Below are 57,671 nucleotides of genomic sequence, written 5' to 3'. Positions count from 1 at the left end.
ATGTCGACGGTGCCCATTCTCAGGCTTTCGAGAAGGTTGCGCTCGTCTCCCAGCTTTGCGTTGGGATAAATGGTGACCGTGACCTCGCCCTTAGTTTGAGCTTCGACCAGCTCCTTAAATTTCAGTGCGGCTTCGTGGAAAACGTCCTTTTCGTTGATCGCGTGTCCCAGCTTCAGGTTGACGTCCGCCGACGCCGTTCCGGAGAACAATACAAAACTTACTGCCACTGCAAAACACATTGCCAGTACAAAATACGTCCTTACGCTCTTTTTCACTCCGCAACAATTCACAGCACTGCACCTCCCGGTAGGATTTTTTGATGAAACAGTGAAAATGCTTTCCCCAAACAAAATCTCCCGCAAAACTCGAAACGTCCTGTATGAATAATAACGCCTTCACTCCTCGGCGTTGGGGGTGAAGGCGTCTCGTTCGGTCTTTTGATGTACCGGAGAGTTTATTTCTTTGGAAAGTCCGGTCGGTTGTTTTCGGCCCCCTTCAGGGTATTGTGCCAGAGAAACTGCTGGCTGGATGCTATTTCGCCGCTGAGCGGGATTTCTACCCAGCCCCAGGGGGTAATGAGGATAAACCGCAAAATAATGCCCTGCTCCGCGAGGGCGTTGACATGAGCCGCGTAACGCATATTGTCGCCGAAGATGAAGCTGTCGCTGATGACCCAGACCCGTTTGCAGTTCTGACGGTTGAAGAGAGCCGCGTAGTCGATGGCGGTGCGCACGCCGCTTTCGTAGTCCGGGGGATTGACGCTGACCACGAGAACGTCGGCGCGGCCCTCCGGCCGCCGGGTGTTGGGGATGAGATCGACGTAGCGCTCGAGGCTTTCCAGATCTTCGAAAAGACGATCCATGTCCATATCGCCGCCGTCTTCGAACATGGCCGTAATGGGATCCATGCCCTGCTCGGCCGGCGCGTTCACGGTATTCAGCATCCAGTTCTGTATTTTTGTGATGGCATCAAGAATATACTGAGGATATTCCGTCTCAGAAATAGCAGAGAGCAGGCTCCTTACGGTGAGGTCTTTTTCCGTATGTTTTTTGTCGTGGTTCATCATTTCCAACAGGCGCCTCCTTTTCTGTCCCGTATTCTCGAACTCGTCGCTCCCAAACTCAGGCAAGTATAGCATACTTTCTCCGGGGATTCTCCGCCCGCAATTTTTCGTGATATTGCATTCAGTGGGAGACGCAAAAGGAGGTAAATTTCAGATGAATCTTTTGGCCAGAATGAGAAGGGTTCCCACGACGGTGGTCAGGAGAGAATGGCGCTCGCTGACCCAGAGAACCCGCCGGTCGAAAGGGCCGGAGATGTTTTCCTTCGGCCAGCCCTTCGGAAAGAATCGCCCCGTGGTCTCTTTGTAGCGTTCGTAGGGCGAGCCGAATTTTTCCGCAAGGAACGCCTCCTCGTGGGGAACGATGAGAACGGCATACAGCACGATAAACGTGAGGGCAAAAAACACCGTCGGCCAGGGGCCGGCCATGAGACCCCATCCCAACCCGATCAGACCGTTGCCGGCGTACAGGGGATTTCGAATGAAGGCGTAGGGTCCCCAGGTGGTCAGGGCCCTGGCGTCGACGCGCTCGCCCCGGTAACGCCCGATGCAGCCCACGGCCCAGAACCGCAGCGCCTGCCCCGCCAGAACGGGGATAAGCCCCAGCAGGAAGGACCGGCGGGTGGGATGGGCGAAAACGATAATCACCGCGAAAAGCAGAGTCCAGATCCCTCCCCGTAGCTGGAAGGCCTTTTCACGAATCCGTCGCCGAAGGTCTTCTGAAATCATTGAGTGGAGCCGCAGAGTTCGCGGAGATGGCGTATATAAAGGGAAAATCGATCGATTTCCGGTATCAGTGACCCGCGAATGCAGGAGGCCATTTCGGAGTATTTTTTATCTTCGTGGAGGGAGGCCAGATCGTTGATTCCCGCAACGAGGGATTTTTGCAGCGCGTTCAGCCCCGCGGCCTCGGTTTCAAGGTCCACGGCAAGCAGCGTGGAGCATTGCTGAAAGACGGAGATCAGCCAGTCCAGCCCCTCCGCCGCGCTGGCCAGGGTGCTCTGTCCCCGGGAGATCTCCCCTGTTTCGAAGGCGGAGGCGATTTTTTCCATGCCCCCTGTCAGACGGGGAATGTAGTTCACGGCCTCGTCCAGAGACTCGCAGACCAGAGAGCGCACGGAGCCGGAGGTGAAACGCGCTTCCGGATTGCCGGTGATGTTCACGAAAGCTTTTTCGTCCATGGGAACGCCGTCCACCTGGATCTCCATAATGACGCGACCCTTTTCCAACAGGTGCGTCTTCACTCCGGCCAACACCGCGCCGGAATCGGGGGCCTCGGCGAGATCGGGACGTTCCTGGTCGTCGATATATATTTTCATATCTGAAACCTCCATTTCCTCAAAACACAGAAATTGCACTTTTCACGGGTATAACAGAAACTTATTTTAACACAGACGTCACGGTGAAAGAGGCGGAGCGACGTCCACCGACCGGCGTACGTAAAAGGTAATGAAATTTTAAATCCAGGATCGTGAATTTACCGTTGCAGTTGAGGTGTAACAGTCGGATTGACTTTTGTCAATAAATTTATTTACAATGTTTACGTTTATAGAGAGGATGTGGAACGATGGCTCAGACAAACATCAACATTCGTATCGATGAAGATCTCAAGCGCGATTTTGACGCCGTTTGCAATGATCTCGGGCTGACGATGACAGCGGCGTTCAATGTATTCGCCAGAACCGTTGCGCGGCGGAAGGCGATTCCTTTTGAAATCACCGCGGAGGAAGACCCTTTTTTCAGCGAAGCAAACCAAAAAAGGCTGCTCCGGGCGATTGCCGATCTTGAAGTCGGGCGCAACTGGCATGAACATGATCTGACAGAGATCGATTGACAGAGATTGGCTGATGTGATGCGAAAAATGTGGTTCGACGAGGCATGGGCAGATTATCTGTATTGGCAGGGGCAGGATAAAAAACGCTGAAGAGAATCAATCGGCTGATACAGGATATCGAGCGCAATGGATACCACAGCATTGGTAAACCGGAGCCTTTAAAAGACGCCCTCGCCGGATGGTGGTCCGTCAAAATCGACGAGAAAAACCGTATTGTTTTCAAAATTTCCTGCGAAGGCGACGACCAGATTCTTGAAATCTCACAATGCGGTTCGCACTACCGCGATAAATAACTTTTTCAGTTAAAATTATTTTTTCTTAGATTTTTTTCTTCGAAGGGCTTAAGTTCGGTGAGAAATTTCCGAAACACGAAAGCAGGAGACTTTTATCTTTTTGACGGTTCCGAAGCGATGGGATTTTGGTGAGATTTAAATAAACGGGATTTTAACAGGTTTGAATTGAAGCACTGGAGGTGCATAAAATGGCTGATATGGCCGTTTCCGGAGTGGCTTCCGGAATAGACTGGGACAGTATTGTTGAGAAACTGATTGAGAACGCCAGTAAACCGGCTCTTGTTCAGCAGGAGAAACGGGACACGCTGGAGCTCAAAAAGAGCCTTTTCGAGGAATTTCTCGTTTCTCTGCAGGCGGTGCAGAGCGCCCTGTCCCCTCTGAAACTGGCCTCGACGTTCAAGGCGAAAATGGTGGAGATAGAGCGCCTCGACAGCAACGCCAGCTACAAAGGCGTCCTGACCGCCGTGGTCAATTCGGACGCCGAAATCAACGTGCACAATATAATCGTCGAGCGTCTGGCCAAAGCTCAGATCACCCGTTCCGACCAAAAGACGGTGGCCCAGGCCCTGAGCAGCATGGGCGTCTCTGACAGCTATTTTTACATCAACGCCGGAGGTAAAAAGATACGGATCGACGTTTCCTCGTCGGACACCAATCTGGAGGACGTGGCGAGCAGGATCAACACTCAGCTCAAGACTCAGAGTCCGGCCATTGGAGTGACCGCCTCCGTGGTGGACGGCCGGCTTATTCTGAAGAGCGATCAGACCGGACTGGGAACCACCACCCAGGACGTGACCGTAACCCGCACGGCCGGCAGCAAAGACAGCCTGGGATACACCATCTCCGACGGCGCTGCGGTGGTCATCAGTGACGGCAACGGCAACACCTGGACCCAGGGCGTGGACTTCGACATCGTCAACGGAAGCCAGATACGCTGGAGGCAGAACGACTCTCTGGTTCCTCCGCCGGGCGCCACCTACCAGGACACCTACACGGCCTTCGCGGGCGACACGTACAAAGTGACGGCGACGCGTTCGGACAGCGGTTACGTGGACAGCGACGTTCTGCCCTTTACGACGGTGCCGGGCTACTCGGTCACCATCACCTCCCAGGGAGGCGCCATCACCTACACGCAGGGCGTGGATTACAAGGTTGGAGCCGACGGTTCGATCCGGTGGAACAGCGATGATTTTGTCGCGATCCGGCCGGACGCGGGCGAGGAATACGAGGTCACCTACGTGGCCGCCGGCGGCGAACAGATCACCATGGACATCACTCGGAACAACCGGGACACGATCAGTTCGGTAAATTTCAGCGATTATACGGCGGGCTCCGGCGTCGTCACCGATGGAACCACCACCTGGAAGGAAGGCATTGACTTCGACGTTGTCCAGTCCTCTCTGGGCGAGGTCGTCGTTCGGTGGTACGAGGGCGGCGCTGAAACTTCCCCCGTGGCGGGAGGCTCCTACACGTTCAGTTACAAGGATTCGACTACGGGAACAACCCTCACCGCTGCCGGCGTGCGAGACACCAAAGACGTGGCCGACATTCCCAACGGCGGCGAAATACTCGTCGCGAACGGAACCCATCAGATTTCCTATTCCTTCGATGGAACGACGCAAACGATCTGGACCCACGCGGATTTTACTCCCACCGCCGGTTCCGGTGGAAAAACGCTTGAGATCAACTGGAACACTCCCACGGGGACGCCGACGGCCCACGCAAAGGCGACTCCCGCACTGAATTCCACCTATACGGTCAGCGTCACGTCCAACACCAACACCTTCACGCTCACCGACGACGGCAACGGATTCCTTTCCGCCATGGGGCTGGACAAGACGGATGAAGATCACTACACGGCGGCTGTGGACGCGGTGCTGGTCGTGGACGGAGAGAGGGTCACCCGATCGTCCAACCAGATCGGCGAGAGCTACGGCAACGAGCTGATCAAGGGAATGACTTTGCAGCTGAAGGGCGTGGGAGAGGTCTACCTCGACGTCTCTCAGGATGCGGAGACCGCGGTTACCGCGATACAGAGTTTCCTCACGGCCTATAACGAAACCCTGAGCTGGATCGATACGCGCATGACGGAAAAAGAGCTGGACGAAACCAAAAAAGCCACGGTGGACAGCGACGACTTTCGCCTGAAGTGGGGGCTTCTGAATGGAAACTCTCTGCTGCGGAGCTCCAAGGACAGCATGAGAAGGATCACCTCCAACATCTACGCATCGCCCTTCACGACGCGCACCGCCCGCAACGCGGTCTACGGCACCATGGCCCAGAACGGATTCAGCGGAAGCTCGATTATGACCGTCACCGTGGGAGCCCGCACGGCGAGCATCACCGTGGAGCCGGGGGATACCCTTCAGAGCATAGCGGCTAAGATCAACAGTCCCCAGATCAACGGCCAGAACAACCCTTTGTTTTACGATGCCGAGGGCCGGGAATACCCCATTCCCTTCGCGAAGGCCGAGGTCGTGGACAACCGGCTGGTGATCAGCGCGGGGACGGAACGAGAGGTTACGCTGGGAGGCAGTTCCACGCTGCTGAACACGCTGGGGATCGGATATGAATACTCGGCGCTTTCGCAGGTGGGAATCAAATACGCCTCCACGGGGCAGATGAGCGACCAGTCAAAGAGCGGCGCTCTGGACTTTGACACCAGCGTTTTCATGGCGGCCCTGGAGGACAACTCCGAGGACGTTGCGATGCTGATGACCAACTTTGCGGAGACGATGCAGACCTGGCTGGATGATATGATCAAATCCTCCCAGAAAGAAGTCACTACCGGAGTGACCACAGCCCAGGGCGCGGTGGTTCGGGAAATGAACGCAATCGACACCGAAATCGCCTCCATCGACGAATACCTGGAGAAGTTTACGGAACGCCTCCTGGCGAAGCAGACGGCTCTGCAGACGCAGTTCGCGGCGGCGGAAACCAACCTTGCGAAACTGATGCAGCAGGCGAGCTGGCTTGCCAGTGTCACCTCTCAGTTGTCGGCGAATACGGCGTCAAATTCAAGTTCGAGCTAAGGGATCTTCGAAAAAAAGCGGAGAAAAAGAACAGAACAGAAAAACGAAAACCGGGCCGCAGGGTCCGGTTTTTTTGACTTTAAACGCTATTGTGGATTGCGTAATCACGTACTGACAAAAGATGCGTAACACCGGGAACAATGGACAATATTTATATTTTGTATTGACAGTGTAAGCGAATAACTGTATTTTTGTTGTGAAAGGAGGCGAGACGATATGGCTACCACGAGCGTTACCATCCGCATGGACGAGAATCTCAAGAAGCAGGCGGAAACGCTTTTTGAGGATATGGGTTTGAATATGACCACTGCGTTTACCATTTTCACAAAGGCCGTTGTCCGGCAGGGCAAAATTCCCTTCGAGGTTGCAGCCGATCCTTTTTACAGTGAAGCCAATCAGGCCAGGCTTCGTGAAGCTGTCAAAGGATTAAAGGCAGGGCAGGGTATTGTCAGAAAGACGATGGAGGAGCTGGAGACTATGGAGAATGCGTGACCTCATTTTTAAACAAACCGCATGGGAAGATTATCTATACTGGCAGGCAGAGAACAAAAAGATGATCAAACGCATCAATCAACTTTTGAAGGATATAGACCGCAATGAGTATGAAGGATTGGGAAAACCAGAGCCTTTGAAAGGCGATCTCTCCGGTTGGTGGAGCAGGAGAATTGATGAAGCGAACCGCCTTGTGTACAGAATCGAGGACGGTTGCATTGAAATAGCCCAGTGCGGAAGTCATTATCGAGATCGAGGCCTTTGATTTCAATTTTAGATGACACCGTCGTTTTATAAGGTGAAAAAATGAAGAAAAGCCCCGCAGATGTTTAACGGGGCCTTTCTCCTTTCCGTGCAGAGGGAAATCACTACGCTGCGAAGTAGTTGTAGAAGGAGTTGGTCTTTTGATTGAGCATCGCACTCAGCTGATTCATCAGATTGAGTTTTGCGGTTATCAGAAGATTTTCCAGATCTTCTTCTTTTTCTGCGGCTTCTTCCGCTGCTTCTGTCGCGATTTCTGTGACACTTTCCGTGGAGGCTGTTTCACTGCTCACAGCGTTATCTTCTTCCGTCAGGAGGGCCTCCAGCCACTTCATGGATGCATCGCTGGCTCCGCTCAGTCCGCTGAGAGCGTTCATCCTGCCGCCGGCAAGCAGTTTGCGGGACTGAAGCTTATCCGTGATGACGGACAGATCCCCGCTTTTCGCCACGCTGTCAAGGTCGGTCGCTATCTCCTGAAGTATTTCCGCCCTCTTTCCGGCCTCTTCTGCAGCGACTTTTGAGACTGAGGCAGCCAACTCCGCCGCCTTGGCTTTCAGGGCTTCGGGGTCGTCTTCCAGTTCCTGAAGCTGGGCGATAATTTCTTCAATATTGATCCTGGTTTGCGTGCTTTGAGTCGAGGCCGTGCTGGAGTCGCTCTGTTGGTTCTTTGCTTCTCTCAATTTTTCAAGATATTCTTCCAATTTTTCCGCGGCTTCCGCTACCGCTTTCGCAACCGCTTCCGTAGCTTCAGCCGCTTCTGCCGCGGCCTCAGTGACGCTTTCCGTGGAAGCTGTTTCACTGCTTTCATCGTCGTCTTCTTCTGCCAGGAGGGCTTCCAGCCACTTCATGGACGCCTCGCTGGCTCCGCTCAGTCCGCTGAGGCCGTTCATTCCACCGCCGGCGGGCGGTCTGCGGGACTGAAGCTTATCCGTGATGACGGACAGGTTCCCGCTTTTCGCCACGCTGTCAAGATCGGCCGCCACCTCCTGAAGCATTTCCGCCTTCTTGCCGGCCTCTTCTTCAGCGGCTTTCGAGACTGAGGCGGCCAACTCCGCCGCCTTGGCTTTCAGAGCTTCGGGGTCGTCTTCCAGTTCCTGAAGCTGGGCGATAATCTCCTCAATATTGATACTGATTTGCGTGCTTTGATTCGAGGTCGTGCTGGGCGCGCTCTGTTGGTTCTTTTTTTCTCTCAATTTTTCGAGATATTCTTCCAATGCCGCGCTGGCGCTCGATACAGAACCGACATTCATTCCTGTTCCCCCTTTGCAGAACTTAAATTTTAATAAAGTATAGTCCTGATGAGCAAAGGTGCGGCAAAAGGAACGCAAAATAATGTAACGAATTGTAAAGAAAATTAAAACCCCCAACCCAGACGCGCAAAAGGTGTAAAATCAGGCATGAAGGGGCAGAGACGAAAACAACGAAAACTTTGTGCTTATTCTTTTGTGCAGGCGCATATACTGCTCACAGGCGGCAGGCGTCGTCGGTTTTTATCGGTATTCTCCAAAAGTGAGGTGAAAAAAGTGAGAAAACATTTTATTCATTCAAGCGTTCGCAGCGTCGTAAGTTTTTTTCTGCTCCTGTTTATGTCGCTGTTCCTCATGACGTGCTCAGGGGGCTGCGGCGGAGGCTCAAACGCCGTCAACGACGGGATGTCGGGTGCTCCGGACACGTCCGGGTTAATCGTGAAGGGGCCGGGGCATTCGCTGGCCGATGGCGAAGTCATCCTCACCGAAGCGGGGGATTACGACGTCTCCGGTGTGCTGAGCGATGGCTGCCTCGTCATAGACACCTCCAGTCAGGAGGTCAACGTCAACCTTTCCGGCGTGACGATCGCCAATTCCAGCGGCCCGGCAATCTTTGCGAAATCGGCGTCCCTGGTGAGGCTGATTCTGTCCGAAGGAACCGTCAACGCCGTTTCTGACGGTGGGGCGGACGCGGATCGCGACGCCGCCATATTTAGTTCCGTGCCTCTTGAAATCGGGGGCGGCGGTTCCCTCGTCGCAGTCGGAAACTGTCAGGAGGGGATCGCGAGCGACTCGACCCTCACCATCAGCGGAGGCGACATCCGAGTATCCGCGGTTGACGACGGCCTTAACGCCGGAGAGGGCATCGTCATCGACGGAGGCTACCTCTATGTGGACGCCATTGGAGACGGGATCGACTCCAACGCGAACCTCACGATAAACGGCGGAACCGTCATCGCGATGGGAGGCCCCGACAACGGCGGATTGGACGCCGGAGACGGCTTCAGGCTGTTGATCAACGGCGGTCTTGTGATCGGCACGGGGGATAACAACGCCAGAGCGGACGAGTCGTCCGCCCAGAAGGTCTTATCGCTGAATTTCGGCGCCGCGCAGCCGTCAGGCACGACAATCCACATCGCGGACAAACAGGGGGCGGCGCTCGTCACGTATAAAACGGGCCGAGACTGCCGCGGATTTATTTTCAGCAGCCCGAGCCTGCAGAGCGGCGTCGCGTACAACGTCTACACGGGAGGGACGTCTGACGGAACTGAGCGCGACGGCCTGTACGACACGGAAGCCTCTTACACCGGAGGCTCGAAGGAGACTTATTCGAGCCAGTCAGGCGGCGAAGAAGAAGACTTCATCCTTTCAGGGACGGTCGGAGAGTTCAACATTGGAGACACCTTTGGCTCCGGAGGAGGAGGCCCCGGCGGCGGCCCGCGCCCGCGCTTCTGACGTAATCTCGGGGAAGATTTGGCGCGGTGGGGGGAAGTACCCGCTCGGCCTGATCTGAAACAACTTGATAGTCATAATCGAAAATAATGGAGGTTCAGAAAATCAAACATGTTCTTGTGATCGACGATGACGTGGACCTTTGTGCGCTGCTCAGGGACTACCTGCAATCGGAGGGTTTTGAATTTGCCTGCGCCCACTCCGGAAACGCCGGATTGAAACTTTTGGACGATCATTCGTATGACATCGTCATTTTGGACATCATGCTGCCGGAACAGGATGGCTTCGACGTTCTGAGGAAAATTCGCAACATCTCGAACGTACCGGTGGTCATGCTGTCCGCCAGAGGCGATCAGATTGATAAAGTCGTTGGGCTGGAAATCGGCGCGGACGATTACATCTGCAAACCCTTCGACGCGCGCGAGCTGCTGGCCCGACTGAAGGCCGTGCTGCGCCGGTCCGGCGATCTTTCCGAAAGGCCGGGGCATGATAAAGTCGTCCTGGTCGACCTGGAAATGCGCCGAAGCGCCCGCTCCGTCAAAGTCGGGGCGAAGGAGATTTCCCTGACCAATATCGAGTTCAGTCTGCTGGACTCGCTGATCTCCTGCGCGGGGAAAAAAATATCCGCGGAACAGCTTTCCCTGAGCGTTCTGGGTCGGGATTACACCGTCTTTGACAGAAGCCTGAGCGTCCACATCAGCCGTCTGAGGCGCAAAATCGGGCCTTATCCCGACGGCAGAGAGCGCATCCGGACCCTGAGAAATGAGGGGTATATGTACGTCTACCCCAAAAACGATTTTTCGGAGGACCAGCCATGAAACGCCTCGTCTTTCCCTCGCTTTTCTGGAAAATCTACCTCACTCTGCTTCTGGTGCTTTTTCTGCCCATGATCATCATTCATCTGACCCATCTCGCCCGGGTGCTTCAGGATCGGGAGGACCGGGAGCCGCTGAAAATTTTCAAACATCTGGAATGGCACGTCTCCGAACTGGCCCGACAGGCGGATTCGATCCCGCGGGAGGAGCTGCTGCCCTGGATCGAAGCCGTCAGGGCTTCCAGCGACCTGGAGATTCGTGTGGAACGGGACGGGGAAAGTTTTTTCACGGAAGGCGCGGAGCGTCTTGACGCCCAGGCGGAAGAAACTCCCTTTCGTTTTTTCGAGACTTTCCTGTCTCCATCGGGGCGCACGCGGGTTGTCGCCGCCCTGCGGCACCAGGGGCCGGCGAATTTTTTGGATTTTATCAAAATTCCCATGGCGGTGGCCGTTCTGTCCGTGTTCTTCAGTTTTATGCTGGTGAAAAACTTCATGACGCCCCTGTCGAAACTTCAGGATATTACTCAAAAACTGGCGGGAGGCGTTTTTTCGGTGAGGGTGGACCCCAGCGTCACAGGTCGGGGCGACGAAATCGCCGCTCTGGGTAAAAGTTTCAATAAGATGGCCGAGTGCGTGGAAAACCTCGTCTCCTCCCAAAAACGGCTTCTGCGGGACATCTCTCACGAAATACGCTCTCCTCTGCAGCGCATGGACCTGGCCGCGGCGCTTTTGCGAAAGAACCTCCAGCCCGCGTCGGAGCTCGAAAATAAATATCTGGAACGCATCGAGCTGGAAGTGAAATGTATCGACGACATGGTGGAGGAGCTTCTGACCCTGACCCGGGTGGAGGAGGGCTCTCTGACCCACTCCGAACGGGTGGCGCTGGACGAGGTTCTTCGCTCCGCGGTGGAGGATGCCGCCTTCGCGAACACCTCCGGAAAAACGATCGTGATCCTGAACGCCCCGAAGCTCGCCGTCCGCGGCGACGCGCTCCTGCTGAAACGGGCGCTGTACAACGTCATTCAAAACGCCCTTCGCTACATCGACCCGGAAAGCGTCGTTGAAATCGACCTGCGTCAGGAAGATGGCCAGAAAGAGAGACAGGAAGAGGGAAACAGGGCGAAACGCGCCGTTCTCACCGTTCGCGACCACGGATACGGCGTCGCCGAGGAGGAGCTGGAAAAAATCTTTCTGCCCTATTATCGAACCGACAAGGCCCGGGAGCGGTCCCAGGGAGGGGTGGGGCTGGGCCTGTCCATCACGAGACGCATCGTCGAAAGCCACGGGGGAAATGTCTTCGCGGCAAACGCGCCGGGAGGCGGTCTGGTGGTCACCATCGCCCTCGGTATCGATGAATGAACCGGTGATGGAGCCTTTCCCTTATTATCTTATTGCTGAATGGTCACCCTGTCGCCGTCGTTGAGGCTGGCGCCCCCGAAGACGATGACGCGGTCGCCGGAGACGACTCCCTCCGTCACCTGAAGATAATTGCCCTGCCTCAAACCGGTTTTGACTTTTTGCAGACGCGCCGCGCCGTCATTTTCGAAAAAGACGAACTGCCCCTCGGAACCGCTCTGAATGGCGCTTTCGGGAACGAGAACCACATCCCGAAACTCTTTCTCCACGATGGACGCCCTGCCGAACATGCCCGGTCGCAGAAGGTTTCCAAGGGCTTCGTTGTCGATCTCCATTTCGACGACGCTGGTGCGGGTCGCGGGATCGACGTAGGGCTCGATGCGGGTCACGTGGCCGTGAAATTCCCTGCCCTCCAGAGCGTCGAACCTCATGATGACGTCCATGCCCGGGTGGACGATGAAAATTTTGACCTCCGGAACCCGAACCGTCGCCTTGAGCCTCCTAAGATCGGCGATGTCCACGATGGGCGAGGAAGGGGAGATCATCGCGCCGGCGGTGAGGGAGTAGTCGGACAGAACGGTTCCGTCCAGAGGGGAGTACATGATGTAATCCTGCTGGGTGGATTTCACCCGGCCAAGCTCGGCAGCGGCCTGTTTTTCTTTGGCCTGGGCGGCGTTGTAGCTCGCCCTCGCGCTGGCGTAGGACGTGGCGATGGAGTCGTACTGCTGCTGCGTGCTGAACCCCTCTTTGAGAAGCCTCTGGTAGCGGTCGAGGTTGGTTTTGGCGTTCATCATCTCGGCCCGTGCCCGCTCCGTGTCGGCTCTGGCGGAGGCCACCTGCGCCTCGGTGGAGCCGATGAGGGCGTTCTGCTGCTCGTGCTCCAGAGTGGCGATGAGCTGACCTTTTGTCACAATATCGCCGGGCCTCACGTGAAGTTTTTCAAGTCTGCCTGTGACCCGTGGCAGCATCTGCACTCTGTTTATCGCCTCAATGGACATGTTCTGGTCGATGCTTTCGCGCACAACCCCGTTGCCCGAGGCGATTTCCACCCGAACGTAAGCCGCCTGAACTGAGGCCGCGGGTTCCGCCGGTTTCAGCTCCTGAGAGGACGCCTTCGCCCCCCTGAAGATCAGAAAATACCACGCCGCTCCCGCAAAAAGCGCGAGAAAGAGCACTACTGTCACCGCGCGGGTCCCGCCAGTCCTTTTTTTCCATTTTTCCAACTTCATCGCAATCATCAGAATGTCATCCCTTCAACCCAGTCCGCGATATTCCCCTCAGTCACTTTGAGCGCGACAATCGCGAGAAGATTATTATACAGTGAACGAAGATGTTCAAGCCGGCTTTCCGTGAGAGAAGTTTGGGCCGAGAGCAGGTCGAGCTGAGGCGTCACTCCCTCCTGAAAACCGACTTCCGCCAGCCTCAGCGTCTCCTCGGCAAGTTCCAGGGCCTGCGCCGTGGACTCCAGATTTTCCCTGGCCGTTTCCAGTTCGGTCCACGCCGTCTCCGTTTCCGATTTTACATCCAGCTCTTTTTGCGCCCGGGCAATTTCGTTCTGCTTCATCACGGCCTGAGCTTTGATGACGTTTCCCCGTGAGACGCCGCGGTCGAAAATGGGAAGAGTGAGCGTCAGGTCGGCCCTCCAGGTGTCCCCTCCACGGTCCTCGCGGTTGTACGGGTCCGACAGCCCCGTGGAGGCGGTGAGACCGAGCTGTGGGCGCAGGGCGCTGCGTTCGATTTCTATCTGGTTGCTCTGATATTCGATCTGCTGTTTGAGAGCGGCAAGGTCCGCCCGGTTGCTCATCGCGGCCGCCAGAGATTCCTGCCTGTTTCCCGAAATTTCCATGGGCGCCAGCTTTCCGTCCACCGGCCGGCGCTCCTCCGGCGGAACGGCAAGGAAGTTCATAAGGGAGATTTGCGCCGCGTCCCGGAGCCCCTCGGCCGACGCGAAATCCGCCCGGCTGGCCGCCAGCTGCTGGGAGGCGCGGATCACCTCCAGCCGGTTCGACAGGCCCAGCTCGTTCATGCGCGTCACCTCCCGCAGGTGCAGTTCCCCTGCCACGATGGCCGATCGTTCGGTTTCCACCCGTCGTTCCTGCAGCAGAACGTTGTAGAAACGGGCAAAAAGCTCTCCAATCGCTCGATTTTCCGCATCCGCCAGATTGAGTTCGGCGATGGACCGGACCTGTGACGACTGACGGCGCAGCGCCGAATTTCTGCCCCCGGAGTAAAGCGTCTGGGACAGGGCGGCGGTGACGGCTCTGGAGTCTTTGCGGTCGGAGCCGTCGGAGGTCTGAGTTTCCTTTTGAAGGTTGGCGCTGCCGCTGATGGAAACCTGAGGAGTCATGGTTCCGTCCGCCTGAAGTTTGAACGCGTAAGCCTTCAGAGCTTCCTCCCGAAGCGAGAGAAGCGTTGAATTGCGGGCGAGGGTCAGCTCCACCGCCTCTCTGATGTTCAGCGGGGTTTTTGTGTCCGCCTCGGCGGGGGAAAGGGGCGTCAGAAGCAGAATCCCCGTCATCAGAAAAATTGCCGCGGACGTCCCGATTTCGGAACTGCCGGCGTCGGGATTCTTACGGGACCGCTGTTCGCGCAGGCGCCGCCAGGCGTTGAAACGGCGAATGCGGGCCACGACTCTGTCTTTCATGTCATCGAAGATGAGGTAGACGACCGGTATGACGAAAAGCGTGAGAAGGGTGGACGTAAACAGACCGCCGGTTACCGCCACGGACATGGGCTGGCGCATTTCGCCGCCTTCGCTGAGGGCGAGGGCCACCGGCAGGTTCCCCACGATGGTGGATACCGTGGTCATCAGTATCGCCCGCAGACGCAGAGGCCCGCTGGCGAGCACCGCGTCCAGCTTCTTCATTCCGCCGGCCCGAAGCTGATTGATGAAGTCCACCAGCAGAATCGCGTTGTTGACCACCACTCCCACGAGCAGGATGATCCCCATGAAACTCATGACGCTGATGCGAAGCCGGAAGAGGTACATCAGGCCGAAGGAGCCCGCCGTCATCAGGGGCAGGGAGAACATGACCGTGAAGGGATGCAGAAACGACTCGAACTGGATGGCCATCACGATGTAAACCAGCAGAATGGCGAACACGAGGGCGATGGTCATGGCGGAAAACGTGTCCTTCATCCGCTCGGAGTCTCCGGTGGGAACCATGTCGTAGGTCCCGTCCTGAGGGGCGAATTTGCGGAACTCGTCCTCCATGATCGTTATGCCCTCGCCGGGAGAGATTCCCTCCACGTTGGCGCTGATCTGAATCGAACGCTGCCTGTTGTATCGCTTGATGACGTTGGGAGAAACGCCGATGCTGCTGGTCACGAGCCCCTCGGCCCGGATGACCTTTCCTCCCTCCGTCCTCACGAGGGTGTTGAACACCCGGTTCGGGTCGTCGCGGAGGTTGTTTTCAGCCCGAATTTTAATGTTGTACCGGTAGCCCCCCTCGCTGAAGGTCGAGCCGCTGTCGTCTCCCCCGAACCAGGCGTCCAGCTCGTCGGAGAGGTCCCGGATGTTCACGCCCAGGTCGTCGGCCAGAGCCCGGTTCAGCTCCAGGTTGATGCGCGGCTTGTTCATCTGCAGGTCGGTCATGATGTCCACGAGGCCCCGGGGATTTTTGGCGAGGTCGGCCTTGATCCGGTCGCCGATTTCGGCGAGGGCCTCGCTGGTGGGTCCCCGAACCACCAGCGTGAGGTCGGAACCGCCCCAGTTGCCCATTTTGATGTCCACGTCCCGGAACGCGGCGAGTTTTCGGCGCAGGGTGGACATGATGACGCTGGAGGGCGGGCGCTGATCTCTGGGGATGAGTTCTATCGTGAGCGTGCCCTTGTAGACTTCCTCTCCCTGTCCGCTGCCGGCCACGCCGTAGGTGTACGCGACGCTGGGCTCCTCCTCGATGACTTTGATCATCTCGCCCATGACGCGCTCCGTGACCTCAAGGGCGGTTTCGGCGGGAAGCTCCATGTTGAGGCGCAGAAATCCCTGGTCCTCGGTGGGCTGAAATTCAGAGCCCAGCTTCGTCGCCAGAAAGAGCCCCCCCATGAACACGGCAAGGGCGATGAGGACGGTGGTGTATCGGTGGCGAATCGCCGACGCCAGCGCGATTTTGTACCCTCGCTCCAGAAGGATGAACGGCGCCTCCAGAATCCTCTGCAGGAGTCCCTGACGCTCCCTGCTCAGAATCCGCGAGCACAGGAAAGGCGTGAGGGTGAGGGAAAGCAGAAGGGAGATGCTGATGGTCATGGCCACCGTGATGCCGAAGGCGTTGAATATTTTGCCCATCATGCCGCCCATGAAGGCGATGGGGAGGAAAACCGCCAGAGTGGTGGCGGCTCCGGCGATGACGGCGAACCCCACCTCTCCCGCGCCCTCTCTGGCCGCGCGCATGGTGGTTTTGCCCATGGCCTTGTGGCGCGATATGTTTTCCATGACGACGCTGGTGGCGTCGACGACCATGCCCACCGCCAGCGACAGGCCCATCATGGAGATGTTGTTGATGGTGATCCCCATCCAGTAAAGCACCGCGATGCTTCCCAGGAGGCAGACCGGAATGGTGATGACCGCGATGATCGTCGCCCGAAGGGTGCGCAGAAACACGAACATGATGATGGAGGTGAGGCAGATCGCCAGGATGATGTCGCCGCGGACGCCGTTCATGGAGCGGAGGATAAAGCGGGATGTGTCGGAGACGATCACGAGTTTCGTTCCCCGGGGGGCGATTTTGTTGAGTTCCTCAAGACGCTGACGCACGCCCCGGGAGAGCGCGACCTCGTTGGCGCCCTTCTGTTTCCGCACCTGCACCATGATGGTGGGTTTGTTTTCGTACAGGGACTGGCTGCGCCTGTCCTCGAAATCGTCCTCGATGCGGGCCAGGTCGTTGAGGCGTATGATCGCCCCGTTTCGGAAGGTGACGGGCACGGAGGCCAGCTCGGAGACGGAGCGGTATTCACCGTTGAGCCGGATGCCGTACTCCCGGGTTCCGGTTTCTATTCGTCCCGCGGGAAGCTCCACGTGCCGGTTGTAAATGGCGGTTTTAATGTCCTTCGTCGTAACGCCGTAGGCTTCCATGCTGTCGGTGTTGAGCCAGACTCTTATTTCCCGGTCCCGGAACCCGGCCAGCTGCACGCTGCCGACGCCCGTGACGGTCTGAAGGCGTTCGGAAACCACGTTGTCCACGTAGCGCGCCACGGACCGCATGTCCGTCCGCCCGTCGGACTCCACGGCGATGTTGATGATCGGTCTGTCGGAGGGGTCGTATTTATCGATCTGGGGTTCTTCGCAGTCGTCGGGAAGCCGCCCTCTGGCCATGCTGACCTTGCCCCGAACGTCGGCCGCCGCGAAGTCGATGTTCCTGTCCAGGTCAAATTCGATGACGATCACGGAACGTCCTTCGTAGCTGCTGGAGGAGATGTTTTTTATGCCTTCGATGGTGTTGATGCGGGCTTCCAGCACGTCCGTCACGTCGTTGTCCATGATGGCCGGAGCCGCGCCTTCCATTGTCGTCCGCACGACGACGATGGGGAAGTCGATGTTCGGCATTCGTTCGACGCCCATATTCGCGTAGGAATAAAAACCGACGATGAGAACAGCGATCGTCAGGATCAGAACCGTTACAGGGCGCTTCAGCGAAGTGTCGATAATTTTCATTGCGTTTGACCGTCCTTAAAATTATGATCAAAAAAAGCCTTGTCGATCTTTTCATTTTATACGTATCCATACACAGATTAATAAGCGGATCGATAAGACTATTATATCTACAAGAGTTTTCATTTTATGAGTTTTATGTGTTTATTTTATGGATTTTGTGTGTCCCGAAATTTTTACACGCATTTTGCTGCGCGGCTGCCCTCCGGCGTTGTTCCTGTCGATCCGGTCCGCTCGATGAGGCTCGATGGGGAGATTCTCGCAATTCTCGCGGGAGCTATTGTCTCTGAGGCCTCGAATGTGTTATACTGCCGTGGCTGTCTGGATGCTTGTATTTTTGGATCAGGGAGGCGTATGTTTCGTGAAAAAAGGTACCTATCAACCCCACCGCAAACCGCGCAAGAGAAAAATCGGTTTTCTCGCGCGTTCCTCTTCTCCGACGGGCCGTGCCGTTTTGCGCAACAGAAGGCGCAAGGGTCGTAAGTGCCTGACAACGGCCTGACGATCAAAAAAGGATGGGAGTTTGATCTCATTTTCCGCACCGGTCTTCGGATACAGGGAGAACTGGTGCGGTTGTTGTTTTTGAGAGGCTCGGGGGCTCCGTCGCGACTGTGCGCCCGGGCGGGCTATGCCGTGGGAAAACGCCAGGGCAGGGCTCACGTGCGCAACAGGGGACGAAGGATTCTCCGGGAGGCGTTTCGCAGGCTTCGCCCCTGGGTCGTTCCGGACGTCGATCTCGTTCTCTCTCTCAGGGACAGGGCGCTGGGGGCGGGAGCGGTGGAGATTTACCGCGACATGGCGAAACTGCTGGGCAGGAACGGGCTTTTTGTGACGGACTGGCCCGGAGCGGACTGGAACCGCGTCGGCAGAACGTCGGGAAATGAAAAATGAACGTTGTCGTGCGCCTGGCGGTGGGGCTGATACGTGTTTATCAAAAATGCCTTTCTCCGCTGCTGGGGCGTCACTGTCGTTTTTATCCCAGCTGCTCGGAATACGCGGCGCAGGTTATAACGGAATGGGGTTTTTTCAGAGGCCTCGGGTTGACGGTGAAACGTCTCCTGAAGTGCGGTCCCTGGCATGAAGGGGGCTACGATCCACCTCCCCGGCGATGTTCCCCGCAGTGAGGCGAATTTTGCGAACGATCAATATTTGAGGACAATTCTGTAGGACGGTGACTTGGATTTGGGATATCTGTGGACGCGGGCCGGAGATTTTATGATGTGGCTCCTGCAGAGTTTGTACGCGGTGACAAACTCGTGGGGCTGGTCGATTATTTTGCTGACGCTTTTGGTCAGGTTTGCGATGCATCCTCTGACGCAAAAACAGATGGTCAGCATGCAGAGGATGCAGAAGCTGCAGCCGCGGCTGAAAGTGCTTCAGGACAAATACGCGGACGACAAGGAAACTCTGAACAGGGAAGTCATGGCGCTGTATCGGGAGAACAAGGTCAATCCGGCGGCGGGGTGTCTGCCCCTGCTGATCCAGCTTCCTATTTTTATTTTGCTCTATGGCGCACTGACCCGGCACGGCTTCGCCGGAGCCAGTTTTCTGTGGATTCACCTGGACGGTTCGGCGCTTTCGACGGTCGCCGACGCCATTCGTCTGGTGAACGAAGCGGGAGAGCCCGTGGCGAAGGAGGCGCTGGGGGTGGTCATGGTGGTTCTCTCGGCCATGAGCAATCCCTCGTTGCTGCTGACCAATCTGGGAGTCTGGCTGCCCAATACGGTTCTGCTTCTGACCATCGCTTTTCTGACCTGGTACCAGCAGCATCTTTCCGCTTCGGGCAACCCTCAGATGGCCATGATGAACTGGTTCATGCCCATTTTCCTGACGTGGATCTGCCTCTCTCTGCCGGGCGGCGTGCTGCTCTACTGGGGAGTTTCTTCTCTCATGGGCGTGGTGCATCAGCTTTTCGTCATGCGGCGGACCAGCCTGGAGATGCAGGAAAAACCCGTTCTGCTGCAGGAAAAACCCGCTCATAAGGACGAGTGAGGTCTTCCTGTTCGGGGCTGGAGCGCGGAGTGACCTGGCGAGGCAGTGGATTTTGCAGAGGAGTGGATATGAGGAGAGACTCCGGGAGGTGACTCCGGGAGAGGATTCTGAGAGAAGGTTATGAAAGAAGGTAGTATCGTGGAGCAGGATACGCATCTCATCATCGAGGCCCCCTCTCTCGAAGAGGCGCTGGAAGAGGCGTCGAGGCGCTGGAACGTGCCGGCAGGAAGTCTGAGGGCGGAGGTCGTCGGCGAAGAAAAAACTTTTTTCGGTCTCTTCGGCAGGAAGCTGAAGGTACGGATCGAACCTGTAAAATCTTTGCTGTTGCTGAAAAGCAGCGCGTTTCTTTCCGATCTTCTGGCCCATATGGAGCTGTGCGCTGAACCGGAGTTCTGCGAAGAAGAAAACATGATCGGAATAGAAGGACAGGACGCGGACATTCTCGTGGGACGTCACGGGGATGGCCTGAAAGCTATGGAATATTTGCTCAATCTTGCTCTCCGTTCCCCCGGGGAGGAGCCGAGAGTCCGCCTTGATTCCGGAGGATATCGGGACCGTCGCAGAAAGAGCCTGGAACGCCTGGCCGAGGCGACGGCCCGCAGAGTTGTCCAGCGGGGAGCGCCGCTTCGTCTCGAACCGATGCTGAGCTGGGAACGATGGGTCATTCACACGACTCTCAAGGATCGTGACGACGTGGAAACTCAGTCCGTCGGAGAGTCTCCGGAGCGGAAGGTGGTCGTCATTCCGAAACTGGGCGCCGCCGAGCGCAGAGAAAGCACCCGTCCCGCCGGGAAAAGCGGTCTTCGCAGAACGCATTACAGGAGGTGACCATGTATCCGGTTCTTTTCAGCGCGGGGAGTATTCAGATTCAAACGTATTACGTGATCTGGTTTATCGCTCTGTCCCTTGCGATGATGTGGAGCGTCCGTCGTTTCAGGCTCTATGGCGTGGACGAGGACGAGGGGAGACGCGTGATTGGCTGGGCGTTTCTCGGTATGCTCTTCGGAGCGCGGGCTTTTGAATATATCTGGAACTTTTCCGCCTATTGGAAGACGCCGTCTCTGTTCCTCGACATGGACCGGGGGGGGCTGTCGGAGGTGGGCGCTTTTTGCGGCGCTTTTCTCACGGCGTTGCTTCTGTGCCGGAACAACCCGAAAATTTCCATGGGACGGCTGTGTTCGGTGGTCTCCCTTCCGGCGATTTCCACGATGGCGGTGGGGCGTTGGGGATGTTTTTTCGCCGGATGCTGCGTGGGCAAAGTAAGCTCTCTGCCCTTTGCGGTCCATTTTCCCTATGACTCAGCCCACGTCCTGCGTCACGCAACTCAGCTCTACTATTCTTTTTTCTCCTTCGCCATTCTGATGGGGCTTCTGTGGCTGGAACGGAAAGCCTTTCGGCGGAAAATCGCCCCGAGTCGGTCTCCTGTGGCGCCGGCGGGGCTTCTTCTTTATTCGCTGATGCGGCTTTCGGTGGACCCCCTGAGGACGGAAAGCGGGTCGGAGGGACTCGTGCTTTCCCATTGGATCTTGCTGGCGACGATGCCCCTCGAAGCCGTCTGGCTAATGAAAGCAATGAAAGAATAAGCAATGAAAGAATGAAAAGAAAAACGCGCTCCTGCTGAACCTCGATGTCGTAAAATCGTAAAGTTTTTTTGTCAGGGAGGTGTGATATATGAAAATTTTGAAAAAAGGAATCGGAACGGCGCTGGTGCTGATCCTGTGTTTCTTCGTGACGGAGCGGGCCTCTTTCGCCGCTTCTCGAAGCGTTCGATCGGACAATCCGGTCGTCGAAATTGTGAAAAACGACTCTCCGGCGGTTGTCAATATCGATGTGGAAACGGTTTCCAAATCCTCTTCTCTGCCTTCGCCCTTTCGGGACGCCCCTTTCTTCAAAGAATTTTTCGGTGATGATTTTAAGCGTTTTTCCCGATCTGTCCCCATGAAGGGCAGAGGGTCGGGCTTCATCGTCTCCAAAGAAGGTCAGATCGTCACCAACAACCACGTGGTGGAAGGCGCGGATAAAATTACGGTGACGCTGGCGGACGGAAAGGTCTACGTGGCCACGGTGCTGGGTCGGGATCCCACCTTCGACCTGGCGGTGATTTCCATTCATCCGGACGTGGATTTGCCGGTGCTGACCCTGGGAGATTCGGACGCCGTCGAGGTGGGCGAGTGGGTGGTGGCCATCGGAAATCCCTTTGGCCTGGAGCACACCGTGACGGTGGGGGTGATTTCCGCAAAAAACCGCAGCCTCCACACCCGAGAGGTGAACTTCGACGGTTTTCTGCAGACGGACGCGGCCATTAATCCGGGAAACAGCGGCGGCCCCCTGCTGAACATGGACGGCGAGGTCATCGGAATCAACACGGCCATCGTTCCTTACGCCCAGGGGCTGGGGTTCGCGATTCCCGTCAACATGGCGAAGCAGATCATGGACGACCTGGTGACCTACGGCAAGGTCAAGAGGGGCTGGCTGGGAATTGCCGTGCAGAACCTGACGGAGGAGTTCGCCGAGGCCTATGGAGTGGAGGCGGAAAAGGGCGTCATCGTGGGGGACGTTTTCGAGAACTCCGCCGCTTCGAGGGCGGGGCTGCTTCGGGGCGACGTCATTGTGGAGGCTCAGGGCAAACCCGTGACCGACGTGCAGGGTTTCGTCAGCCTGGTGCGGTCTCAGACCCCGGGCTCCGAGCTGAAGCTGAAGGTCCTTCGGGGAGGCAAAACAACGCTCATAACGGCAAAGCTCGACGAAATTCCCGAGTCGGAGGGGGGAGTCGCCTCGTCTTCCGGCAAACGTTCGTCCTCTGACGTCTTCAAAAAGGCCGGACTGACCCTGTCGAAGCTGACCTCCGACCTGCGCCGCCGCTACGGAACAGAGCGGGAAAAGGGCCTGGTGGTCACGGAGGTGGAAGAGGGTTCTCCCGCCCAGTCCGCGGGGCTGCGGGAAGGGGACCTGATCCTGGAGGTCAACGGCAAAAAAATAGAAAGCGATTATCCCGAAGGAACCCCGGGAGAGGGTAAATCCGTCGTTCTCCTGGTGGAGCGGGAGGGGCGCACCTTTTTCGTCTCTTTAAAAATGAAATGAAAAAAAAGACGGATAAAAAAAGGATGGTTTACACCCCTTCGCAACAATGGTACAATTCGATAGATTGTAAGCTGGGCGAGTAAAGGCGCCCGGTAAAATTTTTTATGGTAAAGGAGCGTTCTTATGGCAACGCGGAGAGAACCACGTTTTAAACTTTCCCGTCATCTGGGAGTGAATGTCTGCGGTCACCCCAAGGCTCTGAAGCGGACGGACACCAAAAAACCCGTTCGGAGCGGACAGAAAGTTTCGGAGTACGGTCAGCAGCTTTTGGAAAAGCAGAAGATCAAGGCCTATTATGGCATTCTGGAGCGTCAGTTTGCCCGTTATTTCGAGATTTCCAAAAAGAGCTCCGAAATGACCGGCGTCGCTCTGCTGAAGGCGTTGGAGTGCCGTCTGGACAACCTGGTTTATCGCATCGGTTTTGCCCGATCGATTCGTCAGGCCCGTCAGCTCGTCACCCACGGACATATTTTGGTCAACGGGGCCAAGGTGGACATTCCCTCCTACGGGGTGAAGGTCAGCCAGGTGATTTCCCTGAAGGAAAAATCCCGCACCAATCAGGTGCTGCAGGACAACTTCCAGGGGCTGGTTTCCTTCAGCGTCCCCTATCTGGAGAAGAATAAGGACCAGTTCAGCGGCAAGCTGATTCGCGAACCTCAGCGCAGCGAGCTTCCCATTGAGGTCAACGAAATCCTGGCGGTTGAGCTCTATTCCAAGTAGAGCGCCCCTGCTTCCTTTTTCTTCTTCTCTGCTTTCTTCCCCGCCCTCTCCTGAAAACTTTTATAAAACCCGGCAGTCCGGAATTTCGGGCCCGCCGGGTTTGTTGTTTCTCCTGTCCGTATCACTCGAAGGAGGGGCTTCTCCAGGTGATCCGTCCGCTGCACATGGTCATGGCCACCGTAATATCCCGAATATCGGCGGGACTGACCAAAAAGGGATCCTCGTCCAGGACCACGAGGTCGGCGTCCTGACCTTCCCGGAGCTCCCCCCGCCGTCTTTCGTTGCCTCCGTGCCAGGCTCCGCCCCAGGTGTAAAGGGCGACGGCCTCCGCCACGGACAGCCTTTCGTCGGGAACCCAGCCTCCTTCGGGTTCGCCGTCCGGGTCCTGACGCGTGATCGCCGCGTGAATGCCGGTCAGGGGCCGCAGGTCCTCCACGGGGGCATCCGAGCCCCCCGACAGGACGATACCCCTTCTCATCATGGACTTCCATCGATAACTGGCCATGGCCTTCTCCTCGCCCAGGCCGGCGATGGCCATTTCCCGGTCGGAGGGTACGAAGCAGGGCTGAACGGCCGCTCCCACGTGGAGGTTTTTCATTCGATCCAGCTGGCGGTCGTCGGCGACCTGGGCGTGAATGACGATGTGGCGGGTGGTGTTGGGGTAGGCCGCCTGAGCCGCTTCGAAGGCGTCGAGGCACATATCAAGGGCGCCGTCTCCGATGGCGTGAGCGGCCACCTGCATCCCCGAGGAGTGAGCGATCCGGACCATTTCGTTCAGTTTGTGGGGGTCGTAAAGGGGCATTCCCCGTTTTCCGGGAGTGTCCTCGTAATCCCTGCGCAAAAAGGCGGTGCGTCCCCCCAGGGAACCGTCGGTCAGAAGTTTCACCGGACCGATCTGATACAGAGGCGTTCCGTCCCCTGTGCGCAGTCCCTCCGCAAGAAAGGCCAGTAAATCCTCCGGTTCGGGCAGCAAAAACTGCTGACGCACGCGAAAGAGCAGACGGCCTTCGTGTTCCGCGCCGGTGTAAAAGGCGATGAGCCGGCGGAAATCGTGGTCGAAAGCTCCCATGTCGTCGGTGTTCAGCTGAGTCAGGCCAAAGCTGGCGGCCAGAGGGCTGTATTCGTCGAGAAGACGAAAGGCGTCGTCGTCGCGCAGTTTGGGCATACGAGCCTGGACCCAGGAAATCGCCCCTTCCGTGACGATGCCGGAGAGCTCCCCGCTGGAATCCGTTTCGAAGGAGCCTCCCTCGACCCGGGTGTTTCTCGTAACGCCGAGGACGTTGAGGGCCGCCGTGTTCAGGAGGGCGACATGTCCGCACACGCGGGTCAGCAGTACCGGGTTGCGGGGAACGATGCCGTCGATATCGTGGCGGTTGGGCAGACGGCCGTCGGCCATGCGGGCGTGGTTCCAGCCCCGTCCCCGATACCACTCGTTCTCGGGCAGGGGCCGTTCTTCCACGTAGGCCGCCAGGGCTGCGCAAAAATGCTGAATGGACCTGCAGTCGCCGAGTTTCAGCGTTTCCTGGGACTGCATCCAGCTCATGAAGTGCATGTGCGAGTCCGCAAAGCCCGGGAAAACGGCGCGTCCTTTCAGGTCTACAAACGCGGCCTCCCTTTGTGGGAGAATGTCGGAGATCCCTCCTGTCCTGGAAATCATCCCTCCCTCGATCAAAAGGGCCTCCGCCGTCCCCTGGGGGGTGTGAATCCGTCCGTTTACAAGCACGGTCTTGCTGTACATGCTCTTCCGCCTCCTCTGTCGCGGTCATGGTGTCGCTGTCGAAGTGATTATAACGCAGGTTATGCCGCTCACGGAGACCGGAAACGAATTTTCCCCGCGGACTCCGGCTTGTCGTCGGTTTTGTGCTATTATTGACAAACATATTTTTTGCTGTACGGTGGGGAGAAAAGCCCTGTATAATTAAATGGAAAATGCGATGGCAATGAGAAAAAAGCAATGAGAAAAAAGCGGCTGCAGAAAATGGGTCTGCATGAACGGCGCGGAGGTGCGGATATTTATTGTGGGATCGACGGCGGACTGCGACAGGGGCGGCAAAGTGAGCGGTGAACTGTACGACGGAAAAAACGGTACGGATCGAAGGGAGCGTCATTTTTTCGACGAGCTTGTCTCCATTACAGAGCTCCTGAGGAGTCCGGAGGGATGCCCCTGGGACAGAGAACAGAAGCTGGAGGACCTGCGCGCCTATATCGTGGAAGAGGCCTATGAACTGGCGGAGGCCATTACCGAGCGGGACATGAACAACGTGCGGGAGGAATCCGGCGACCTCCTGCTGCAAATCGTTTTTGCCGCTTCTCTGGCGAAGGAAGAAAAGGCGTTCGGTATCGAAGACGTGGTCCGTACGGTGTGCGACAAGCTGGTACGGCGGCATCCTCATGTTTTCAGGGATGTCGCGGTGGAGAACAGCGACGACGTCATGCGCAACTGGGAGCAGATAAAACAGGAGGAACGACGGGAGAAAAAGCAGGAAACGTCGCTTCTGGCCGGAGTGCCCAAAGGACTGCCGCCTCTGGTGAAGGCGTACCGTATGCAGGGAAAGGCGGCCCATGTGGGCTTCGACTGGCAGGGTGAGGATACGTCGCCGCTTTTCGCGAAGCTGGAGGAAGAGATTCAGGAGCTTCGGGAAGCCCTTGCCTCCGGCGATGCGGACGGGGTGGAGGATGAACTGGGAGATCTGCTGTTCATGACGGTGAACCTGGCCCGGCACGTGAAGGTCAATCCGGATGCGGCGCTTTCCCGGGCCTGCGGAAAATTCGCCTCCCGCCTGCGGAAGGTGGAAGGCGAGGCGGAGGCCCGGGGCCTTCGGCTGAACGAGTGCTCCCCGGAGGAACTGGACGAACTCTGGAGGCGGGCGAAGAAAAACGAAGCGAGCTCTGAAGTCTGAAGCTGAAGTCTGAGGTCACGAATATAAAAATGGATATGAAGAGAGTCCTGCAGGGATTCTTTTGAGGAGGGGCAATGATGGCACAGGAGAAAAAGAACGGGAAAGCGTATAATTCCGGAGAAACGGTGGAGAAAAAAGCGGAAGGCGCGACTTCGGGCGAGCCTCGCGGGGAAAAACAGGAGAAGCAGGAAAAGCAGCCGCAGCGCAGAGCGATGATCATGGAAACGGCCCTTCGCGACGCCCATCAGTCGCTTTTCGCCACGCGAATGCGCACGGACGACATGATTCCGATACTCGAAACGATGGACGAGGTGGGCTATCACTCCCTGGAAATGTGGGGAGGGGCGACCTTCGACACCTGTATGCGCTTTCTGGACGAAGACCCCTGGGAGAGGCTGAGGGCTATCCGGAAGCGCATCAAAAAAACGAAGCTCCAGATGCTCCTGCGGGGACAGAACCTGGTGGGATACCGCCATTACGCGGACGACGCGGTTCGGGAGTTCGTGAAACGGACCGTGGGCAACGGTATGGACATCATCCGCATTTTTGACGCGCTGAACGACCTGCGCAACGTGGAAATCGCGGCGGATCAGGTGAAAAAGGAAGGGGCGCACCTGCAGATGTGCATTTCCTACACCCTGTCTCCGGTCCACACCCTGGACGCCTTCGCGAAGATGGCCTTCGATATGACCCAAATGGGGGCCGACTCCATCGCCATAAAGGACATGGCGGGCCTTCTGAACCCCGTGGACTGCGTCAGCCTCGTAAAGGCGATCAAGGCGAAGACCGACGTGCCCATTCAGCTTCACTCCCATTACACCAGCGGCATGGCGTCCATGGCCTATTACGCCGGCCTGGAGGCGGGGGCTTCCATTGTGGATACGGCGATTTCCCCGCTTTCCATGGGAACCAGCCAGCCCCCCACGGAGTCTCTGGTGGCGTCCCTGGCGGGAGGCCCGCTGGATACGGGAATCAGCCTGGAAAACCTCGTCCCCGTGGCGGAATATTTCAAGAAAATTCGGGAGAAGTACAGCAGCCTGATCACGGACATTGGAGGCGTCAATATCAATATTCTCCGGTATCAGATCCCTGGAGGCATGTACTCCAACCTGGCCAACCAGCTCAAGGAAGTGAACGCCCTGGACAAGCTGGACGATGTTTTGAGAGAGGTTCCGGTCGTGCGGAAGGCCATGGGTTATCCTCCTCTGGTGACGCCCACCAGTCAGATCGTGGGCACTCAGGCCGCGCGAAACGTTCTGTCGGGAGAGCGGTGGAAGCTCATTTCCAAGGAAGTGAAGCAGTATTTCCTTGGCTATTACGGCACCGCCCCGGCGCCTTTGGATCCGGAGGTGCAGAAACTGGCCATAGGGGACGAGACCCCCATCACCTGCCGTCCCGGCGAAAAAATCCCTCCTGAAATGGCGGAGGCCGAGAAAGACGCCGCGGCCTGGTCGTTGCAGCCGGAGGACGCGCTTTCCTGGCTGATGTTCCCGCAGGTGGCCAAGGATTTCCTTCCCAAAAAATACGCGCGCGCCACGAAAAGGGATGTGGGTCTGAACGAGCTGGTCGACGACGCCGCGTACCCCGTATAGCGAGGAAAGGAAACGAATGGCGTCAGGAGAAACCATGCCGGCCGCCTGGTCGGAGAATGTGGAAATAACGGGAGAAGGCGCGATGCTGCGTATCTCGGGGGCCAACGATGAAAATCTGGAGGCCATCGAAGCGCGCTATCCCGTGAATCTTGTGGCGCGGGGGTGTCGCATTCAGATCAACGGCCCCGACGAAGAGCCGGTGAAAATCGTTTCCAATCTGCTGCGGCAGCTTTCCGCGGTGGCCGGGAAGGGATACGACGTGCATCCCACGGATGTGAGGCACGCCATGGACGCACTGGCGGAAGGCGGTGAACTGCACCTGGAAAGCCTTTACTCGGATGTCATCTGTACGACTGCCAAGGGGAAACCCATAAGGGCCAAAACGGCGGGACAGCGTGCTTACGTGCAGGCCATTCGCGAAAACGACATCCTTTTTGCCGTGGGACCGGCGGGGACGGGAAAAACCTATCTGGCGGTCTGCGAGGCGGTTTCGATGCTGAAATCGGGAAACGTCACCCGGGTGATTCTCGTGCGCCCCGCGGTGGAGGCCGGGGAGAGCCTGGGCTTCCTTCCGGGGGACCTTCGGGAGAAAGTGGAGCCTTACGTCCGTCCTCTGTACGACGCCTTCTACGAGCTTCTTTCCCCTGAGCGGTTCGCCCGGTACGTGGACAAGGGAGTCATTGAGATCGCTCCTTTGGCCTATATGCGGGGACGCACCCTGAACGAGAGTTTTATTATTCTGGATGAAGCTCAGAACACCACTCCCGAACAGATGAAGATGTTTCTGACCCGCCTCGGCTTCGGGTCGAAGGCCGTGGTCACGGGCGACGTGACGCAGATCGACCTTCCCTCGGGCAGGGAATCGGGGCTGAACTGCGTGCGCTCCATTCTGCAGGGCATTCCGGGGATCGATTTTTTCGACCTGACTCACGCGGACGTGGTGCGTCACGAAATTGTGCAGAAAGTCGTCCAGGCTTACGAGCGATATGAACAGCGGCACAGGTCATAAATCCGGTCCCCCGGAGCGGAGGGTGATCCGTAAACTCTACAGGGCCTACGGCATCCCCGTCCTTCTTCTGCTGCTGGTGGGAGGAGCTGTTGTGGCGCTGCAGTGGCTCTACGCTTCTGAGCGGTACAGTTTTTCGGAGGGAAAACTCTCTCCCCGTACCTACAGCGTCGTCACCCCGATGAAATACACCGACCTGGGCATGACGGGGACGCTGAAGAGCGCGGCCGAAAAAGCCGTGGCAGGGGTTGTGATTCGGGACGTAGGGGTTCTTGAGCGCATGAACGAACGGCTGGACGAATTCCGGAACGCCCTTCTCGGCGGCAATAAAAGCGGCAATAAAAAAGAGAAGGAAAAGGAAGACGCTTCGTTTTCCCCGGAGCTGCTGGAGGCGCTGCGTGGGCTTCCCGAGGAACGTCGGGAGATTCTTTTGGATTTCGCCGGTCAGACGGGACGGACGTATTTTCAGAAGGTGGCCTCCGCGGACATGCCGGTTCCGGGGCAGGACTCCACCGAGCTCTGGGCGGAAATCAACAAACTCGAACTGTCGGACGAGGAGCAGAATCTTCTCTACCAGGTAATTCTGACGATTCTCGATTTTCATTACCGGGTGGACTCCCAGCTGACGACGATGGTGCGAAACGTCGTAGGAGGCGCGGTGCCCCCCGTGGAGCGCCGGCTGGAGGTGGGGAGCGTCATCGTGGAGCGGGGGCAGATGATCACGCCTCAGATCGCGATCCTGCTGAGGCTCCAGGGGTATACGGAAGACGCCTTCCCGGTGGTCCAGCTGATCGTAGTGGCTCTGTTGCTGCTCATCCTGCCCATGTGGCTGGACATTTCCATCGGAGATGTGATTTACGACAGACCTTCCTGGGGCTGCATCGTCTTCGTGTTCGGCCTGGGGTGGGTCTGCGAGGCGGCGGCGTCCCATCTCAACACCCCGGGAGCGGGCATTCTGGCCTCGGTGATGATGGCTTATCTTTGTATGCCCTGCCGGATGGCTTTCAACGTCTGTATGGCCGGAGCGGCTTCGGGGGTGTTCCTGATTACGGGATTGTCCGTTTACAGTACCCTGTTGCTGGTGATCTCCAGTTTGCTGGCCCCCATGGCGGGATATTACGCTCTGTCCAAAATAGAATCCCGGGAACACCTCGTGTACAGGGTTTTCCTGCTGGCGCTTCTCCTGGCTCTGGCAAAGGTGCCTATCCTGTGGCTTCAGGGGTACCCCATCACCGTGGAAACTCTCCGGCTGAGCCCTCTGGGAGAAACCTGGCGCATGTGCGGACGGTTTCTTCTGTTTGACCTGGCGACGACGTTTCTGGCGATTTCTCTCCTGCCCATGATCGAGGGGTACATCGGGGTTTTTTCCGTTTTGAGAATGAGAGAGCTGAGTCATCCCTCCAGCCCTCTGCTCCGGAAACTGCAGGTGGAGGCCCCCGGTACCTATCATCATTGTCTGATGATCGGGACTCTGGCGGAGGTTGTGGCGGAGGAGCTGCACATCAATGAAAATCTTCTGAAGACGGGAGCCTATTACCACGACATCGGAAAAATGCGTCACCCCCGCTTCTTCGTGGAGAACCAGAGGGGCGGCGAAAATATTCACGATACGCTGTCTCCCACGCTTTCGGCGCTGGCCATCATCGCCCACGTTCGGGACGGTCTGGAAATGGCCGCCGAGTTCGGGCTGCCCAAAAAGGTGAAACAGTTCATCTCGGAACATCACGGCACCACGTCTCTCGCCTACTTCTACAGAAAGGCCAAAGCCGCGGGGGAAAATGTGGACATCGACCAGTTCCGGTATCCGGGGCCCAAACCCCAGTCACGGGAGACGGCGCTTCTGATGCTGCTGGATTCCTCGGAGGCCGCCATGCGCGCGGAAGGCAAAAAAATTCAGACCATCCTTGACATTCAGGAGGTTATTGAACGGGTCATCGCCCTCAAGCAGGCGGAGGGGCAGCTCGACGACGTGAATCTGACGTTTCGGGAGCTGACCCGGATAAAAGAGGCTCTTCTCAGAGCTTTTCAATCCATGTATCATACCAGGAGAGTCAAAGAAATCAAAGAGAACAAAGACAGCAAAGAAAATCAGGAAAATCGGAAAGAACAGGCGGGAAAAGCCTGAATGGCCCGTTTGGGAAGGAGTCAGTGGCAGTGAAGCTGTTGTTGCATGTCGACGCGACGGAAGAAGGCGATCCGCAAAGTTGGCGGAAATGGACGGATTTACTGAGTCCGGACGTGATCGGAGAATTTGGAAAAGTTTTCGGAGAAGAACTGACGTTATTCTGCCCGGAAGCGGAGCGTTATGGCGTGGCGGAAATTTCCGTGTCCTTTTCGAGTGAAGCGGACATGCGGGAAATCAATGAAAATTTCCGGAATATGGACGAGGCGACGGACGTTCTTTCCTTTCCCCTGTGGGAGGAGGACGGCCGTTTTGTTCCGGCGCCGGAGGTCCCCGAGCTGCTTCCCCTGGGGGACATCGTGATTTGTCCCGAAGAAGCGGGCCGGCTCCATGAAGGTCTTTCTCCCGCAGGGGGCCTGTGCCTGATGCTGGCTCATGGTTTTTTGCATCTTCTGGCCCAGGACCATGACACGCCGGAAAAGGAAGCGGCCATGTGGGAATGGCAGGATCGCATTCGAACCAGGCTTCTGGACGTTTTGAGGACGGCGGAGGGGGCCCGGTGATGGAGGGCGTGCTGAACGGAGCTCTCCTGTCCGCGCTGAAGGGCCTTTTGTGGCTGGGTATTCTGCTGGTTCTGTCGGCCTGCTGCAGCGCCGCCGAAACGGCCATTACCACCACGGGGCGGGGAAAACTCCTGGCTCTGCAGGAGACGCATTCGTTTTACCGGTCGTTTTTGCAGTGGATAATCGACGACGTGCAGAGGGCTCTGACCCTGTGCCTGATCGCGAACAACATCGTCAACATCGGGGCCAGCGCGCTGGCGACGACGCTGGCTCTGCATATCTTCGGGCAGGGGGCGCTGATTTGGGTCGTGCCTGTCCTGACGATTTTCATCGTTATTTTTGGTGAAATTTTGCCGAAAAGCATCGCCATGATTTATTCAGAACGAATTCTCCTGATTTTTTCGCCGGTTTTGCGGATTTTGGGTTTTCTGGCCTGTCCCTTCACCTGGCTGATGCAGATCAGCGTCCACTGGATCGGCTGGCTTTTCAAGGTCGATCTGAAACGGCAGAGTCCCTTCGTCACCCGGGAGGAAATCGAGCAGGTCGTCAACATCGGCGAGGAAAGCGGGGCTCTGGAGGCCATGGAGCGCCGCATGATTCACGGCATCATCGACTTCGAGGACACCCGCGCCTACGAAATTATGGTTCCCAGGGTGGATATGGTGGCCGTGGAGGACACGGAAACCATCGGCAGCGCCATGAAGGTTTTTATCGAACACGGCCACTCCCGCCTTCCCGTGTACAACGACAACTCCGACAACATTGTGGGGATACTCTACGTCAAGGACACTCTGAAGCTCCTTCTGGCCTCCGAACTGGACCAGCCCGTGAGTTCCCTGATGCGTGAACCCAAATTTGTCCCCGACAGCATTCGTACGGTGGAGCTGCTGGAATCCATGCGGAGGGATCACATTCACATCGCCGTGGCGGTGGACGAGTACGGAGGCATTTCCGGCATCGTCACCATGGAGGACCTGCTGGAGGAGATCGTCGGGGAGATTCAGGACGAGTACGACCAGGAAACGCCCGACCTTCTGGAGGATGAGGACGGTTCTTATCTCGTGCAGGGGACCATGAGCCTTGAGGACCTGAGCGAGGCGCTGAACTATCCTTTCCGCTCCGAGGACGCCGAGAGCATCGCGGGGCTGGTGCTTTCTCTGGCGGGCAAGTTTCCCGAGGACAACGACGAATTCGAGTATGGAGACTGGATCATCCGGGTGGTGGACCTCGAAGAGCACCGCATAAAACTGCTTCGCCTCACGAGGAAACCCAAAAGTACGGGGGAAGATCAATGAGCGAAACGAGAACATCTGACGCCGAAAATTTTCAGTGGCCCCGGTCCGGCGTCGGCGCGGAAGAACTGCTTGAAAAAGCCAGAACGGCGGCGGAGAACGCTTATGCTCCCTATTCCGGATTTCGCGTGGGGGCGGCGCTCATGACATCGGACGGCTCTGTTTTTTCCGGCTGCAACGTGGAAAACGCCTCCTATGGAATGAGTATCTGCGCTGAACGTAACGCCGTAGGAGCCATGATCGTCGCGGGACACCTCGATCCCGTGGTCATCGCCGTAACGGGAGGCGAGAACGGCGAACCCTGCCCTCCCTGCGGGGCCTGCCGGCAGGTGCTGCTGGAGTTCAACCCTGATCTCCGCGTGGTGCTGGAATCGCCTGAAAAGATTCTCATATTGCGGGTGGATCTGCTTTTGCCTCTGACCTTTTCCCTGATGAAAAAAAATTGAGGTCCCATGTCTGAAAAAATAATGCGGTGCGGCGTCGTCGCTCTCATGGGCCGTCCGAACGCGGGAAAGTCCTCCCTTGTCAACGCCCTTCTGAAGAGCCGGGTGGCCATCGTCTCTCCCAAACCGCAGACGACCCGCAACGCCGTGCGATGCATTTACAACGACGACAGGGCTCAGATCGTTTTTACGGACACGCCGGGAGTTCATATTCCCAAAAATAAACTGGGGCGGTTTCTGGCGGATTCCGTTTTCGACGCGCTGGAAAATGCCGACGCGATCTGCTGGCTGGTGGACGCCTCCGACCGGAAGATGAGCCCCGAAGACCAGGAAGTTCTGAGAATACTGGAAGAAGTGGACCGACCGGTGATTCTGGTGATCAACAAGTGTGACCTGAGCGATGCGTCCCGAGCCCTGGAGCTTTACGGCAAAACCCGTTCCTTCGCCGGAGTGGCGACCCTGTCGGCCCTTCGCGGAACCGGCGTCAGGGAGCTGATCGACTGTCTCCTGCCTTTTTTGCCCCAGGGGGAACCCTGGTACGACCCCGAAATTCTCATGGACACCACGGAGCGTTTTCTCGCGGGGGAAATCATCCGCGGTCAGCTGCTGTCTCTTCTTCGGGACGAAGTTCCCCACTGCACCGCCGTGGAAATCGAGGAATACAAAAGCCCGGAGGAATATCCGGACCGGAAAAAACTCTACGTTCGGGCGAACCTCATTGTGGAGACCGGAGGGCAGAAGGCCATCCTCATCGGCGAAAAGGGAAACATGCTGAAGAACATCGGCCGGGGAGCGAGACTCGAACTCGAAAAAATCACAGGACATCCCGTGTATCTGGACATCTGGGTGAAGGTCTCCCCGGGATGGCGTCAGTCGGACCTGGTGCTCCGAAGGCTGGGTTATGCCTGATGACAAAACGCTTTTGAGTCGAGGGACCCGAACGCATGGCTGAAACAGGACGCGGCCTGGGCCGGCAGGGCTTCGAAACAGCCTCGGGCGTGGTGCTTCATCGTCGCGTCGTGAGAGAGGGAGATCTGCTGCTCACGCTTTTTTTGAGAGGGCTGGGGAAGATTCGGGTCTCCGCCGGAGGGGCGGCCTCGGGGAAGGTGCGTTTTGGCGGCGGCACGGAGCCTCTGGTGTGGGGAAGTTTTGGCCTCTACAGGGACAGAATCGGCAACTTTCGCCTCAAAAACGCGGACGTCGCCGACGATCTGCTGAAGCTGCGGGGGAGAGCGGAGTCCCTTTTTGCGGGGGTGCGATGGGCAAAGCTGCTGCTCGCCCGTCTTCCGGAGGAGGAGGGTGCGGACGACCTCCTGACGGCCCTGTACTGGGATATGAAGCTCCTCGAGGGGCGGGAATTTCCCGTGCAGGTGGTGAATTTTCATTTTTTGTGGCGCTGGCTGAAACTTTGGGGACTGGCCCCGGACCTGACCCTCTGCGTTCGCTGCGGAAAAAAGCTGGAGGCGGCCTTTTGGACGGAAGACGGACTTCGCTGCGAAGACTGTTCTCCCCAAAAGGGCGGATGGGCGCTTTCCCCCGGGGAGACGGCCGGCCTGCGGGTCATCGCCGGAATGAAGGCCTCCGCCGTTGTGGCTGCCCGGGAGACCCGACCCGACCTTCCGGAACCGGACCTCTTTCCGAAGCGTCTTTTTGACGACGCGGCCCGTCGCCTGGAGGGGCTTTTGGAGGAAATCTGAAGGACACGACTCCCTGTTGCATTGTGGGCGGGCCGTCGGGGATAAAATATATGAAAAATTGAGATATAATTAACCATTCATCCGTTCTGCTTTGTTTTATTTTGTTTGCAGAGTTTTAAGGGGAGGCATACAGGTTGAATTTTCAGGATATTTATTTCAGGCTCGAACGTTTTTGGGCGGAGCAGGGGTGCGCCGTGCAACAGCCCTACGACATGGAGGTGGGGGCGGGAACCATGAACCCCGCCACGGCCCTTCGGGTGTTGGGCCCCGAACCCTGGCGGGTGGCCTATGTGGAACCCTCGCGTCGGCCCACGGACGGACGCTACGGCGAAAATCCGAACCGTCTGCAGCACTATTATCAATATCAGGTTATCATCAAACCCGCTCCCGCCAACATACTGGATCTTTATATCCAGAGCCTGGTGTCGCTGGGAATCGACCCCGCCGAACACGACATTCGTTTTGTGGAGGACGACTGGGAGAACCCGACGATCGGCGCCTGGGGGCTGGGCTGGGAGGTTTGGCTGGACGGGATGGAGATCACTCAGTTCACCTATTTTCAGCAGCTGGGCGGAATCGACATGGAGCGGGTTCCGGCGGAAATCACCTACGGCCTGGAGCGCATCGCCATGTACGTTCAGGGAGTGGAGAACGTCTACGATCTGACCTGGACGGGGAAACTCTCTTACGGAGACGTCCATTTGAAAAGCGAGATCGAGTATTCACATTATAATTTCGAAATCGCGGATACGGTCATGCTTTTTCAGCTTTTCAACATGTACGAGGCGGAAGCGGGCCGGATACTGGAAGCGGGTTTCGTTCAGCCGGCCTATGACTACGTTCTGAAATGTTCTCACGCCTTCAACCTGCTGGATGCCCGAAACGCCATCAGCGTCACGGAGCGCACCGGCTACATCGGCAGAATCCGGGCGCTGGCCGGGCGCTGCTGTGAAGGTTACGTGAAGCAGCGTCAGGAGATGGGGTATCCCTTCATGGGGAAATTTGGAGAACCGGACGACAGCGCCGATCAGGGGGGGAATGCCTGATGAAACCCGAAGACAACGCGAAGGATACAAAAATCGAGGACGTCCTGCTGGAGATCGGAACGGAGGAAATCCCCTCCCGCTTTTTCGCCTCCATGATGGGGGTGTTCAGAGAGCAGGCCCTGGAACAATTCAACGGCCAGAGGATTTCTTTCCGGGATATGGAGGTCTACGGCACGCCCCGGCGCATGACCCTCATGGTTCGCGGCGTCGCCGGAAAACAGGACGATCTTGTGGCCACCTTCAGAGGGCCGGCCTGGAACGTGGCCTTCGACCCCGTGGGAAACCCAACTCGCGCTGCGGAGGGCTTCGCCAAAAGCAAAGGGGTGGACGTGGCTTCCCTGAAGGAAGTGGACGTGGAGGGCGTGCATTACGCCGCCGCGGAAGTGCGGGAAGCGGGCAGGCCCGTGGTTTCTCTGCTTCCGGAACTGCTGCCCGCCATTATCGGGAAGCTGGTTTTTCCAAAAAATATGTACTGGAGCGATCCGGGAGTGCGCTTCGCCCGTCCCATACGCTGGATCGTGGCGCTGATGGGTTCCGAGGTTGTGCCCTTCCGGTATGGAGATGTTCAAAGCGGACGCTGTTCCAGCGGACATCGCTTCAGAGGGAACAAAACCATCGAAATCCCGGACGTGGGGAGCTACATGGACCGGCTCTACGACAACAGCGTCATCCTGGACCAGGAGAAGCGGAAGCAGAAGCTGCTGACGGGAATCGCCGCTCTGGAGCACGAGTCCGGCGGCGACGTGGAGCTGGACCCCGAACTGATCGAGGAAAATCTTTATCTGGTGGAGTATCCCGTTCCCTTCGCGGGCTCCTTCGACGAGCGTTTTCTGGAGCTCCCCGAGGAGGTGCTGATCACCTCCATGAAGAAAAATCAGAAATATTTCGCGGTGCGCAGGGAAGGAAAGCTGACGAACTCCTTTGTGGGGGTCAGCAACAACCGCGCCGTGGACATGAAGACCATCCAGGGAGGCAACGAGCGCGTCCTGCGGGCTCGATTGGAGGACGCCGCCTTTTTCTGGCAGGAAGACCTCAAATATCCCCTGTCCTCCTGCGTGGATCGTCTCAAAACCATTATTTATCAGGAAAAGCTGGGTTCCGTTTATGACAAGGTGATGCGGACCCGGGAACTGGCGGGCTGGCTTTGCGCCCGGCTGGGGCTCTCCGAGCTGACTCCCCTGGTGGAGCGGGCGGCGCTGCTTTCCAAGGCGGACCTGGTGACTCACATGGTCTACGAGTTTCCGGAGCTTCAGGGCGTCATGGGACGGGAATACGCCCGGGTGAGCGGCGAGGACCCTCGGGTGGCCCTGGCCCTTTACGAGCAGTACCTGCCCCGGTACGCCTCCGACTCCATTCCCACGGACAACGTGGGAGCCATTCTGGGGCTCGCCGAGCGTCTCCACGTGGTGGTGAGCTGCCACAAGGCCGGCCTGGAGCCCACGGGTTCGCAGGATCCCTACGGACTGCGCCGGGCCGCCCGCTGCATCAACGAAATCCTCTGGGGACGGGAACTGGATGTGGACGTGGCCGCGGCCGTGCAAAATTCGGCGGCCTCCAACGAGGTGGACGAAAAAACCCTGAACCGTATTCTGGCCTTTATGGAGCAGCGGCTCCTGATGCAGATTCGGGAAAAGGGATACGACCATGAGCTGGCCGTCCTTGCGATTTCCGTGGCGAAGGAGCGGCCCCTTCAGGTTCTGCGCCTTCTGGAGGCTTTGACCAGCGTCAGGGAAGAGCCCTGGTTCGCGCCCCTGGTGACGGCGGCGGTTCGGGTGCGCAACATCCTGCAAAAGGCGGAGGCGGTATCGGACGACGTGGATCTGAATCTGGCGGTTCTGCCCCCGGAAAAGGCCCTTTTTGAGGAAATCGTCCGGTTGGAACCGCTGGTGACGGCCTCTCTGGAAAAAGACGACTGGAAGGCCCTGATGGCATCTCTGGCCGAGCTGTCGCCCGTTGTCACGAAATTTTTCGACGATGTGCTGGTCATGGACCCCGACGACAAAGTTCGCGCCAATCGTTTCTCCATTCTGAAACGCTGTGACGATCTTTTCAGGAAAGTGGGAGATCTGGGGACCTTAAAGATTTAAAAAATTTGAGATGAATTGATTTATACCAATTTGCTTTCAATTGAGTGTTAATGAAGAAGCTAATGTTTGAATATCATTGCTTTTAGCTATTCTAACTTTAGGCCTTTTACTTCAAATTGGAATTTGAAGGTGCGCATAATTTTTGCGTTGTCTTTTATGTTAATGAACGATGTGCAGTTGAAGGACAGTTTCTGCTAAATTATTGAGGGAGGTTTTGCAGTAATGACTGAGAAGTACATTTATGGTTTAAATGAAGGCAACGCCGAAATGAAAGCCCTTCTGGGAGGCAAGGGAGCCAATCTTGCGGAGATGGTTCGCAGCGGACTTCCGGTTCCTCCGGGGTTCATCATCACTACGGAAGTCTGTCTCAAATATCTGAAGGACCCCAAAATTATAGATACGATCTGGGATGGAATAAAATCCTCCGTGGCGGGTCTGGAAAAGGAAACGGGCAAGGGCTTCGGCAACAGAGAAAACCCGCTTTTGGTCTCTGTCCGGTCGGGCGCGCCGATTTCCATGCCAGGCATGATGGAGACGATTCTGAATCTGGGGCTGAACGATGCGACGGTGGAGGGACTGGCCGCCGCGTCGGGCAACCGTCGGTTCGCTTTCGACAGCTACCGCCGCTTCATTCAGATGTTCAGCAACGTGGTGGACGAGGTGGATTCCAGTCAGTTTGAACATATTCTGGAAAGCTCTAAAAAAACGTTGAAGGTCTCTTTTGACAACGAAATTCCGGCTCCTGAGCTGGAGAAAATCGTTGCTGAGTTTAAGAAAATTTATAAAAAATCTACGGGGCAGGAGTTCCCCAATGACCCCTGGATTCAGCTTCGCCGGGCCATCGAGGCGGTGTTCAAAAGCTGGAACATCCCCCGGGCCGTTACCTATCGCAAAATCAACAAGATTTCCGACGACCTGGGGACGGCCGTCAACATTATCTCCATGATTTTCGGCAACCTGGGAGACGACTGCGGTACGGGCGTCTGCTTTACGCGCAGCCCTTCCGACGGTACCCATAAGCTGTACGGCGAGTTTCTGATCAACGCCCAGGGCGAGGACGTGGTGGCGGGGATTCGCACCCCCATTCACATCGGCGAGATGGAAAAGGTCATGCCGGACATCTACAAAGAACTTTGCAAACTCACGAGTCAGCTCGAAAAATCCTACAGAGACATGCAGGACATCGAGTTCACCATCGAACGGGGGAAGCTCTATCTCCTTCAGACCCGCACGGGGAAGCGGACGGCCGCCGCGGCGGTGAAAATCGCCACGGACATGGTGAGCGAGGGCCTGATCGATCAAAAGACGGCTGTGACCCGCATTTCGCCGGAACAGGTGGAGCAGCTTCTGCACCGTCAGGTGGATAAGGACGCGAAGAAGGACGTGGTAGCCGCGGGGCTTCCGGCTTCTCCCGGCGCGGGAGCGGGGCTTCTGGTCTTCGACGCCGACGAGGCCGAGGAGTGGGCGAAGGAAGGCCAAACCGTCATCCTGGCCCGGCCTGAAACCTGTCCGGACGACATCCACGGGCTTTTCGCGTCGGCCGCCGTGGTCACCAGCCGGGGAGGCATGACCAGCCACGCGGCCGTGGTCGCACGGGGCATGGGCAAACCCGCCGTCTGCGGATGTGAGGAAATGGTGATCGATCTTGATGCCCAGACCCTGACCTCCCGTGGCCGGACCTTCAAAAAAGGCGACTTCCTCACCATCGACGGCACTTCGGGAACCGTTCTGGCGGGACAGGTGCCCCTGGTGGACGCCACCTTCGGGGACGACTTCAAAAAGATTCTGAGCTGGGCGGACGAAGCCGCGCGGCAGGAGGTTTGGGCCAACGCCGACACGCCGGAGGACGCCCGGCGCGCCAGAGAGTTCGGGGCGAAGGGCATCGGCCTGTGCCGGACCGAGCACATGTTCATGGCCACCGACCGCCTGCCCGTGGTGCAGGAACTCATCGTGGCCGACACTCTGGAAGAGCGCCTTGTGGCCCTGGACCGGCTCAAGGTGATGCAGAAGCAGGATTTTGTTGAAATCTTCAGGGCGATGGAGGGCCTTCCCGTCATCATCCGCCTTCTGGACCCGCCGCTGCACGAGTTCATGCCGAAGGAGCCCGACCTTCTGGAGGAGCTGGGCGCGCTGGAAAAGAAGGGGAAGAGCGATTCTCCCGAGGCCGCTCGTCTGCAGAAGACTTTGGCGAAGGTTCGTCAGCTCCACGAGTCAAACCCGATGCTGGGGTTCCGGGGCTGCCGTCTGGGGATGGTGTACCCGGAAATTTTCGAGATGCAGAATCACGCGATTTTCGAGGCCGTTGCCGAATTGAAGAAAGAGGGCGTGAAGGTTCATCCCGAGGTCATGATTCCTCTGGTGGGCACGAAGGCGGAAATGAAGTTCTTCCGGGAAATGTCGGACAAAATCGCCGCCGAGGTCATGGAAAAATCGGGGACGAAGTTCGACTACCTGGTGGGGACCATGATCGAGGTGCCCCGCGCCGCTCTCGTGGCGGACCAGCTGGCGGAGTTCGCCCAGTTCTTCAGCTTTGGAACCAACGACCTGACCCAGACCACCTTCGGCTATTCCCGGGACGATGCGGAGGGCAAGTTCCTGTTCCAGTACGTGGAAAAGGGCGTTTTTAAAGAAAATCCCTTCAGCGAGCTGGACCGCGACGGCGTGGGCGCGCTCATGCGCATTGCTCTGGAAAAGGGACGCGGGGTCAACCCCGGACTCTCCGTGGGAATATGCGGGGAACATGGCGGCAACCCCTCCAGTGTGGCCTTCTGCTGCTCCATCGACATGAACTACGTGAGCTGCTCTCCCTTCCGGGTGCCGGTGGCTCGTGTGGCTGCGGCTCACGCGGCGCTGGGGGCATTGAAATAGTGAGTTTGAAACAGTGAATTTGAAGTGGGGAATTTGAAGCGGCGGATTCCAATATAGAAAAGTCTGAATATAGAAAAGTCAGAAACAGTGGAATCTGAAATAATAAAAACAGGATGTTGCCGAAAAGGTTGCACAATTCGAAACTTTTTTTGCAGACAGCGGGCGTATTTGGTCGCCCGCTTTTTTATCTTCTCTGCAAATAAATTACAAATAAATTTCCAAAAAAATCATGGAATTTAGTTTCCTCTGACCTCTTTATTTGGTAAGATATTGGAAAGGTATTGATAATAAGAGCAGGGTTGTGAGGCAGACAGGCCTTTTCGGAGAGAGTACAAATTTCGTGCAGGGAGAGTGTACATACGTGAATAAATCGGACAGGTCGTTGGCAGGTGTGATTCTTGGGATTTTTGCAGTGTCTCTGATTTCTCTTTCCTGGTCCCTTTCATGGCCCGCCGGCGCGGAAGCGGCGACGAAGCGGGTCGTCAAAGGCCGGGTGGGAAGAGCCGGAGCGTCTTCGGCGACGGCTTCGGGAGCCGCGAAAAACCCCTATGTGATCCGTACGGCTTCAGACCTTGCCGCTTTCGCCCGGGCGGTCAACAACGGAAATTCCTACGCGGGCAAACATGTGAAGCTGGCCGGGGACATCGACCTCTCCGGAACGGCCTGGACTCCCATCGGAACCTCCGGGAGCGGTGGAACAAAGGCCTTCATGGGGACCTTTGACGGAGCGGGATACACCATCTGGAATTTGCGCGCGGGGGGCGCCGCCAGGTCCTCCGTGGGGCTGTTCGGCGCTCTTGAAGGGGCCACGGTGGTCCGCCTCAGCCTTCAGTCCATAGAGGTCACCGGGGAGACCAACGTGGGAGGCATCGCGGGCTTTATGAAAAAATCCCTCCTGAAGGACTGCTCGGTTTCCGGCACGGTGAGCGGCGTGTCCTCGGTGGGAGGCATCGCGGGCAGCGCGCTCTCGGGAGGGCTGGAGAACTGCTCCTTCTCCGGAACCGTTAAGGGCAGAGACGCCGCCACCGGCGGGTTGGTCGGCACAATGGACCAGGCTGCGGTGCGCGCCGCCTTCCTTAATGGAGCCACGGTGGAAGGCCGGGGAGACGTGGGCGGCATCGTGGGCGGCATTCTGTCGGGCAGCATCATCTATTGCCGCGCGGAGGGCGTTACCATCCGGGGCGAGCAGAACGTGGGCGGCCTCGCGGGCAATATTTTGGACGGCGGAGATGTGGTCCGCACGGTGTTTAAGGGACAGGTTATCGGAGAGGTCAGCGTCGGCGGAGCAGTGGGGCGCATGATGGATGGAACTCTGTCTCAGTGCGATATCGAGGGCTCCGTTCAGGGCAAACTCAACGCGGGCGGCATCGCGGGAGAGTTCGCCGGTGGACAAATGGAGACCTGCAAATCCAGTGCTTCGATTTACGGAGGCATCAATGTAGGCGGTCTTGCGGGTTACGTCTATGGCGGAAACCTGAATCGCAGCGTCAACAGCGGAACGATCAAGGGCGGTGAGGCCGTGGGCGGACTGGTGGGCAACCTGGACCGGGGAACCCTCTCCGGCGGGGAGAACACGGGCAGCGTCATTGGCTACATGCACAACAGCAGCGGGGGTGTCGTGGGAGTGAGAGGACCGGGCTCGCTGTCCGAAGCGGGCAATGTGGGCCAGGTGATACGGCGGTAACATGCGAGTTTTTATTTCAGAATAATGTAATGTTACAAAGGAAACAGAAGAATTGCTGTGTTTCCGGAAAGGAAGTTTTATCAGATGCCTAAATTAGTGGAATGCGTCCCCAACTTCAGCGAGGGACAGCGTCCGGAGGTTGTCAGCGCCATTGTTGACGCGGCGCGGGCCGTTCCGGAGGTCAGAGTGCTGGATTATTCGTCCGACCCCGCTCACAATCGCACGGTTCTTACTTTTGTCGGAGAGCCTCAGGCCGTTAAGAAAGCGGCCTTCGACTGCTGCGCGAAAGCCGCGGAACTGATCGACATGGAAAAGCACAGAGGCGGCCATCCTCGTATTGGCGCCACGGACGTCATTCCGTTCATTCCTGTCGTGGGCGTGACGATGGAGGAGTGCGTCGCCCTGGCTCACGACCTGGGGAAGGAAATCGCGGATAAGCTCTCCATTCCGATTTATTTCTACGAGGCCGCGGCGAAACGTCCTCAGATGAAGGCGCTTCCCGACGTGAGAAAAGGGGAGTACGAGGGGTTGAAGGAGGCCATAAAGACTCCGGAGCGCGCGCCGGACGAGGGGCCTCATGCCATGCATCCCACGGCGGGAGCCACGGTGGTGGGGGCGCGTCCGTTCCTGGTGGCCTTCAACATCAACCTGGACACGCCCAACGTGTCTCTGGCGAAAAAAATCGCCCAGACGATCCGGGCGGCCCGGGGAGGGTACGTGAACTGCCGCGCCATCGGGCTGCTTCTGGACGACCAGGAGATCTCCCAGGTCTCCATCAATATGACGGATTATACGTCCACTCCGCTGCACCGGGTGTTCGAGACGGTGAAATCCGAGGCGGCCCGCTACGGGATCAACGTGGTGGGCAGCGAGGTAATCGGCCTCACCCCCATGCAGGCCCTGATCGACGCCGCGGAGTTCTACCTGCGCCTCGAAGGGTTTAAGCGGGATCAGATTCTGGAGGCCCGTCTGCTGGAAGAATAACGGAAACGGACAAGAGCGAACAGAGGGGGTCCGGTGAAATCCGGGTCTCTGGCAAAAAAATCGCCGCCGGCCTGAAACAAAACAGGAATCCGGCGGCGATTGCTTTTTGGGGAGAGAGACCTCCATCGCGGAGCCTGCGCGTACGAACTCAGCGGTCGTCGAACTGCCTCAGCTCCAGGGCAAGGCACTGGGCCATGATCTGCAGGGCGGCAATGCTGTTTTGAGGCAGATGGGTGGCTTCCGAGCCCGGCTCCAGGGCGATAAACCCCTCCGTCCTGTCGTTTACCTGCAAAAGGAAAATGTAGCGCATACCCTCCATTTCGGGCCACAGAGAGAGCGCCTCATCCAGGTATGGAGGCCGTTCGGATGTTTTTGTGTCGGACAGGTCGAAAAAAATCCCGGAATTTTTGGGAAAAGGCTGAGCAGTGGAAAGCGCGCTGGAAGAAAAGGGAGTCGCGATGCCCTTTTTTTGAAAGGCCGCCGGGACATAGGCTCCGCTCTTTTGGTCCCATGCCGCGAAAAAGCAGCTGCCTTTGGGGACCAGCTCCGAAACGACGTCCGCTGAGAGCTTCAGCAGAGATTCCCGCGTTTTTTGCTCCTGCAGCAGCGACAAAGCCTTTGACAGTGAAAAAATAGCGAAATCGGCCGAGGAAACTTTCTCTTCCTTCTGCAATCCTTCAAACTGGAGCCGGTTGGTGGACAGGGCCCGGGCCGCCAGGTTGCCGAACAGTTCCAGAAAGTTCAGAGTTTCCTCCGTCAGGGCGTGGTCCCACTCCCCCAGGCAGAAGAGACGCCGATTCTCGTCCGGTATGGGCAGGACGACCCGCCAGGTGTGATCGTCCGCCTGAACGACGCGAGGCACCGGGGGGGTGAATGCCTCCGCGAATATGCCTTTGCGCTCAGGAGTTTCGATTTCGTCGCCTTCGAGGAAGGTCAGGGTTCCTCCGTCGTCTTTGAAGATGGAGATGGAGCGGGGGAAAAGGCTCTCGCGCAGAACGTCGGAGAGAAAGGCGGCGTAATAGGTGATGGGCATGGGTTCGAAGATGGCGGCCAGCGTGTTTTTGGTCGCCAGGACGATATAGGACAGACGGGAAAGGCGCGCTTCCGTGATCTCGAAGTGCTGGAAGGTCTGCCACAGGGAAATCAGACCGGCCGCGGACTGCATATCGGAGAGCAGAGAGGCTTCCGGTTTTTCCCGCAGCAGGACATAAATTGTCCAGTATATGCCGTGAATGCGTATGGCCCATGGCCAGTCTCCCTCAATCGCGGCAAAGTCCGTCTCGAACTTGCCGGCTGGAATGTGAGAGGGAAAAAACGAAGCCAGTTTTGAAGCTTTTTCTTTTACGAGCAATCCTTTTGTTTGAACACCCACCGCGTCCAGAACTTCCAGGTCGGCGTCCCGGGGTTCCAGAATCAGCGCGGCCTTTACCCGTGAAGCCAGAAAATCGACCAGCAGGTTCAGGGCTCCGCCGGAGAGAATAAAATCCATCTGTTCATAAAGTCCGTCCATGCGTAACCACCTCCGCATATAAAAACCTCGATACTGTTTATATTAGTCGATTTCACCGACACTGTCCATCTGCTATTCCAACATGAATCTCAAACTCTGTGAGATATAATGAAAAACGGGAGAAACGGAAGAAGTTTTAATATCGGCTCCGGCGGGAGAGCGTACGAATGAGCGGCGGGTGAGGCGAATGAAGAAAGAGGTCCGAAGGATGAAAAGAATGCGGCTGACGTTGATCTGGGTCGTTTTGTGCGGCCTGATATTGTGTCCTTCCCTGACCTCCGGAGCGGAACCGCGCTTTCGGGCAGTTTTCGTGGGAGACATCATGGCCCACCGGGAACAGCTGGACGGAGCCCGCCGGGGGAAGGGAGTCTGGGACTTCAAACCGCAGTTTCGTCGGGTGAAGCCCCTTTTCTCGGATGCTCTGGCGGTGGGCAACCTGGAAACGGTTTTCGCTGGAGAGAAGAGCGGTTTTGCCGGTTATCCCTCCTTCAACACGCCGGATTCTCTCGCGGAGGCGCTGACGGATCTGGGGGTGAAGGTTCTCACTCTGGCGAACAACCACATTCTGGACCGGGGAGTGACGGGCGCCTCGCGGACCATCGACGTTCTGGACAGCGCGGACATCTTTTGGACGGGGCTGAGCCGAGGGGAAATCGAGCCCGACGAGCCCCTGGTTCTGGAGTACGCCGGGCTGAGATGGGCCTTTGCCTCCTGGAGCTATGGCAGCAACCGCGTCCTGGCCTCCGGCGACGTCCGTCTGAACACGATCTCCGCTGAAGCGGTGCAGCGGGGACTGGACCGTGCCCGTCTGGCGTCCCCCGATATTCTGGTGGCCTGTTTTCACTGGGGAGAGGAGTATCGTTATGTCCCCACGCGGAGCCAAAGGGAAATCGCCGCGCTCTGCGTGGAAAACGGCGTAGACCTCGTGATCGGAACCCACCCTCACGTTTTGCAGCCCATCGAAATTGTCTCCTCCGGCGGCAAACGACATCTCGTCGTCTGGTCTCTGGGGAACTTCGTCTCCTACCAGCGGACCCTGCCCCGTGAACGAAGCTGCGTTCTGGCAGTGGATTTCGAAAAACTTCAGGACGGCGGTCTGGTTCTTTCCCGGGTTTCCGTCGCTCCCACACGGGTCTCCGTCACTCGAAGAGAAGGACGGTACCTGTGCGAGGTGGTCTGCGGAGGGGAGAGCGACCGCTTCAACCACGCGGGGCTTCCGGCTTCGGAACTGAAGCTGCTGAGAAAGGCGAGCCGGGCCGTTCTGGATTTTCTGGGGGCCAGTGGCGAGGCGGACGAGGAGGGCTTTTACACGCTGTGGGACCTGCGTTCACCGGACGTTTTGCCAAAGGGGCGCATCAAATCTCCCCTGTGAAAAATGTGAAAAAAAGGTTCATAAAATAAAAACCTCATGAAAATCATAAAAAAGTTCGAGTTATTTCTGTTTTTATTTCTGTCCTTTCTTTTTTTTCCCTTCACTGAAAGGGGATGGAGCCTGGAAAGCGATTCCGAGGGGCTGGACTGGCTGCTTTCCCCCCGTTACGAGCGGGCCGAGCGTTTCTCGGAAGGCCTTGCCGCGGTCATGTCCGGCGGACGGTGGGGCTATATCGATCCCAGGGGACGATGGGTGGCGTCTCCCCGTCTGTCGGAGGCGAAACCCCATCAGGAAGGCCTTGCCCCCGTGTCGGTGGAGGGAAAGTGGGGATTTATGGATTTGAAGGGGCGGATGGTCATCAGCCCCGACTACCTCGCCGCGGGGCCCTTCAGCGAGGGTCTGGCCGCCGTGCGCTCGGGGGACCGGTGGGGATACGTGAACACCCTGGGGAAGCGGGTCATCTCCGCCGATTTCGACGTGGCGGGAGAATTTTATCAAAATCGCGCGGCCGTATCGATGGATGGACGATGGGGCTTTATCGATTCCCGTGGACAGTGGGTGGTGCTGCCGCTGTACGAGGGAGCCTGGCCCTTCGCGGAGGACCGTGCCGCCGTGCGCAACGGAGGAAAGATCGGTTTTCTCGATGCCTCCGGCGCGCCGGTCATTCCCGCCGGTTTCGACGCCGTCTTTCAGGGACGGGTTTACTCGGACGGGCTGGCCGGAGTCGCCAGGGGAAGTCAGTGGGGCTTTATCGATCGCGACGGGCGCTGGGTCGTGCCGCCGGTTTACGACAGGGTATGGAGCTTCAGCCACGGCCTGGCCGCCGTGCGTCGAGGGAAAAAATGGGGGTATATTTCCACTGCCGGAAAACTGGAAATCGAGGCCGCCTTCGACGACGCGCTGAGTTTTTCGGAGGGAGTGGCGAGCGTCTCCTTTCGGGACCGCTGGGGCTATATCAACCGCAGAGGCGTTTGGGTGATGGCCCCCGTGTTCCTGGAGGCCCTGCCTTTTTCCGAGGGACTGGCGCCGGCCCGGGGAACCGACGGGCGGTGGGGATACGTGGGGAGGAGGCTGACGCCGCTTTTCGGCGCGGCATTCTCGTCTGCCGGGTCCTTTTCTGGTGGAATTGCCGCCGTCGGTTACAGGGGCAAAAAGTACTACATCAACCTGGCGGGCCGTCTGGCTTTTGCGAAAGAGTTTCAGGACGGCGGGGATTTTTCCGGGGCTCTTGCGCCGGTGGCCTCCGGGGACCGCTGGGGGTATATCGACCGGAAGGGCGAGCTGCGCATTCCTTTTCACTTCGAAGCCGCCGGGGTTTTCAGCGAAGGCGAAGGAGAGGGAGAAAAGAGACGCCTGGCCCCGGTGCGTCTGAAAAATCGGTGGGGCTACATCGACGAAAAGGGGAACTGGGTCGTCAAAAACAGCTACTCCTGCGCCTGGCCTTTCAGCGAAGGGCTGGCAGCCGTTCAGTCGGGGAAAAAGATTGGATACATCGACACGAAGGGACGGGTCATAATAAAACCCCGTTTCGACGTTCCCCCGGCCGGAGCGCCCGGGAGCTTTTCCGAAGGGCTGGCGGCGGTTTTGACCGGCGGTCGTACGGGGTTTATCGATCGCAGTGGCAAAATCCTCATCCGGGCGTCATTTCTGCCCTGGAAAACGGAGGCCCCCCGCTTTCGATCGGGCATGGCCCAGGTGGAGTCCGAAAAGGGACGGTTGAGCTTTATCGACCGTGAGGGGAAATTTTTGGAGCTCCTCCATAAAAAAGAGCTGCCTCGGGCCGCCGCGTCTTCAGGGAACCCCGGCGCTCCTGTCCCCTTCCGGTCCGAGAACGGCGGCTGGGGATTTCTCGACGTCGTAACCGGAACGATCTTCATCCCTCCGCTCTTCGACGCGGTGCTTCCCTTTCAGGAGAACAGAACGGCCGTCAGCCGCGACGGACGCTGGTGGTATATCGCCCGTCCGGACGAATAGCCAGGCTTGGATTTACACCAAATTCGATTTACACCAAATCCAGCGAGGGAGCATGCGTTTCCGGTTTGTTGTTGTAGCGGGCCTGGAAGCCCTGTTCGTACTTCGAGGCGATCATCATGATGCCGTTGAGCCGGTCGGCTTCGTCGAAAATCGCGCGAAAAACGGTGACGTACCGAAGGTCCCGTTCGTTGGATTCGTAGATGGCGGCCGACGACGTCCGGATGACGAAAAGCTCCTTCAGCACCTTTCGAGCCAGAGCGGTATCCGGAAAAAGCTCCCGCATGGGCTTCATCATGAACTTCGCCCTGTCCGACTCGTAAAGCGTCATCATGGCGTGGTTGGCCCGGGTAATCAAAATCTGATCCAGCATGGCGTCAAGGCTGGCCTCCACGTTCTGGGGATTCGGCCGCTCCAGAGGATGGGGCACGGGAACAAGGTAGGCCACACCCATGAAAGGCTGGTTGAAGGTAAAATCCGTCTCCACGCGGCTGCCTCCGATGATGGCCTCGTAGCGTCTGGCGCTTGAAAGGTCCCGCTGGCTGCAGTAGAGCGCCTCAATTCCTCCGTTGTCGTCGAAGTGAACGACGCAGTTGACCTCCACCTCCGCGACCTGATCCGCCCCAACGGCCACGATCGTCTCGGCCTTCATCTGGCCCACCACGGAAAGCATGTCCAGAAAACGAAGAGCGTCTTCTTCTTTTTTGAAAAATGAAATGAAAGTTCTGTCCGCCAGAGTGCCTTTTTCCCGGTCAAACAGATCCACGGCGGCGGCGTTGGCGTATTTGACCCGCAGGGTATCTCCCGCCATGGTCAAAAACGAAAGCCGGTCCTCCAGCTCCAGAGGCGGAACGAGGGGAGAGACGGGACGAAATTCCATGTAGGGCTCGCAGGTCAGTTTCAGGCAGTTCTCCCAGGAGTTGGCGTCCACCGCCGTTTCTTCCGGGCCCGAAGGTTCCCGGAAAGTGAAGGTGACGTACGTTTCCCCATCCGACTCGAAGCGGGTTGCCATGGCGATGACGTTTTTGAGGTTCTGCCCCGGGGTGACGTACTGGATGGGCATGGTTTCCCGTCCACTGACGCCTCGCAGGGCCTTGACGTAAATCCGCAGCAGGTGACGCCGGTTGACCCGTGAGAAAAAGGGAAGATCCAACAGCCTGGAGGTACGAACGGACTCCTGGGTCAATCCGGTATGCCGAAGGAACACATCATTGGCTCCAATGATGTTTCCCCGTTCTTTACCGAGTATCAGCACGGAGTCCGGCAACGTGTTGATGAAAGGCAGTACGTCCAGACAGGCGGCCATCGCGCATTCCTCCTAAATCCGATCTTCCCGCGCCTTCATCGACGCTACGGGGGAGCTCTTCTTTATTGTTGCTGGCATTGTGGTTGACGAGAGGGACTCCCCACAACAGAGTTTACCCCTTTACGTTTATTGTATTTTAAATCGATTGCCCCTAAAACGCAACGACGCGACGAAGTATTCTCCTGACCCTGTCAATCGAAGCTGAAACGGGAAATAAAGCGAAGAAGAAAAAATGAAATCTTTTTCGATGTTTCCGTAATGAGTGAACAGTAAAAAAGGACAAAACAAAATTATCCTAAAACACCCATGGACTTATTTGTAAAATTACATAAAAGTCCATGGGACTTTCATGCAGTCACCGGTGAAAATGTCCGCGCGAAGCGGAGACGGAGCACGGGTATAAAAAACAGGAATGAAAAAATCGGACTGAAAAATTCGGAATGAAAAACACGGGAATGAAAAAGCGGGGAGCCGCGAAAATCGGTGATTTCCGGTGCTTTTGTCCGTTCAGGAATAAAATAAATCTGAAATTTTTTTTATAATTCTATTTGCTTATTCTTTGTGCGACTTAAGACCTATTGACTAAGTGACTTTTTATACATAATCTTTCTTATGTACCTAAATTAAAATTTGGTAAAAATCTTTTCAGAGAAATATCTGTCGAAATAGACAGGAGAAATGACATAAGGGAGGGATTCCCAATTTTGACGATCGATGCGTTGAGAATGGCTGTAGTGCGATGGGGAGGAGGATCCCGACGACGCAGAGGAATGAGCATGGTGGAAGCCATTATCCTCATGCTCGTCCTTGGAATATCGATATGGGCGATCATGTCGACGGCCGTATGGTCGACTCAGCTGCACAACTTCGCGAGAAACGACCTGAACGCGCGTATGCTGGCCGCCAGCTGGTTCGAGGTGTTCGAGTGCATCGATCCCGAACCGGAGGATTTGTCTTTTACAATGGCCAGCGCCACCAACACGGTTGCGAAGATTTTGGATCCATCGGCCACGGGCAGTTATACCAATCCGAACGGATTCACTATTCAGGGCTTCAGGGTCATTGTGGACGATCCCGCGACCAACACGACGATGGGCCCCACTCCCGTGAATGGCGTGAGAACCGTCAAACTGAAAATAAAGACGAGGCACACCGGACTTGAGGATTTTACGATCGAAAAAAGAATCAACGCAAAATCCAGTAAGACGGTTCCGGACGATCGATACGGCGGAGATGTCTGATGAGGAGCGAGGCCAGTGTCCGACCCGGCGAAGGGATCCCGGACGATCGATCGAAAAGGGGGCTGATGAAGTTGCGGCGTTTGCGCGCCTTTACATTTCTTGAACTGCTGATATCCATGATCATCATGGGTATTTTGGGAGCAGTGGTGCTCACCTCTCTGTATATTTTTTATGGAATGTTTTTTCAGACGCGGGATTACGCCGGCGGACGGGGTGACATCGAATACGTGTTCCAGTGGCTGGGGCGGGAGATCACCAACGTCTCTCTGGGTATGCCCAACAACAGGCGCAGAGAGGGTTCCTTCGCCGAGGCGTTCACGGGTATCGGCGGTTCCGATCCGGTGATGGCCTATATGGGCAAAATCAGTGAAGACTGGGGCGGCCCCATCACTCTGGCCTCCTTCGACCCGGTCTCGCCTCCCAGATCCCCGGCGCTTTTGGGGCCCATGTCGTCGAGCGGCACCATGGTGGACTCTCCAAGGCTGGACCTGGACTCAAGCGGCAACGTTTACGTGGGGCCTCAGCTTTATTACGCCTGGGCGTTTCCGTTTACGATGGAGACCTCAAAGCACTTCATCAAGGTGGGAAATCCGAATTCCAGCGACGTGATTATTACGGATGCCAGCCGGGAGGCTGGGGTAATTGAGGGAATCGTGAGCGGCGATGTCAGCGCCATGTACTGGAACGGAAATTCAGTGCCCTCTCTGACGTTCCATTTTGCCCTGCCGAACGCCGTCCAGAGGCTTCAGAACTTCACGCTGGACGGACAAAACGTCAGTTTGCAGGTTTCGAACGGCCGTGACGTCCGCTCCTGGGTGATTTTCCCCACCCTGCGCGTTCCCATGCTGGTGCGGGGGATTTCTCCCGGCTCTACGGGCACTCAGACTCTGGCGCTTCGCATGGCCCCCGGAAGCAGCACGGCCATGCCTCTGGAAGGTCTTCTGGGCGGCTTCGAGGAAGTCTACGGCGTGAGGGTTGCCCGTCTTTACGTGGACCAGAACCGGCGTCTGGTGCAGGAGGTTTTCGGGTCGGATTTCACCGACGGAGACACGAGCCGCATCAACATTCTTGCCTACAACGTGGCGGGAATGTATTTCCGTTTTGACGTGAGAAATCGTCTTTTGACGATGTATCTTGCCATGAGGGGAGAGGAGCTGGACTCCGCCGCCAGAGGGACGCCTCCGGCCTGGCCTTCCTTCGCGGCTCCCTTTTCGGAGGCTGACAAAAGGTTTCGTATCATTACGCAGAGTATGACCTGGAGGATAAGAAATTGAACGGGATAAAAAGTTCCTTTCTTGTGCGGATGAGGCGATTCGTGGAGAAAAAACGGCGGGGCATGGGGCTTCCCACGGCGCTGGTGATCGTCCTGGTGGGAGCCGCGCTGATTACCTTTGCCTTCACCGCCGCGTCGCAGTTTATAAATTTGACCGCTCAGCAGCGGGAGGCCTACGTGGAGCACACGCGGATGACGGACGTGATCGAGGACGTGAAGGGCAGAATTTCCGAGTACAACTATCGTAAGGGAGAGGCGCTCCATCGGCCCACCATCGACTACGATCATCCTTATGACCCGAACGTCTCCAACGATCAGGACCTGCTGATCCCTCAGATTCCCGCGCTGCCCGCCAGCTCCGACGGGTTCCCGGGGAGTGCGGCTTACTCTCTGAGGAGGGATATTTCCATCCCTGAAAGACAGCAGCTGCTGACCCTGAAAGTTTACGATGTAACCTACACGGCAGCGAATATAATAACGCCTATCTCCGCCGACGTGCTGGCGCAGATTCCGGCGCCTCTGGTGGTGCTGTCCAGCGCGGACCTGGACGCGGGATATTTGATGGAAAGCGGAAGAGACGTCGATGTTTCGAGTTTCTGGAAAATCAACGAGGAGACGATTCTCAACCCCGTGAGCTGGAGGGAATTTGGAGCCTATCTGGTGAGAGCCGAGCTCTTCGACGTTTCGGGTGGAGCCCGGCAGCGTATCCGGCTGGTGGATCAGGCCTTTTTCCAGGTGTCCAGCGCGGATATGTAAGGGACGTCCGTTTTCCAAAAGAACGGTGAAAACTATGGAGGCATTTTTTGACGTGCCATGGGGAGGAAAAAATGAATAAACGTGCAGTCATCTTTTTGATATTGCTGAGTATGTGCGTATTTTCGCTGAGTCTCGCGGGAGAAGGAGCCCCTCTCATTCCTCTGCGCTCCTTCGAGAAAACCACCGATTACCCTATCGACGACAACTATGTGGAGGGTATCGATCCCAACGTTCTGTTCCTGCTGGATACGGGGTCGCCCATGACCTTTTCGCCCAAGGGACGCATGCCGATGATCGATGTGACCTTCAATCCCAACGAGCGCGCGGCCATGTATCAGTATTCCACCTATGGGACGGGGACGAGGCCGGTCATCCGCAACGGCGTGGAGCAGACGAGCAACACCTATTTGCGCTACGGCAGAGATTTGGACGCGAGCAACAATATCATCGGCAACATCAACTGCTACTACAGCCCTTACCCCGACAGGCCCTACTATCTGACCTTCAGGGACAGAACCTTTGCGGAGTGGAGGGAGGGAACGCCCTGGCCCGCGGGCTTCCCCGGGGCGCTGCAGCCCTATCTCACCAACGGTCAGCCGGTGCCCCTGAACCTGGCGAATCAGTATCTGGTTCCCAACGACAGCCGGATGTATCAGATGAAGCTGGTTCTCTGGCGTCTTCTGGGGGAGGAAAGCAAATCCCTTCTGAGCCGGATGCACATAGGGATGGCGACCAGCTATCAGGAAACCAACTTCCCCACTTTGTACGGAGCGGATTTCTACAAATATGATCCCTGGGATTCGGGGACTTACAGCAACGTCCTCAGCGGAGATTACAGCGGAACCTACACGAGTGAAAACAACATCAGTTTCCCCCATGGAGCCGGGCCGGACTGGTCCTCGGGAATTGGAACCCTGTCGGGAGGCAGCGGGCCCTACAACAACTCCTCCTCCGTGTACGCGGGGATTATCCGTGACTTTTATGTCTACCCGATAGGCTCGTCCCAGTGGGTGGGAGTCAACAGAGCCCTCCTGAAGCTTCCCTTCGATTATCTCTACAAGACGCGGGACACGGGCGAGGTGGTGTCCACGGACAACCTGGCCGAATTCCAGCTCTATATCAACGGGATTGAGAAAGGGGACGGCAATACCTACGAAGGCTACGTGGACCCCGAGTTCATCGCGGACGGCAAAACCCCTCTCGCCACATCCATCTATGGGAGAGACGACCATTTGAACGGCGCCGCCACCAGAGACGCGGGTTCCCCCGGGTACATCCATCCCGCCATTTATTTTGGGCTCTCGCCGGAAACTCAGATGTACGCGTACGGGTATATCAAATTCAAGAACTTCCTGATCCACGACGACATCAGCGGCGAGGACCTGAAGGCGGGGAACGCGGTAGGAAGCGTCATCGACTTCTTCTCCCCCAGGTCCCAGAACCTGGCGTTCAACAGTGGAGGAGGGAGCGATACCCGGGGTTACTTCCCCGTCATCGGCTCCTGCCAGAACAACTGGCTGGTGGTCTTCACGGCGGGCAACGACAGCGATCCCGGCGCGCAGACGGCCACGGGGGCCGACGCCGTCCGGAAACTCTACCTCAACACCCAGAACATCAGGGGGCGCAAGTGGGACAGGTCGGACAGTAAGTGGAAGGACAACACCTTCGCCATGGACCACGGCGTGCGGACGATCGTGGTGGGATTTGTGGACGAGACCGACCCCAGTTCCCAGAAGCTGAAGAATGAGCTGACGGCCATGGCCCAGTACGGCGTACCCTACACCGACGGAACGCCCAACCCCAAATCGAAACCCTACTTCGCCAACGACGTTCCCAGCCTGCTCACCAGTCTGAAATCGGTGCTCATGCGCATCAACGCCGACAAATACGCCTCCAGCGCCCCGGTTCTTCAGAGCAACGTGGAGGACAATATGAACGCTCTTTATCTTCCCGCTTACAAGGTTGCGGTTTTCGACCAGTGGGAGGGGTGGTTCCAGAAATATGAAGTGCTCTCCGACGACCTGACCCTGCTGAAAAACCGGTGGGAGTTCAACGACAGGCTCATGTCCGGCAACCTGGACGCCAGGCAGATCTACACGGTCAACAGCACGACGGACACGGCGACGACGACGTCACTGGTATCCACGACTTTGCTGGAGAACCTTGCCGGAGTCCCCTCCACGGACAGCGCCAAATTCAACAAATGGCTCCACCGGTATCACCGGATGAGCGAGGGGCTGGAAGTGGCGGCCGATACCGTCCTTGGAGATATGGAGCACGGAGGATTCGCCGTGGTGGGCCTCGCCTCCGCGGACGAATATCCCGGCATCACCGGCAGAACCACAAGCAGTGACGTCCGGGTGTACCTCCAGACCAACCGGGGCGTTCTTCACGCGGTCAACGACCTGACCGGGAACGAAGAATGGGCCTTCATTCCCCCCAACATCTTCCAGGGCCGCCTCAAAGATCTGAAATACGATAAGTCCGCGCCTGACGACTATCTGGAGAACGACGGAACGACCCACCTCAACTCGAAGGTGCTGGTGCTGCTGGACGGTCCCCTCAACGCGAAGGAAGTGCGCGACGGCAACAACTACAAGACCGCTCTTCTCGGCAACCTGGGCTGGGGCGGCAACGGTATCTATGTTCTGGACGTGACAAGCCCCGCCAATCAGCCCAAATTCCTGTGGGCCGTGGACAACGCCCGTTACGGCGTCACCGAGGAGGCCAGCCCTCTTATGGATGGCCTGAGACGCTGGGGAAGCGTGGCGGGTCTGTCGGACGTGAAGTCGGATTACACAGATCTGGGGCTCACAATCGTAAGTCCGGCGATTCTCTCCATCGACCACAAAGGAGCGGCTCCCGGAGACGTGGGCGTTCTGCCCGGCGGGCTGGGGTATCAGCTGGGGGCGAACTCTCAGGGGAAGGTGATTTACGTTTTCGAGCCTCTGACGGGAGAGATTCTCAATCCTCTGGGGAAGAGCGCCACCGATTTCATCACGCCCGCGGGGCGTTCTCTGGGGATGATGATCGCTCCGATTTCCTACGTTGCGGCAAAAGACGGGAACAAGAAGCTGAAGAATATAGAGGCCTTCTTCACCGCCGACAGCGAGGGGAACGTCCTTTCCTGCGACACCACGGGGTCGGTGAACACCTGGAAACTGGAAAGCGTTTTCCAGCTGCGAACCGCGGACAATTCAAAGCCCGTGTTCATCGCTCAGGCGCTGGAGTATGGAATAACGTCGAAACCGCCTTATCAAAAATGGATTTTCGGCGGAACCTGCGACCTGAGAGTTCCGGACTACACCGACACCCGAAAAATGGAGAACCCGGAGCAGTATATTTTTGGAGTGAACCTGACGTCGGCCCCGAGGAGCACCGTGACCTCCGACCTCTACCAGCGGCCCTACGTGAAGGACTCGCTGCCCGGAAATCCTCCCGGAGCGATCAATCCGGGAGACGAACCCGAGCCGACTCTGGCCCAGGTGCAGAACGGTTGGGCTCTGAAACTGCGTCCGGCCACGGACGTGACGAAGGCTGAATACGTCACGGTGCCCCCCTTCCTCTATCTGGGCGTGCTCTACGTGGCGACGTTCGTTCCCAAGCCGATTCCCGAGGAGATGGCCAGCCGGGATCTTTGCCCCGAGCTGGGGGATGCCAAGGTCTACGCCCTGAGTCCCTTTACGGGCAAGGGGCTGTGGCCGGGAAGAAATGCCAGCGATCCCACCCGGCCGGCGGTGGTTCTGGAGGGTAAAAAGCTCTCCGGAGCGACGGCCAAGGGCGGAAACATCTTCTTTTCAGTCCAGGATACGTCGGGTTCGGGCGTCAGCGGCGAGTTCAACGATGTTTACAGTCAGGAAGGGGAGAAGACTCAACTGGCCGTGGGAGAGGGTGTTGGCCACATCATTACCAGGGTAATTACGGTTTCTCCCGATATTCCTTACCTCCAATACTGGAAGGAGACCTATTGATATGAAAAAACGAATTTTGTTTTTGGGGCTGACGGTGTGTGTTTTCCTTCTGGGGGCGGCGATGTTCCCCGCCGGAACGGAGGCGAAGATGGAGCTGGTGGTTCTGGAGGCCAGCGGCACGCTGGAGGAGATCAACGACGCGACGAAGCCGGCGACGATCATTCTGACGGTGGACGGGGAAAAAGTGTCGGGCGTTCTGGCGGATTCCTGCGAATTCTGGGATGACAAAAAAAGGCCGGTGACCCTGAAGCAGTTCGCGGAGCGTTTTAAAAAAAGGATCGTTACGGTTCAGCTCTACGAGCACAATGAAGAGGTTGTTTCGTGCCGCGTGGGCTCCTGAGGGAGATCTGTCTGTCGGTTTGCCTTCTGGCGCTGGTTGTCAGCGCGGATGTGACGCCTGAAGCGCGGGATATGCTTCTGGAGCGCGGGCAGGGCGCGAAAGACTGTTGGATCACCACGGTTTTCTACACCTGAGTCGGGGGGTGCGACTACGCTCTCGTGCAGAGCGGTTTGCCGTCGGAGGAACCCGACCGATACAGAGCGGTCGAGGCGGGAGATATGAAGATATGGGTGAGGGAAGACATGGTATTCGAGGACGACGTTCCGCGGATCGCGGTCTTCCCCCGCCGGAACGGCGTGAAGGATGTGGGCGCTTCGAACCTCCGGGACTACGTCCGCCAGTGATATGGGTCAGAGGAAAGCCAGT

At 57.4% G+C, this 57,671-nt stretch carries 49 protein-coding genes (1 of these 49 running past the window's edge); 39 read left to right on the top strand and 10 right to left on the bottom strand.

What is annotated here, in order from left to right; all coding sequences use genetic code 11:
* The 4 genes from LBR61_04785 to LBR61_04770 form a co-directional block, all read right to left on the bottom strand.
* On the bottom strand, window positions 1–209 hold the 5' end (the start) of the coding sequence (locus tag LBR61_04785; GenBank protein ID MDR1731391.1) for a TRAP transporter substrate-binding protein. The gene continues 721 nt to the left of window position 1, outside the view; the window shows 209 of its 930 coding nt (coding positions 1–209); it begins with the start codon at window positions 207–209; its stop codon lies off the left edge, out of view.
* A gap of 245 nt (window positions 210–454) precedes the next feature.
* Window positions 455–1,072, bottom strand: a complete 618-nt coding sequence (locus LBR61_04780; protein ID MDR1731390.1) for a hypothetical protein — start codon at window positions 1,070–1,072, stop codon at window positions 455–457.
* Window positions 1,073–1,213: 141 nt separating this feature from the next.
* Window positions 1,214–1,789, bottom strand: coding sequence for an isoprenylcysteine carboxylmethyltransferase family protein (locus LBR61_04775; protein ID MDR1731389.1), 576 nt, complete (start codon window positions 1,787–1,789; stop codon window positions 1,214–1,216).
* Window positions 1,786–2,379 (bottom strand): hypothetical protein, encoded by a 594-nt coding sequence (locus tag LBR61_04770; GenBank protein ID MDR1731388.1) that lies wholly within the window; start codon window positions 2,377–2,379, stop codon window positions 1,786–1,788. Before LBR61_04770 ends, LBR61_04775 begins: the two co-directional genes overlap by 4 nt.
* Before the next feature lie 248 nt (window positions 2,380–2,627).
* Between LBR61_04770 and LBR61_04765 the strand changes: the two genes are divergently transcribed.
* From LBR61_04765 to LBR61_04745, 5 genes are all read left to right on the top strand, one after another.
* Window positions 2,628–2,894 (top strand): type II toxin-antitoxin system RelB/DinJ family antitoxin, encoded by a 267-nt coding sequence (locus LBR61_04765; GenBank protein MDR1731387.1) that lies wholly within the window; start codon window positions 2,628–2,630, stop codon window positions 2,892–2,894.
* Window positions 2,895–2,980: 86 nt separating this feature from the next.
* A complete protein-coding gene (locus tag LBR61_04760) occupies window positions 2,981–3,187 on the top strand; it encodes a Txe/YoeB family addiction module toxin (protein ID MDR1731386.1) in 207 nt (68 codons plus the stop codon).
* Window positions 3,188–3,375: 188 nt separating this feature from the next.
* A complete protein-coding gene (gene fliD / locus LBR61_04755; GenBank protein ID MDR1731385.1) occupies window positions 3,376–6,219 on the top strand; it encodes a flagellar filament capping protein FliD in 2,844 nt (947 codons plus the stop codon).
* 216 nt (window positions 6,220–6,435) lie between these two features.
* Window positions 6,436–6,711, top strand: coding sequence for a type II toxin-antitoxin system RelB/DinJ family antitoxin (locus LBR61_04750; GenBank protein ID MDR1731384.1), 276 nt, complete (start codon window positions 6,436–6,438; stop codon window positions 6,709–6,711).
* The gene (locus LBR61_04745; protein MDR1731383.1) at window positions 6,704–6,976 is read left to right on the top strand and encodes a Txe/YoeB family addiction module toxin; all 273 of its coding nucleotides are present in this window, start codon (window positions 6,704–6,706) and stop codon (window positions 6,974–6,976) included. The genes LBR61_04750 and LBR61_04745 overlap by 8 nt, the downstream gene beginning before the upstream one ends.
* A 103-nt stretch (window positions 6,977–7,079) precedes the next feature.
* Here LBR61_04745 and LBR61_04740 read toward each other — a convergent pair whose 3' ends face one another.
* A complete protein-coding gene (locus tag LBR61_04740; protein MDR1731382.1) occupies window positions 7,080–8,222 on the bottom strand; it encodes a hypothetical protein in 1,143 nt (380 codons plus the stop codon).
* Between the two features lie 273 nt (window positions 8,223–8,495).
* Between LBR61_04740 and LBR61_04735 the strand changes: the two genes are divergently transcribed.
* From LBR61_04735 to LBR61_04725, 3 genes are all read left to right on the top strand, one after another.
* Entirely contained in the window at window positions 8,496–9,674 is a 1,179-nt protein-coding gene (locus LBR61_04735) for a carbohydrate-binding domain-containing protein (protein MDR1731381.1), read from the top strand.
* A gap of 86 nt (window positions 9,675–9,760) precedes the next feature.
* The gene (locus LBR61_04730) at window positions 9,761–10,489 is read left to right on the top strand and encodes a response regulator transcription factor (protein ID MDR1731380.1); all 729 of its coding nucleotides are present in this window, start codon (window positions 9,761–9,763) and stop codon (window positions 10,487–10,489) included.
* A complete protein-coding gene (locus LBR61_04725; protein MDR1731379.1) occupies window positions 10,486–11,844 on the top strand; it encodes a HAMP domain-containing protein in 1,359 nt (452 codons plus the stop codon). The genes LBR61_04730 and LBR61_04725 overlap by 4 nt, the downstream gene beginning before the upstream one ends.
* A 29-nt stretch (window positions 11,845–11,873) precedes the next feature.
* On the opposite strand, the gene LBR61_04720 is transcribed toward LBR61_04725, so the two are convergent.
* Together LBR61_04720 and LBR61_04715 are read right to left on the bottom strand one after the other, a co-directional pair.
* Entirely contained in the window at window positions 11,874–13,025 is a 1,152-nt protein-coding gene (locus tag LBR61_04720) for an efflux RND transporter periplasmic adaptor subunit (protein ID MDR1731378.1), read from the bottom strand.
* A 53-nt stretch (window positions 13,026–13,078) separates the two neighbouring features.
* Complete coding sequence (locus LBR61_04715; GenBank protein ID MDR1731377.1) at window positions 13,079–17,491, bottom strand: efflux RND transporter permease subunit; 4,413 nt, start codon at window positions 17,489–17,491, stop codon at window positions 13,079–13,081.
* Between the two features lie 358 nt (window positions 17,492–17,849).
* On the opposite strand from LBR61_04715, the gene rpmH reads away from it, so the two are divergent.
* The 8 genes from rpmH to rpsD all read left to right on the top strand — a co-directional run bounded on the left by rpmH (window position 17,850) and on the right by rpsD (window position 23,281).
* Window positions 17,850–17,990, top strand: a complete 141-nt coding sequence (rpmH, locus tag LBR61_04710; protein MDR1731376.1) for a 50S ribosomal protein L34 — start codon at window positions 17,850–17,852, stop codon at window positions 17,988–17,990.
* Window positions 17,972–18,379: a ribonuclease P protein component gene (locus tag LBR61_04705; GenBank protein MDR1731375.1), complete on the top strand. Its 408-nt coding sequence runs from the start codon at window positions 17,972–17,974 to the stop codon at window positions 18,377–18,379. Before rpmH ends, LBR61_04705 begins: the two co-directional genes overlap by 19 nt.
* Window positions 18,376–18,612, top strand: a complete 237-nt coding sequence (yidD, locus tag LBR61_04700) for a membrane protein insertion efficiency factor YidD (GenBank protein ID MDR1731374.1) — start codon at window positions 18,376–18,378, stop codon at window positions 18,610–18,612. The genes LBR61_04705 and yidD overlap by 4 nt, the downstream gene beginning before the upstream one ends.
* Window positions 18,613–18,670: 58 nt before the next feature.
* Window positions 18,671–19,480: a YidC/Oxa1 family membrane protein insertase gene (locus LBR61_04695; GenBank protein MDR1731373.1), complete on the top strand. Its 810-nt coding sequence runs from the start codon at window positions 18,671–18,673 to the stop codon at window positions 19,478–19,480.
* Between the two features lie 120 nt (window positions 19,481–19,600).
* Complete coding sequence (locus LBR61_04690; protein ID MDR1731372.1) at window positions 19,601–20,308, top strand: Jag N-terminal domain-containing protein; 708 nt, start codon at window positions 19,601–19,603, stop codon at window positions 20,306–20,308.
* 2 nt (window positions 20,309–20,310) lie between these two features.
* A complete protein-coding gene (locus LBR61_04685; protein ID MDR1731371.1) occupies window positions 20,311–21,063 on the top strand; it encodes a prolipoprotein diacylglyceryl transferase in 753 nt (250 codons plus the stop codon).
* An 88-nt stretch (window positions 21,064–21,151) separates the two neighbouring features.
* Entirely contained in the window at window positions 21,152–22,561 is a 1,410-nt protein-coding gene (locus tag LBR61_04680; GenBank protein MDR1731370.1) for a Do family serine endopeptidase, read from the top strand.
* A 123-nt stretch (window positions 22,562–22,684) separates the two neighbouring features.
* Window positions 22,685–23,281 carry a 30S ribosomal protein S4 gene (gene rpsD / locus LBR61_04675; GenBank protein MDR1731369.1) on the top strand — a complete coding sequence of 199 codons (597 nt, stop codon included), beginning with the start codon at window positions 22,685–22,687 and terminating at the stop codon, window positions 23,279–23,281.
* A 121-nt stretch (window positions 23,282–23,402) separates the two neighbouring features.
* Here the strand turns inward: rpsD and LBR61_04670 are convergent, their stop codons facing one another.
* A complete protein-coding gene (locus LBR61_04670) occupies window positions 23,403–25,019 on the bottom strand; it encodes an amidohydrolase (GenBank protein MDR1731368.1) in 1,617 nt (538 codons plus the stop codon).
* A 250-nt stretch (window positions 25,020–25,269) separates the two neighbouring features.
* Between LBR61_04670 and mazG the strand changes: the two genes are divergently transcribed.
* The 14 genes from mazG to ftcD all read left to right on the top strand — a co-directional run bounded on the left by mazG (window position 25,270) and on the right by ftcD (window position 43,565).
* Window positions 25,270–26,181, top strand: a complete 912-nt coding sequence (mazG, locus tag LBR61_04665) for a nucleoside triphosphate pyrophosphohydrolase (GenBank protein MDR1731367.1) — start codon at window positions 25,270–25,272, stop codon at window positions 26,179–26,181.
* A 212-nt stretch (window positions 26,182–26,393) separates the two neighbouring features.
* Window positions 26,394–27,773, top strand: a complete 1,380-nt coding sequence (locus tag LBR61_04660; GenBank protein ID MDR1731366.1) for a pyruvate carboxylase subunit B — start codon at window positions 26,394–26,396, stop codon at window positions 27,771–27,773.
* A gap of 34 nt (window positions 27,774–27,807) precedes the next feature.
* Window positions 27,808–28,782, top strand: coding sequence for a PhoH family protein (locus LBR61_04655; protein MDR1731365.1), 975 nt, complete (start codon window positions 27,808–27,810; stop codon window positions 28,780–28,782).
* A 22-nt stretch (window positions 28,783–28,804) separates the two neighbouring features.
* Window positions 28,805–30,904 carry an HDIG domain-containing protein gene (locus LBR61_04650; GenBank protein ID MDR1731364.1) on the top strand — a complete coding sequence of 700 codons (2,100 nt, stop codon included), beginning with the start codon at window positions 28,805–28,807 and terminating at the stop codon, window positions 30,902–30,904.
* 29 nt (window positions 30,905–30,933) lie between these two features.
* A complete protein-coding gene (gene ybeY / locus LBR61_04645; protein ID MDR1731363.1) occupies window positions 30,934–31,464 on the top strand; it encodes an rRNA maturation RNase YbeY in 531 nt (176 codons plus the stop codon).
* A complete protein-coding gene (locus LBR61_04640) occupies window positions 31,401–32,759 on the top strand; it encodes a hemolysin family protein (GenBank protein ID MDR1731362.1) in 1,359 nt (452 codons plus the stop codon). The genes ybeY and LBR61_04640 overlap by 64 nt, the downstream gene beginning before the upstream one ends.
* A complete protein-coding gene (locus tag LBR61_04635) occupies window positions 32,756–33,202 on the top strand; it encodes a cytidine deaminase (GenBank protein ID MDR1731361.1) in 447 nt (148 codons plus the stop codon). Before LBR61_04640 ends, LBR61_04635 begins: the two co-directional genes overlap by 4 nt.
* 6 nt (window positions 33,203–33,208) lie before the next feature.
* Complete coding sequence (gene era, locus LBR61_04630) at window positions 33,209–34,108, top strand: GTPase Era (protein MDR1731360.1); 900 nt, start codon at window positions 33,209–33,211, stop codon at window positions 34,106–34,108.
* A gap of 35 nt (window positions 34,109–34,143) precedes the next feature.
* Window positions 34,144–34,896 (top strand): DNA repair protein RecO, encoded by a 753-nt coding sequence (gene recO, locus LBR61_04625; GenBank protein ID MDR1731359.1) that lies wholly within the window; start codon window positions 34,144–34,146, stop codon window positions 34,894–34,896.
* 134 nt (window positions 34,897–35,030) lie between these two features.
* The gene (locus LBR61_04620; GenBank protein ID MDR1731358.1) at window positions 35,031–35,942 is read left to right on the top strand and encodes a glycine--tRNA ligase subunit alpha; all 912 of its coding nucleotides are present in this window, start codon (window positions 35,031–35,033) and stop codon (window positions 35,940–35,942) included.
* Window positions 35,942–38,029: a glycine--tRNA ligase subunit beta gene (gene glyS, locus LBR61_04615; protein ID MDR1731357.1), complete on the top strand. Its 2,088-nt coding sequence runs from the start codon at window positions 35,942–35,944 to the stop codon at window positions 38,027–38,029. Before LBR61_04620 ends, glyS begins: the two co-directional genes overlap by 1 nt.
* A 222-nt stretch (window positions 38,030–38,251) precedes the next feature.
* Window positions 38,252–40,897 (top strand): pyruvate, phosphate dikinase, encoded by a 2,646-nt coding sequence (gene ppdK / locus LBR61_04610; protein MDR1731356.1) that lies wholly within the window; start codon window positions 38,252–38,254, stop codon window positions 40,895–40,897.
* Between the two features lie 361 nt (window positions 40,898–41,258).
* Complete coding sequence (locus tag LBR61_04605) at window positions 41,259–42,581, top strand: hypothetical protein (protein ID MDR1731355.1); 1,323 nt, start codon at window positions 41,259–41,261, stop codon at window positions 42,579–42,581.
* Window positions 42,582–42,665: 84 nt separating this feature from the next.
* Window positions 42,666–43,565 carry a glutamate formimidoyltransferase gene (gene ftcD, locus LBR61_04600; protein MDR1731354.1) on the top strand — a complete coding sequence of 300 codons (900 nt, stop codon included), beginning with the start codon at window positions 42,666–42,668 and terminating at the stop codon, window positions 43,563–43,565.
* Window positions 43,566–43,713: 148 nt separating this feature from the next.
* Here the strand turns inward: ftcD and LBR61_04595 are convergent, their stop codons facing one another.
* Window positions 43,714–45,075, bottom strand: coding sequence for a hypothetical protein (locus LBR61_04595; GenBank protein ID MDR1731353.1), 1,362 nt, complete (start codon window positions 45,073–45,075; stop codon window positions 43,714–43,716).
* Between the two features lie 208 nt (window positions 45,076–45,283).
* Here LBR61_04595 and LBR61_04590 point away from each other — a divergent pair, with 208 nt between their 5' ends.
* The gene (locus LBR61_04590) at window positions 45,284–46,447 is read left to right on the top strand and encodes a CapA family protein (GenBank protein ID MDR1731352.1); all 1,164 of its coding nucleotides are present in this window, start codon (window positions 45,284–45,286) and stop codon (window positions 46,445–46,447) included.
* Window positions 46,448–46,483: 36 nt separating this feature from the next.
* Window positions 46,484–48,421, top strand: a complete 1,938-nt coding sequence (locus LBR61_04585) for a WG repeat-containing protein (GenBank protein MDR1731351.1) — start codon at window positions 46,484–46,486, stop codon at window positions 48,419–48,421.
* Between the two features lie 28 nt (window positions 48,422–48,449).
* On the opposite strand, the gene LBR61_04580 is transcribed toward LBR61_04585, so the two are convergent.
* Window positions 48,450–49,724: a PAS domain-containing protein gene (locus LBR61_04580; GenBank protein ID MDR1731350.1), complete on the bottom strand. Its 1,275-nt coding sequence runs from the start codon at window positions 49,722–49,724 to the stop codon at window positions 48,450–48,452.
* 704 nt (window positions 49,725–50,428) lie between these two features.
* Here LBR61_04580 and LBR61_04575 point away from each other — a divergent pair.
* The 7 genes from LBR61_04575 (at window position 50,429) to LBR61_04545 (ending at window position 57,649) form a co-directional block, all read left to right on the top strand.
* On the top strand, window positions 50,429–50,965 hold the full coding sequence (locus LBR61_04575) for a hypothetical protein (protein MDR1731349.1): 537 nt from the start codon (window positions 50,429–50,431) through the stop codon (window positions 50,963–50,965).
* Window positions 50,966–51,036: 71 nt separating this feature from the next.
* A complete protein-coding gene (locus LBR61_04570) occupies window positions 51,037–52,239 on the top strand; it encodes a type II secretion system GspH family protein (protein MDR1731348.1) in 1,203 nt (400 codons plus the stop codon).
* Window positions 52,236–52,994, top strand: coding sequence for a hypothetical protein (locus tag LBR61_04565; protein ID MDR1731347.1), 759 nt, complete (start codon window positions 52,236–52,238; stop codon window positions 52,992–52,994). Before LBR61_04570 ends, LBR61_04565 begins: the two co-directional genes overlap by 4 nt.
* 71 nt (window positions 52,995–53,065) lie before the next feature.
* A complete protein-coding gene (locus LBR61_04560) occupies window positions 53,066–56,965 on the top strand; it encodes a hypothetical protein (protein MDR1731346.1) in 3,900 nt (1,299 codons plus the stop codon).
* A 1-nt stretch (window position 56,966) separates the two neighbouring features.
* Window positions 56,967–57,305: a hypothetical protein gene (locus LBR61_04555; GenBank protein MDR1731345.1), complete on the top strand. Its 339-nt coding sequence runs from the start codon at window positions 56,967–56,969 to the stop codon at window positions 57,303–57,305.
* Window positions 57,287–57,439, top strand: coding sequence for a hypothetical protein (locus tag LBR61_04550; protein MDR1731344.1), 153 nt, complete (start codon window positions 57,287–57,289; stop codon window positions 57,437–57,439). Before LBR61_04555 ends, LBR61_04550 begins: the two co-directional genes overlap by 19 nt.
* 24 nt (window positions 57,440–57,463) lie before the next feature.
* Window positions 57,464–57,649 (top strand): hypothetical protein, encoded by a 186-nt coding sequence (locus LBR61_04545; protein MDR1731343.1) that lies wholly within the window; start codon window positions 57,464–57,466, stop codon window positions 57,647–57,649.
* The last annotated feature ends 22 nt before the right edge of the window (window positions 57,650–57,671 follow it).

The sequence above is a fragment of the Synergistaceae bacterium genome, assembly GCA_031272035.1.
In the GTDB taxonomy this organism is placed as follows: Bacteria; Synergistota; Synergistia; order Synergistales; family Aminobacteriaceae; genus JAISSA01.
The sequence above is the reverse complement of the archived record's forward strand: the minus strand, read 5'-3'. Positions and strand labels throughout refer to the sequence as shown.

Bases quoted from the DNA above. Each gene is read 5' to 3' on its own strand.
- LBR61_04770 (MDR1731388.1), bottom strand. From the start codon at position 2,379: ATGAAAATATATATCGACGACCAGGAACGTCCCGATCTCGCCGAGGCC.
- LBR61_04640 (MDR1731362.1), top strand. From the start codon at position 31,401: ATGGCAGGATCGCATTCGAACCAGGCTTCTGGACGTTTTGAGGACGGC.
- era (MDR1731360.1), top strand. From the start codon at position 33,209: ATGTCTGAAAAAATAATGCGGTGCGGCGTCGTCGCTCTCATGGGCCGT.
- LBR61_04690 (MDR1731372.1), top strand. From the start codon at position 19,601: ATGAAAGAAGGTAGTATCGTGGAGCAGGATACGCATCTCATCATCGAG.
- LBR61_04655 (MDR1731365.1), top strand. From the start codon at position 27,808: ATGCCGGCCGCCTGGTCGGAGAATGTGGAAATAACGGGAGAAGGCGCG.
- rpsD (MDR1731369.1), top strand. From the start codon at position 22,685: ATGGCAACGCGGAGAGAACCACGTTTTAAACTTTCCCGTCATCTGGGA.
- LBR61_04585 (MDR1731351.1), top strand. From the start codon at position 46,484: ATGAAAATCATAAAAAAGTTCGAGTTATTTCTGTTTTTATTTCTGTCC.
- LBR61_04580 (MDR1731350.1), bottom strand. From the start codon at position 49,724: ATGGCCGCCTGTCTGGACGTACTGCCTTTCATCAACACGTTGCCGGAC.
- LBR61_04660 (MDR1731366.1), top strand. From the start codon at position 26,394: ATGATCATGGAAACGGCCCTTCGCGACGCCCATCAGTCGCTTTTCGCC.
- glyS (MDR1731357.1), top strand. From the start codon at position 35,942: ATGAAACCCGAAGACAACGCGAAGGATACAAAAATCGAGGACGTCCTG.
- yidD (MDR1731374.1), top strand. From the start codon at position 18,376: ATGAACGTTGTCGTGCGCCTGGCGGTGGGGCTGATACGTGTTTATCAA.
- fliD (MDR1731385.1), top strand. From the start codon at position 3,376: ATGGCTGATATGGCCGTTTCCGGAGTGGCTTCCGGAATAGACTGGGAC.
- LBR61_04670 (MDR1731368.1), bottom strand. From the start codon at position 25,019: ATGTACAGCAAGACCGTGCTTGTAAACGGACGGATTCACACCCCCCAG.
- ppdK (MDR1731356.1), top strand. From the start codon at position 38,252: ATGACTGAGAAGTACATTTATGGTTTAAATGAAGGCAACGCCGAAATG.
- LBR61_04635 (MDR1731361.1), top strand. From the start codon at position 32,756: ATGAGCGAAACGAGAACATCTGACGCCGAAAATTTTCAGTGGCCCCGG.
- LBR61_04560 (MDR1731346.1), top strand. From the start codon at position 53,066: ATGAATAAACGTGCAGTCATCTTTTTGATATTGCTGAGTATGTGCGTA.
- LBR61_04765 (MDR1731387.1), top strand. From the start codon at position 2,628: ATGGCTCAGACAAACATCAACATTCGTATCGATGAAGATCTCAAGCGC.
- LBR61_04680 (MDR1731370.1), top strand. From the start codon at position 21,152: ATGAAAATTTTGAAAAAAGGAATCGGAACGGCGCTGGTGCTGATCCTG.
- LBR61_04725 (MDR1731379.1), top strand. From the start codon at position 10,486: ATGAAACGCCTCGTCTTTCCCTCGCTTTTCTGGAAAATCTACCTCACT.
- LBR61_04685 (MDR1731371.1), top strand. From the start codon at position 20,311: ATGTATCCGGTTCTTTTCAGCGCGGGGAGTATTCAGATTCAAACGTAT.
- LBR61_04555 (MDR1731345.1), top strand. From the start codon at position 56,967: ATGAAAAAACGAATTTTGTTTTTGGGGCTGACGGTGTGTGTTTTCCTT.
- recO (MDR1731359.1), top strand. From the start codon at position 34,144: ATGGCTGAAACAGGACGCGGCCTGGGCCGGCAGGGCTTCGAAACAGCC.
- LBR61_04730 (MDR1731380.1), top strand. From the start codon at position 9,761: ATGGAGGTTCAGAAAATCAAACATGTTCTTGTGATCGACGATGACGTG.
- LBR61_04590 (MDR1731352.1), top strand. From the start codon at position 45,284: ATGAAAAGAATGCGGCTGACGTTGATCTGGGTCGTTTTGTGCGGCCTG.
- LBR61_04750 (MDR1731384.1), top strand. From the start codon at position 6,436: ATGGCTACCACGAGCGTTACCATCCGCATGGACGAGAATCTCAAGAAG.
- LBR61_04595 (MDR1731353.1), bottom strand. From the start codon at position 45,075: ATGGACGGACTTTATGAACAGATGGATTTTATTCTCTCCGGCGGAGCC.
- LBR61_04775 (MDR1731389.1), bottom strand. From the start codon at position 1,789: ATGATTTCAGAAGACCTTCGGCGACGGATTCGTGAAAAGGCCTTCCAG.
- LBR61_04715 (MDR1731377.1), bottom strand. From the start codon at position 17,491: ATGAAAATTATCGACACTTCGCTGAAGCGCCCTGTAACGGTTCTGATC.
- LBR61_04745 (MDR1731383.1), top strand. From the start codon at position 6,704: ATGCGTGACCTCATTTTTAAACAAACCGCATGGGAAGATTATCTATAC.
- mazG (MDR1731367.1), top strand. From the start codon at position 25,270: ATGAACGGCGCGGAGGTGCGGATATTTATTGTGGGATCGACGGCGGAC.
- ftcD (MDR1731354.1), top strand. From the start codon at position 42,666: ATGCCTAAATTAGTGGAATGCGTCCCCAACTTCAGCGAGGGACAGCGT.
- LBR61_04740 (MDR1731382.1), bottom strand. From the start codon at position 8,222: ATGAATGTCGGTTCTGTATCGAGCGCCAGCGCGGCATTGGAAGAATAT.